Raw genomic sequence first — 56600 nt, 5'->3', positions numbered from 1 at the left:
GCGCGCTCGCCGCCCGCCGGGATCGAGTAGTACGCGCAGTCGCCCTTGTACGGGCAATACGTCGCGTGATCGGTGCGTTGCAGCAGCGTCATGTCGGCGTCTTCGCGCGGGATGTACAGCACGGCCGGATAGTCGGCCTCGCGCAGCGCGAGTGCGCGCCGCGTATCGGCAACGATCTTGCCTGCGACCTTCACGACGACGCGCGCCGGATGCGGCTCGATCGCGATCGGATGATCGGGGCCCGGCGACTTCACGGGGCGAGACGGCGTATCGGGACTGATCGACATCATGGTCCTCCATGGTGCGGCGGCGCGTCGGCAGGCGCGCCGGCGGTGGCAAACCGATACGATGCGCCAGTTCGGCGGAACTTGCAGCGGATGCAAGAACGCGCGAACGGCGGCGGTTCGCACATCGGCGTGCCGGCGTCCGTGTCGGCGTTCGCGACGTTCCGTCGGACGTTCCGATGCATCGGCGGCGCGATGCACGTCCGGCGATAAGCAACGCGGAATCAATTGGTAAGCGATCGCCGGCAGGTGCGCGAAGATCGGAGGCCGTTCGCATGACCGTTCTTCGCTTCGCCCATCATGAAAATCCCTTTCGTTTCGTCGGCTGCGCATCGTGCGCGCCGTGGGCAGTATCCCGCTGCAGTGCTTCGCTGCATCGCGGCGGCGCTGTTGCTGACGGGCGGTGTGTCGCATGCGCTCGCTGCAGCGGCCACACCGGCCGGCAAGACGCTCGTGCTCTGCACCGAAGGCAGCCCGGCCGGTTTCGACCCGGGCCAGCATACGACCAGCACCGATTTCGACGCGAGCACGCACGCGCTGTACAACGAACTCGTGCAGTTCAGGCGCGGCACGCTCGAGCGCGAGCCCGGGCTCGCGACCGGCTGGGACGTGTCGGCCGATCAGCGCGTGTACACGTTCCATCTGCGGCGCGGCGTGAAGTTCCACACGACCGCGTGGTTCAAGCCGACGCGCACGTTCGAGGCCGACGACGTTTTGTTCACGTTCCGCCGGATGCTCGATCCCGACGATCCGTTCCGCAAGGCTTACCCGGTCAGCTTCCCGTATTTCAGCGATCTTGGGTTCGATCGCAACATCGAGCGGATCGAAAAGGTCGACGACTACACGGTGCGCTTCGTGCTGAAACTGCCGGACGTCGTGTTCGTGCGCAATCTCGCGATGGCGTTCGCGTCGATCCTGTCCGCCGAATATGCGGGCCAGCTCGCAACCCGCCATCGCGAAGCCGACCTCGACCTGCTGCCGGTCGGTACGGGCCCGTTCGTGCTGCGAACGTATCAGAAGGATGCGGTGATTCGCTACGACGCGAACGTGGACTACTGGAAACCCGATGACATCAAACTCGCCCATCTCCTATTTTCGATCACACCGGATCCGGCAGCACGCCTGCAGAAACTCGTCGCCGGCGAATGCCAGGTGTCGGTGTTCCCGCGTCCGGCCGATCTCGACACCGTGCGGCGCGACCCGAAGCTGACGCTGCTGTCCGGCGTCGGCTTCAACGTCGGCTTCGTCGCGTACAACACCCGGCATCCGCCGCTCGATCGCGTCGATGTGCGGCGTGCACTTGACATCGCGATCGACAAGGCAGCGATCGTGAAGACCGTGTTCAACGGCGACGCGACGATCGCGACGAATCCGATGCCGCCCACTCAATGGTCGTACAACGCGGCTGGCTGAAGGACGCGCCGCGCGATCCGGCTGCCGCAAGCGCGCTGCTCGCACGGGCAGGCTTCCCGAACGGCTTCGATCTGACGCTGTGGGCGATGCCCGTGCAGCGGCCGTACAACCCGAACGCACAACTGATGGCGCAACTGATTCAGCACGACTGGGCGAAGATCGGCGTGCGCGCGAAGATCGTCAGTTTCGAGTGGGGTGAATACAATCGCCGAGCGAAGCGCGAAGGGCAGCACGACGCGATCCTGTACGGCTGGTCGGGCGACAACGGCGACCCGGACAACTGGCTCGGCACGCTGCTCGGCTGCGATGCGGTGCACGGCAGCAACGTCGCGAAGTGGTGCAATCGCGATTTCGAGCGGCTCGTCGATGCGGCACGCTCGATCTCGGATGTCGAGAAACGCACGGCGCTGTACGAACAGGCGCAGGTCGTATTCAAGGATCAGGTTCCGTTCACGCCGATCGCGACGTCGATCGTATCGCTGCCTGCGTCGAAGCGCGTGCATGGACTCGTGTTTTCGCCGCTCGGCGGACATCGCTTCGACGGCGTGTCGCTCGATTGAGCGGCCGAGCGGGCGAATCCGGTGCGCGGCTGCGTTGGGTTGTCGTCTGCATCGGTGGGCGAATGTCGAATGCGGCCGCGCCGGCGCCGGCCGAACCGCGGCGTCGGCCTCGTCGGGCGAACGGTCTGGGCGATCCGGCGTACAACGGCTAGCATGTAACGAACGACGACATGCGACGGAGACGACCATGCAAGTACAGGACTTGACCGGCGCGCCGCTCGATTTCTGGGTCGCGATGGCCGAAGACCTCGGCGCACCGCGCGCGGACGCGTCGCGATGTACGGTCGTGCGCGAGCCGGGCGGTGCGCCGGTGCCGTTCGCGCCGTCGTCGTCGTGGGCGGACGGCGGGCCGATCGTCGAGCGGCTGCCGTTCGCCGCGTTCGAGCGCGACGGCGGCCGCGGCCCATGGCGCGCGGTGCTGCATCGCGCGGTGCCGGCTGCGGGCGAGCGCTGCACGTTCAACCAGTCGGGACCGACGCTGCTGATTGCCGCGATGCGCACGCTGGTCGCGTCGACGTTCGGCGACGACGTGCCGGATCTCGACATGTCGAAACCGCGTTGAGCGCTGCGCGTCTCGACGTCCTCATCGCTGCCACGCTACGTGGCGGAAACATTCCGGATGGCGATCGACGCGACATCGACGCGCGTCGGCAGGATCGCATCGGCGGCCGCGCGATCGGCGACGCGCTGCAGCACGTCGATGTCGGCGCTCGATACGCTGCGCTGCGCGAGCGCCGCCCGGCGTGCGATGTCGGCCGCCGCATCGCGCGGCAGACGCGTGAGCGACGCATAGACGCTCGCGTAGTCGGCCGGATGCGCGAGCGCCCACTGACCGGCGCGGGCGAGGCGGGCGAGCACGTCGGCGAGCGCCGCGCGCTTTGCGCGATCGTTCAGCGTGTCGACCGGCGACGTGAGGAACGCGAGCCCCGAATTGATTCCGCTGCCGTCGCGCACGACGCGCGCGCCGCGTCGCACCGCGTGTCCGTAGTACGGATCGAACGTCGCCCAGATGCCGATCTGCTTCGCTTCGAACGCGGCGAACGCGTCGACGGGCAGCACGAAGCGCACGTCGACGTCGGCCGGTGCGAGGCCGTGCTCGCGCAGTGCGCCATACAGCTGATACTGCGAGATGCTGCCGCGCGCGGACGATACGACGACGGTCCGCCCCTTCAGATCGGCGACCGTGCGCACCGGCGAGTCGGGCTGCACGACGATGCCGAGCGACGTCGGCGAACCGACGCGCGTCGCGACGATACGCAGTGCCGGATCGCCGAGCGCGGCCGTCAGCACCGGCAAGTCGCCGGCCGGCGCAAGGTCGATCGCGCCCGCGCGCTGCGCTTCGAACAGCGGCGCCGCGCCCTGGAAGTTCGCCCAGCGGAACCGGTATGGCGCGCCGTCGAGCACGCGCGCGGCTTCGGCGAGCGCGCGCAGTCCGCCCGCCTGGTCGCCGAGCACGAGCGTGACGCCGGACGAATCGGCGCCGGCCGCGCGCGCGGGCAGCGCGATGCTGCCGGCCAACGGTGCGGCGGCGACGGCCGCGACGCGCAGCAGCGCGCGGCGTCGGCCTCGTGACGGAGACGAATTCATGACGGGGTGTCCTCGGTGATCCGCGCGCGGGCCGCGCGGCTGACGGGCAGATTACGGAATCGGCTTCGCGCACACAAACATCGAATCGCGAAATGCATATTCGCGCGGCCGCGAGCCCTTGCGCGCTCGTCAGCGTCGGGCTGTTCGTCGTGGCGAAGCGCGAGCCGGCCGGCGTCGCGCGATGACGCGCGCGCGTCGGTCAATGCGGCTTCGCCGCGAAGCGGTGGCGAGGAATGCGCGCGGTACGCGCGACGCCGGGCCGTTGCGATGCGCGGCAGCGTGTCCGTTGCGGGCGGCGCGCGCGTCGCGGCGGATCGGATACGGCGGTCGCGATCGCGGCCGCCGTGCGCGTTTCCGTATTCGATTCGGCATGCGCGGCGGCCGATGCAGACGCAGATGCGGCAATCGCCGCGACCGCCGGCTGCGCGGCTTCTGCGTCGAGCCAGCAACGTGTCGCTTCGGCGATCAACGCGCGCAGCCAGCGCACGCCGTCGACGCACGAACCCGCTTCGTTCCACATTATCCGATACACGATGTTCGGCGGTTCGGCCGGCAATGCGACGACGCGCAGCGGCAGCAGCCTCGCGTAATGCCGCGCGAGCCGGTACGTGGTGGTCAGGATGAGATCGGATCGCACGAGCGCATGCGCGGCGAGCTCGAAGTGCGGCAGCGTGACGGCGATCCGTCGCCGCAGGCCGACGCGCTCGAGTTGACGGTCTATCGCGCCGGACGCGTCGAGCCACGACGGCGTCGGACACAGCTGCGGCGCGTGTGCGAAGTCGTGGACGGTCATCGCGCCGCGCGCGGCGAGCGGATGCGTCGCACGCATCATGCACACGATGCGATCGTCGAACAGATCGTCGTGCCGGATCCGCGGCCGATGCGTGCAGCGGTTGTCGATCACGACGTCGAGTTCGCCTTCGGCGAGTGCGCGTTCGTCGTCGAAGCCGTCGCCGAGCGGATGGAACACGAGCTGCGCGTTGGGCGCGCGCTCGCGAAACAGCGCGACGAGCTTCGGCACGAACAGGACGTTCAGGTAGTCGGGGCACCCGACCCGGTACGTGCGTACCGACGTGCGCGCGTCGAACGTCGGCTGCTGGATGCGGATGAAGTCGATCACCTGCAGCGCGTTGCGCAGCGGCTCGATCAGCCGCGCGCCGAGTTCGGTCGGCACCATCCCGTAACGGCTGCGCACGAGCAGCGGATCGCCGAGCAGCGTGCGCAGCCGCTTGAGCGCGGCGCTCGTCGCGGGCTGCGACATGTTCAGCCGCACGGCTGCGCGCGATACGGTGCGCTCGGTCAGCAGCACGAGCAGGATGCGCATCAGCCTCGCGTCGAGCATGTCGAGCGCGTCCGCTGCATCGGCTGCATCGCGCGGTCGCGCGCGACGGTCCAGTACGTCACGCATGTCGATACGACCCTTTCCGATGCGGGGCCGACGCAGTGAGCGGCTTCGGATGATGCACGGCGCGGTTCCTTCCGTGGACGGCGCGCGAACCGGCTGCGTAGCAGACGCAGCGCCGGGCCGGTCGACGCGGACGTGATATGGCGGATTCGTGCGCGAGTATGGGCGGCCCGCGCGACGATGGGAAATTAAATCTTCGGCTGATCGTCATTTGAAAAACGAATGCGGCACGTGCCGGCTGCCGGTGCGCGGGCCGCGCGGTTTCGGCACACGAATTGCGCGCATGAAGGCTCCATCCACATCGACATCAGCGGAGGTTTCATGCAGCGATATTCATTTCGCGATGTATCGCGAGCCGTCTTCGCCGGCATCCTGATCGCAGGGCTGGCAGCGGGCGCCGGGTGCCAGAAGAAGAGCGACACCGGCACCAGTTCCGACCAGGGCACGACGGGCGGCATGTCGGCTGCGCCGTCCACCGCGCCGTCCGGCACGCCGAGCAGCGGCACCGCGGGCACGGGTGCCGATACGGGCGCCAGCATGCCGGCTCCGGGCGCGGCGTCGGCGCCGTCCGGCGCGAGCGGCGGAGGTTGATGGCGAGGGCGGCATGGCGCGCGCGTGCGCGCGCCGTCCGCGTGTCGTCCAGCGGCTGCGTGCGCACTCGCGTGTGCGCGCGGCCGCGGCGCCGTGCGTGAAAGATTTGCAAGGCGCTTTGTAGTGTTTCCCGGACCGGCGCCGTCATTCGATGTCGGCGCCGATCAGCCGTAAAGGAGGTGCAATGCAGAACGCGGAATCGAACCTCACTCCGAAGCAGCAGCGAGAACAGATCGCGAAGAGCCCGGTGAAGACGCCGGCTGCGGGCGACATGCCCGACGCGGCGACGCAGGCGGCGGAGACCGCGCAGCGTCCGCTATCGCCGGAGGCCGTGGCCGGGAAAATGCCGACCGGGCTGCCGCCGATCGACACCGACGCGCGTGCCGGCGACAGCGGCGATCCGGTGCGCCGCGCGGCCGCGCGAATCGTGACGATCGACAACGCGAACATGGCGGCGACCGACAACACCGTCGACGTCGACGGCAAGGGCATGGAGGCGCGTACCGGTGCGACCGAATGGCACGACAACGTGATCTATTCGAACGCGTCGCTCGACGAGTCGGTGCGCACGCCGGCCGCCGGGCTCGGCGGCATCGAGAGCCGGCCGGGCGGCAACGCGCCGCTGATCGGAACGCGGCCGGGCTGGCGCGTACGCCATGTCGGCGAGGTCGACGTCGAGCACGGCGACACCGCGCGTGCCGAACACGTGATCCGTTTCGAGCGGATCGAAGAATGAACGAAAACGGCCGGCGCGCACGCGCCGGCCGTTTCCTTCCCGCAGGCCGTTACTGCGGGCCGAGTTCCTGCGCGGACGTATCTGCATCGTTGCCTTGCGCAACGAGCACGTGCACGTCGTTCGGCGTCACGTCGCCGATGCCGCCCGCGGGAATCGTCATGATCAGCCAGTCGGCGTTGTTGTTCAGCGCGACCGGCGCGGTCCGCAGGATCGGCGACTTGCTGCCCGCGGTCGTGACGACGACCTGATACGTGCCGCCGTTCATATAGACCGAATCCTGGCCCGATGCCGGCACCGCGTTCTGATACGCGGCGCCTGCGAGCGTCGGGCTTTGCGTCGTGATGTCGGTTCCCGGCGGGACCACGTATACGTCGACGTTCTGCGCGTTCGGCGACGCGTTGAAGCTGCGCACGCGCGCCTTGTCGGACAGCAGGCCCTTCGCATACGGATCGTCGATCACGGAGATCGCCGAAGACGTGCTCGGCAGCGCGATCGTCGTGTAGTGATGGCCGTTCGCTGCGCTGAACGACTGCGATGCCACCGTCACCGAAGTACCGGTTACGTCGTAGCTCGCGGTCTGCGTGCCCGAGTCGATGTCGTGATAACGCGTGACGCCCTTGTACGCGACACCGGACGCGTCGACTTTCCCGTTCAGGTAATAGTCGACGTTGGGGCCGGCCGGCACCGCGTTGACGAAGCGCGCCTGCGGCTTCGAGATGCCGAGTACGGTCCCGACGTCGTCGCCGTCGCCGCCGCATGCTGCGAGCACGGAAATGACGGAGCACAAGGCCACAATGGTTCGTATCGATTTCATGTCGTCCTCTCGTTCAGGAACCTGCTTGCGATGCGATACCGCCGCGCGGAAAACCGCGCGGGGGCGCAGCGCCGGGTTGAGGGATGGATGGTGTCCCGCCGAATCGGCGGCGCGTGGATGACGCAAGCACCGTGCCTGCATGGGCGCGCGCCGATGAATGGCGCTCGCGCGTGCGCGAGACGGTGTGTGGAGCGACGCGTACCTGGCGAGCATCGCCGTTCGCGCGTGCACACGACGTTGTAAAAAGTTGGCGACGTGACGGTCGATGCAGCGCGTGCCGTGCGCGCGATGCATGTGCAAGGAGAACCGTTTTAAACGCATATCGCATTTCGAGATCTGAGGCCGATGCGTTGGATGCAGCGGCGACGCTCGCTCGTCGTCGTTCGAGATGCAGGTCGTTGCGCGCGCATCGATATGTCGGCTGTTCGCTGCATTCGACGATATGCACGTGCGGACATGGTCGTGCTTTGCGCACGTTCGCTAACGCATCCGGCGAAGCACGCAACGCGGAACATGAACCGAGGGTTTCAGATCGACGAAGCGCCGCGTTACGAATTCGAATGGCTGTGGTGGCAAGCGTCGGTTCGTGTAGCGCGGCACGCGTAGAGCGGAAACGCTGATGACGCACGCTTCTTTGCGAACGTGCACCGCACATTCGGCGCGACGTGCGTTCCGTGCTGTGTGCGACGCGGAGTGAAAGCGAACAGCGTCGTGCATTTCGCCCGTGCGTCGTGACGGGAATCGACACGAGTGCGAGCCGATCGCTACGCGCGAGTCGCTTGAACGTGTTGCACGACGCGATCGTTATCCGGTCATCGCCGGTTCAGCGACGTGCCGGGTTCCGAGATGCGCGCGGCGTTCGGCAGACCACTTGATCGGCGGCGTACGTTGAGCGGGCTATGTGTCGCGTCGGCGGTGGACGGAATCTCGAACAGGTGCCGGAATCGAGCTCGAACGAGCATTAAGCCGCGCGCGGCACAGCATTGAGAGCAAGTCGAACGGCGAACGGCGAACGGCCCGCGGCAAAAACGACCCGATGCGCGAAGATCGCCACACACCGCCCGTAAATATTGCGCGCGCAAACCCCATCGTTTAACCATTCGAAACAATGTGTTCAGCGAAAGGGGCATGATCTCCGGCGATCGGGCAGGCATACTGTCGCCTACGTTGCCGAATGCCGTCGAACCGACGCACGCTTGCTCCTCATGTTCATTTCATCGCCTTTCCGATCCGTCCAATGGTTGACAGCAGCAGCTGCCGTATGCTTGCTCGCCGCTTGTTCGACCGCTTCCGACGTCACGACGACGTCGAATCCGAACGTTTTCACAGTGAAGACGCGCACGCTCGGCGTGTCGACGTCGTGGGCCGACGCCCATGAGAAAGCCGTCAGCGAAGCCACCGACTACTGCACGCAGCGCGGGATGCGCGCGAGCGTGAAGCAGGAGTCGCTGACCGGCGGCCGCCGCGTCGATGCGCGCTCGGAACTCGCGTTCGAGTGCCATCCGACGTTCGACTCGACGCCGAATCCGCGCGGCTGAGCGCGGCCGCCGTCGCCGCGCCGTCGCGTCGCTTCCCGTTCATACCACCCCGCAACGCGCAGAATGCGCGCCGCGGGCGGATGCGTGCGCGCGGCAAGTCGCGCGAGCGGCTCGCCGCGCCGTGCGCCTTCACGCACGCGGAGAAGCCGAGCGGACCGACCGCACCGACCGCAGACTTCTGATCGATCGACGTGCCGCGCGAGCGCGCCGATCCACATCGGCTGCCGCGCATCGCACGCGTTCGGTCGCGAGGCGTCCAACGTCCGCCAGTCAGGTTTGCCCCAAGGCGTCGGCATAGCTGCGCGCAACCGGCGCGATGTCGCCGACCCGAGGACGCGCGCGGCCGCCGACGAGCCGCCGCGCGCGATGCCGATCAGCTCCTGTCGTACGAGAACTGAATCCCCGCGGTGCCGCCGGTTTCGATGAACAGGTTCATGAAGGCCGGTACGGTTTCGCTGCGCGCCCAGTCGCGCTGCAGCTCGCAGAACAGCTGCGCGACGCTGATCATCTTGCCGCCTGCCTGTTCGATGCGGCGCAGCGCGGCTTCGTGCGCGGCGACCGACGTGCCGCCGACCGCATCGACGACCACGTAGACCTCGTAGCCGGCCTTCAGCGCGTCGAGTGCCGGGAACGTCAGGCACGCTTCGGTCCACAGCGCGGTCATGATCAGCTTCTTGCGGCCGGTCGCTTCGACGGCCTGACGGAAGTCGACGTCCTCCCACGAGTTGATGCTGGTGCGGTCGTAGGTCGGATAACCTTCGAGCGCCGCACGCAGCTGCGGAATCGGCGGCTTGTTCAGGCCGGTCTTCACGTTGACGGTCGAGTGGACGATCGGCAGCTTGTATGCGACCGCGGCCTTCGATGCGCCAACGATGTTGTTGATCAGCAGCTGGCGGTCCATCGACCCGATGGAGTTCACCTGGACCGGCTGGTAATCGATGACGATGAACGCCGCGTTCTGCGGGGTGAGCAGGTGGTCGTTCGCGGGATCGCGAACCGGTTCGCTTGCCATGGTTGCCTCCAGAAACAATACGTAGGAAATCCCGAGGATCGAGGTCGTGGCGGCCACGGCGTCGGGACACGCGTCGCGGCGATGCGCTCGAACTGCCGCGCGTCCGGCTCGAATAGTGCGGCGGGCGAACGCTTCGAGCGTAGTGAATCGGCGCCGCGGCGACTGGCCCGACAGAAGAATTGCCGGCCGCCGCGATCGCAACGTTCCACCTGAAGCCAGATGCTATGCGTGCAACGATCGGCTTTCCAGTCTCGTAAAATGCCGTCAGTGTTCTATCGGTGGAACAATCATGGATGACCTGAACGACCTCTACTATTTCGTGAAGGTGGTCGAGCATGGCGGCTTCACGCAGGCGGGGCGCGTGCTCGGCGTGCCGAAATCGACGCTGAGCCGGCGCATCGCCGCACTGGAAGCGCAATACGACGTGCGGCTGTTGCAGCGCACGACGCGTCGTTTCACCGTGACGGAAACCGGGCGCGAGTTCTACGAGCGTTGCGTCGGCGTGCTGGTCGAGGCCGAAGCGGCGCGCGAAGTGATCGAGCGCAGGCACGCGGAGCCGCAGGGCATCGTCCGCGTGAGCTGTCCGACCGCGCTGCTCGAATATCGCGTGAGCGAACTCGTCGCACGCTTCATGGCGCTCCATCCGAAGGTGCGCGTGCATCTGGAAGCGACGAACCGGCGCGTCGATCTGGTCAGCGAAGGCATCGACCTCGCGCTGCGCGTGCGCTTTCCGCCGCTGGAGGACAGCGATCTGGTGATGCGCATTCTCGGCGACAGTCCGCAAAGGCTGGTGGCCGCGCCGCATCTGCTCGAAGGACGCAGCCCGCCGACGGCACCCGCCGCGCTGGTCGGCATGCCGAGCCTCGATTGGGGGCCGCCTCGTCATCACGTATGGCAACTCGTCGGTCCGGACGGCCGGCACGAGCAACTGCGCCATCACCCGCGCTTCGTCACCGACGACATGCACGCGTTGCGCGATGCGGCGATTCACGGCGTCGGTATCGTGCAGCTGCCATGCATGGTCGTCGAAGACGATTTGCGCACACGGAAGCTGGTCGACGTGCTGCCCGGCTGGGTGCCGAAGGGCGGCGTGATTCACGCGGTGTTTCCGTCGCGGCGCGGGCTGCTGCCGCGCGTACGGCTGCTGATCGACTTCCTGGCCGAACATATCCGCAAAGACTGACGCGCGCGTCGCGCATCAATCGTCCGACGAATCGACATGCCGACCGATGGCGCGCCGCAGCGACGATGCTGCGCGGCGACCGCGCGTAACTCCCGATGCGCGTAACTGCACGATGCCGCGCGGATTAGTGTTAAATATATTTCGGCGCGCCCCGATCCGGCGCGCGATCGGGGCGCACCGGGATCGGCTCCATCCGGCGCAAACGGCGGCACGAAGCATTCGCTAACGAATCGGGCGCATCGAGCCCGGTAGAACAGACGGCAGGATTCATCTTGAATACCGTACCGCACAGTTCCCTCTACAGCGTTGGCCTCGCGGCGGAAGTGCTCGCATCCGAGCAAAGCGTGCTGCGGCTGATCACGCGCAACACGCCGCTGCCTGAACTGCTCGTCGAGGTTTGCCGGCGCGCCGAGGCGCTGCTCGGCGACGGCGCATCGTGCACGATCCTGCTGCTCGACGCCGACGGCCTGCACGTGCGCGTCGGCGCGGCACCGTCGCTGCCCGCCGCCTACAGCGCCGCAATCGACGGCGCGCCGATCGGGCCGGCTGCCGGCTCGTGCGGCACGGCGATGTACGAGCGGCGGATGGTCGCCGTCGAGGACATCGCGACCGATCCGCTGTGGGCCGACTATCGTTCGTTCGCGCTGCCGTTCGGTCTGCGCTCGTGCTGGTCGGTGCCGCTGCAGGACGACACGGGCACCGTGCTCGGCGCATTCGCCGTCTATCACGGCACGCCGCGCCTGCCGACCGAAGAGGAAACCCGGCTGCTGCGCGATATCGGCAACAGCGTCGGGCTCGCCGTGCATCAGGACCGCATCGCAAGCCAGCTCGCGCGCAGCGAGGAACATCACCGTCTCGTCGTCAACAGCCTCAATGAAGGCATTCTGGTCGTGTCGCGCGACGGCATCGTGGTCGCGAGCAATCCGAGCGCGAACCGGATGCTGCGCGTGACCGGCGAACTCGTCGGCCGCCGGCTGTCGACGGTGATCCTGCGCAAGCTGCACGAGGACGGCACGCCGATCCGGCCCGACGAGTGGCCGAGCCGGCGTGCGCTCGCGACGGCCGCGCCGCTGCTCGGCTACACGGTCGGCTTCGGGCTCGCGGACGGCGACGTGATCTGGGTACGCGGCAATGCGGTGCCGATCGTGAAGCCCGGCGAGACGCAGGCCGAATCGGTGCTCGTGTCGTTCAACGACATCGGGCCCGTGCGCGAAGCGCAGCAGCAGTTGCGCTATCTCGCGACGCGCGATGCGCTCACCGGCCTCTACAACCGCCGCTGGCTGTCCGACCGGATGCGCGAGCTGTTCGACGGGCGCGGGTCGGCGGGCGGCCCGGCGCGGGTCGCGATCCTGTTCATCGACCTCGTCGGCTTCAAGAAGGTCAACGACACGGCCGGCCACGACGCGGGCGACGCGCTGCTGCGCAGCGTCGCGTCGCGGCTCGCGGCGTGCGCGGGCGGGCACGCGCTGACGCGCGTCGGCGGCGACGAGTTCGTGATCCTCGTCGACGACTGCGACGATCCCGAGAGCCTCGCGGTGCTCGCGCGCGAAGTGATCGACGCGATCGGCAAGCCGTTCGCGATCGCGAACAACGAATACTGGCTCGGCGTATCGATCGGCATCAGCATCGCGCCGCGCGACGGCGAAGACGCGGTCACGCTGATGCGCAACGCCGATTCGGCGATGTACGACGCGAAGCAGCGCGGCCGTCATCACTTCACGTTCTTCACCGCGCAGCTGAACCTGCGTCTGCAGCGCCGCTTCGCGATCGAGCAGTCGCTGCGGCGCGCGCTGTCGTCGGACATGCTGCGGCTCGCGTACCAGCCGGTGGTCGACGCACGCAGCGGCCGCACGGTCGGCGCGGAAGCGCTGCTGCGCTGGACGAGCCCCGAGCTCGGGCCGCTGTCGCCGGCCGAATTCATTCCGGTCGCGGAAGACACGGGGCTCATCGTCGCGATCGGCCAGTGGGTGCTCGAAACCGCATGCCGGCAGGTCGCCGAATGGCGCCGCACGATCGCGCCCGACCTGATGCTGGCCGTCAACCTGTCGCCGCGGCAATTCCACGACGGGCTCGTCGAATCGGTCCGCCGCTGTCTCGCACAGACGCGGCTCGATCCGTCGGCGCTCGAACTCGAGATCACCGAAGGCGTGCTGATGAACGACACGGCGACCGTGCTGCCGATGCTCGAAGCGCTGACGGCGATGAACGTGCGGATCTCGGTCGACGATTTCGGTACCGGCTATTCGTCGCTCGCGTATCTGAAGCGCTTTCCGCTGCACAACCTGAAGGTCGACCGCTCGTTCGTGTCGGGCGTGCCCGATCATCGCGACTCGGTCGCGATCACGCAGGCCGTCGTCGCGATGGCGCATTCGCTCGGGATGAAGGTGACCGCGGAAGGCGTCGAGACGCTTGCCCAATCGAGTTTCCTGCAGCAGATCGGCTGCGACATGCAGCAAGGCTATCTGTTCGGCGAGCCGCTGGAGCCGGCCGACTACGTACGCCGGCTCGTCGCGGTATGAGCCCGGCCGCGGCGCTCACACGGAACCGCCGGGCGCGTCGCCGCGCGGCAGCGCCGGCGCCGCATCGATGTCCACACGGTTCTTGCCTTCATGCTTCGCGCGATACAGCGCGCGATCGGCCGCTTCGATCAGTGCGGTCGGCGGCACGTCGGGCGTCGGCACGATGCTCGCGCCGCCGATGCTGACCGTCACGTAGCGGCCCGGCGACGCATGCGCATGCTCGAGCCGCAGCGCTTCGACCGCGAGGCGGATTTTCTCCGCGAGAAGCCGCGCGGCGCTCGCCGACGACGCAGGCATCACGACCGCGAATTCCTCGCCGCCGAAGCGCGCGGCGAGCGCGCCGGATCGCCCGACACAGCGCTCGAGCGTCGCGGCAATCTGCCTGAGCAAGCCGTCGCCGGCCACGTGGCCGTACGTGTCGTTGTACTGCTTGAAGTTGTCGACGTCGATCATCAGCAGCGCCAGCTCGCCGCGCTCGCGTGAGCCGCGCCGCCATTCGGCGGCCAGATACTCGTCGAGATAGCGGCGGTTGGACAGGCCGGTGAGGCCGTCGGAATGCGTGAGCCGCCGCAGTTCGAGATTCGCTTCGAGCAGCTGCTGCTGCGACTGCCGCAGCGCGCGATACGCTTCGTCGCGCTGCAGCAGGTTCAGATACGAGCGCGAGTGATAGCGGATCCGCGCGACGAGCTCGATGCGGTCGGGCAGCTTCACCAGATAGTCGTTCGCGCCGGCCGCGAACGCGGCGCGCTTGATCGCCGGCTCGTCGTGCGTCGACAGCACGATGATCGGCACGTCGCGCGTCGCCGCATTCGCGCGATATGCGCTCACGAGCGTCAGCCCGTCGATGCCGGGCATCACGAGGTCCTGCAGGATCACGGTCGGCCGCGTGTCGAGCGCGACGGCCATCGCTTCGTCCGCATGCGGACAGTAGTGGAAGTCGATGCCGGCTTCGTCGACGAGTGCGCGACGCACGGCCTCGGCGACGATCGTCTGATCGTCGACCAGCAGCACCATCGCGGGCGCGTCGGCGAGCGACGTGCGCGACGCATGCGCCACGTCGAACGTGGGTCGGGTGCCGGCTGGCGGACGTGTCGGGTCGCTCGTCATGATCGATGCGGATTGCGGGAAGTCACCGGTCAGATCCGCGCGAGCGTCGCCAGTTCGCCCGCGATGCGTCCGAGCGGCAGGATCGCGCGTGCGGCGCCGAGCGTCGCGGCGGCTTTCGGCATTCCGTATACGGCGCTCGTCGCCTCGTCCTGCGCGATCGTGTGACAGCCCTTCATCCGCAGCGCCTTCAGGCCGATCGCGCCGTCGCGTCCCATGCCGGTGAGCAGCACGCCGATCGCGCGGCCCGGCCAGTGTTCGGCAATGCTGTTGAAGAACACGTCGACCGACGGCCGGTACGGCGTCGCGGCCGGCTCGCGCGTGTATTCGAGCGAGCCTGCGCGCGTGATGCGCAGATGGTCGTCGGTCGCGGCGAGCAGCGCGACGCGCGGCTGCGGGCGATCGCCTTCGCGCGCGACGCGCACGGCGAGCGGCGTGTACCCGTCGAGCCATTGCGCCATCCTTTCGGCGAATGCGCGGTCGACGTGCTGCACGATCACGATCGGCGCGTCGAAATCGGCCGGCAGCCCGCCGAGGATCGACGCGAGCGCGCCGGGGCCGCCGGCCGATGCGCCGATCGCGATCAGCGGCTCGCTGCGCGCATGCGCGGCCGCGACGCGGTCGCACGCGGTGCCGGGTGCGTCGAGCAGCCGGCCGATCCGGTCGATCTTCTCGAGCAGCAGTCGCGCCGTGTCGCCGGCGGCGCGTTCGCCGAGCCGCGGCGTGTCGACCGCGTCGAGCGCGCCGGCGCCCATCGCTTCGAACACGCGCCACGCGTTCGCGCCGATGCAGCTCGTGACGACGAGGATCGCGCACGGGCGCGCGGAGCGCATGATCCGCCGCGTCGCTTCGATTCCGTCGCATTTCGGCATGATCAGATCCATCAGCACGACGTCGGGCGGTTGCGCGGCGCACAGCTCGACGGCCTGCGCGCCGTCGGTCGCGACCCACAGCACGCGATGCTCGGGGCGCTGCGCGAGCGCGCGGCGCATCGCCTCGACGGCAAGCGGGAGGTCGTTGACGATGCCGATGTTCACGAGCGGGATTCTCCGGTCAGTTCGCAATAGTGGTGTCGGCCGGGTTCGTGGAGCGCGCTTCGGGGCCGGTGCCGCCCACCGCATCGGCGGCCGCGCGGCACGGCGTTCGCTTCGCTGGCGACGCTCCGCATGCTGTCATGCAGCGCAAGCGACGGCAATCGAAAAATCGCGTATTGCGCGGTTTCAGTGCGTTTCCTCTATGGCTGCACGACGTTCGATGCATCAATAGCGCGGACGGGCCGCGTGCACGGCGACGCGACTGTATGGCAGCAGGTTGACGGCGACGCATGCACAGGCCGTTTTCGCTTCGGGCCACGGGAAACGCGGTGCGCGTCCGACACGCGCACGCGCGCAAGTCACTGTCGATCGCGAACGACGAATGCGGTCTTCGCCAGGACGTCGTGAAAGCGTGCACGCGTCGTTCATCGCGCGTCTTCGTTCAGCTGAATGCTCCAGCCGAATACGGTGCGCGATGAACGCCGGCGCCGCGCGCGGTTGCTGCGCCGGCGACAGCATCACGCGATGCTGTTGCTCGCGCTGACGCGTCGACCCGCCGACCCGCCGACCCCGCGAACGCCGGCCGGCTGCCGACGTACGAGCACACCGCGCGGTCAATGAGTGCGCGCGTACCCCTGAATCAGCGCGCGCATCATCCCTTCGACCGTCGCGTCGCGCAGATCGGCTTCCTGCTCCGCGCCCTCGACGAGCGCGGCATAGGCGGTCGCGAGCGTCACGCGGTCCACTTCGTGCTGCTGCTCCATCAGCGTCACCATCCCGTCCTTCGCCAGATGAGCGGAGAACGCGCGGCTGCCGATGGTCTGGAATACGTCAATCATGGCGGCTCTCCCGAACGTCCACGGTGCTTTCCAGTTTAGTCGGCGCACCGGCGGCGTGCCACCGACGGCGGTCGCGCCGCGCCAGTTCGGCGAACGCGCGCCCGATGCGCGCAGAACGACCGGCGCCGCCCGCCGTTGCGCGATTGTCCGTCCCCGATTCGCCGCACGATCCGTCCGGCCGCCTGCGCTTCAACGTTTACCCGGAGCCTCAATTTGTCGACTTTTTATCGATAAAGTCTCGTGTTAGATTTCGCCGTCTGAATCCGGTCGAGACCGGGCAGGCGGCGCGCGGCGATCGCGTCGCGGATCCGACACAAGGAGGAGCAATGCTGGTGCTGATTGGGGTGCCGATCGTCGTGATCGGCTTTGCGCTGCGCTTCAACGCGCTGCTGGTGGTGACGATCGCGGGGCTCGCAACCGGGCTCGCGGGCGGGCTGAATCTCGTCGACATCGTCAGCGCGTTCGGCAAGGCGTTCACCGACAACCGCTACATGGGACTCATCTGGCTGACGCTGCCCGTGATCGCACTGCTCGAGCGCAACGGGCTCAAGGAGCAGGCGAAGCGGATGATCTCGCGCGTGCATGCGGCCACCACCGGCCGCGTGCTGATGCTGTACTTCGTGCTGCGTCAGGTGACGGCCGCGCTCGGCCTCACGTCGCTCGGCGGGCACGCGCAGATGGTGCGTCCGCTGATCGCGCCGATGGCCGAAGCGGCGGCCGTCGGCCGGCACGGCGAACTGCCCGAGTCGGTGCGCCAGCAGATCCGCGCGCACGCGTCGGCGGCCGACAACGTCGCCGTGTTCTTCGGCGAGGACATCTTCATCGCGATCCAGTCGATCCTGCTGATCAAGGGTTTTCTCGAGCAGAACGGGATCGTCGTCGAGCCGCTGCATCTGTCGGTGTGGGCGATCCCGACCGCGATCGCCGCGCTGCTGATCCACTGCACGCGGCTCGCGCTGCTCGATCATCGGCTGTCGCGCGGCATCGCGGCATTCGGGCGGGAGGGCGCGCGATGATCGGCCTCGAATCGCTGTACACGCTCGCCGGCCTGATGTTCGCCGCGTTCGCGTGGTTCAACCTGGTCGATCGCACGAATCCGCGCCGCGTCGTCAACGGCGCGTTCTGGGCGATCTACGCGGTCACGTTTCTGTTCGGCGCGCGGCTGCCGCATTTCGTGACCGGATGCCTCGCGATCGCACTCGCGCTGATCGCCGGTTCGGGCAAGCTCGGCCGCGGCAAATCCGACGAAGCAGGGGAGGCGGCCGCCGCGCGGCGCGAAGCGAGCGCGCGGCGTTTCGGCAACCGGCTGTTCCTGCCCGCGCTGCTGATTCCGTTCGTCACGCTGATCGGCACGTTCGCGCTGAAGCACGTGCCGTTCGTCGATGCGAAGAGCGTGACGCTGATCTCGCTCGTGCTCGGCACGCTCGTCGCGTTCGCGGTCGCGCTCGCGACGCTGCGCGATGCGCCCGTTCATGCGCTGAAGGAGGCACGCCACACGATGGATGCGGTCGGCTGGGCCGCGATCCTGCCGCAGATGCTCGCGGCGCTCGGCGCGCTGTTCGCGATCGCGGGCGTCGGCGGCGTCGTGTCGGGGCTCGTGAAGGACTGGGTGCCGATCGATTCGCCGTTCGCGGTCGTCGCGGCCTACACGATCGGCATGGCGCTGTTCACGATGATCATGGGCAACGGCTTTGCCGCGTTCCCGGTCATGACGGCCGGCATCGGCCTGCCGCTGCTCGTCCATCAGTTCCACGGCAATCCGGCGATCGTCGGCGCGATCGGGATGCTGAGCGGCTTCTGCGGTACGCTGATGACGCCGATGGCCGCGAACTTCAACGTCGTGCCCGCTGCGCTGCTCGAACTGAAGGACAAGAACGGCGTGATCAAGGCGCAATGGCCGACCGCCGTCTTGCTGCTGGCCGTGAACACGCTGCTGATGTACGCGTTCGTATTCCGCTTCTGACGAGACGCTTATGACCGACCGCCTGACACCCGAACTCGCATCGAAATTCGCGTCGCTCGCGCTTGCGCACTTGACCCGCGAATATCCGAACAAGCTCACGCATGCGCTCGAAGGCCCGCACGACGTGCAGGGGCCGCGCGCGCTGCATCCGATCTTCTACGGCAGCTACGACTGGCACTCGTGCGTGCACGGCTACTGGCTCGTGCTGCGCGTGCTCGAGCGCTATCCGGCGCTGCCGGAAGCGGAGCGCATCGTTGCCGTCGTCGATGCGCACTTCACCGACGCGAACGTCGCCGGCGAGCGTGCGTATCTCGCGCTGCCGCACAACGCCGGCTTCGAGCGGCCGTACGGCTGGGCGTGGCTGCTCGCGCTGTCCGAACAGCTCGAGCGGCTGGCGCTGAAGGGCGTGCTGCCGCAGGCCGCGCGCTGGGCGAAGACGATGACGCCGCTCACCGACCTCTTCGTCGCGCGCTTCGAGGCGTTCCTGCCGAAAGCGACGTATCCGCTGCGCGTCGGCACGCATTTCAACACCGCGTTCGCGCTTGCGCTCACGCTCGACTTCGCGCGCGCGACGCGGCGCGACGGCCTCGCGGCGCTGATCGTCGATACCGCGAAGCGCTGGCATCTGAACGACGTCGCGTGCCAGGCATGGGAACCGTCGGGCGACGAGTTCCTGTCGCCGGCGCTGATGGAAGCGGAGCTGATGCGGCGCGTGCTGCCGGCGGCCGAGTTCGACGGCTGGTTCGCGCGCTTTCTGCCGGATCTCGCGCGCGGCGAGCCGGCGACGCTGTTCGAGCCCGCGACGGTCAGCGACCGCAGCGACGGCAAGATCGCGCATCTCGACGGCCTGAACCTGAGCCGCGCGTGGTGCCAGCGCTCGCTCGCGACGGCGCTGCCGGAAGGCGACGCGCGGCGCGCGAAGCTGCTCGACGCGGCCGGCCGGCACCTCGCATCCGCGCTCGCGCACGTGGCCGGCGACTACATGGGCGAGCACTGGCTCGCGACGTTCGCGCTGCTCGCGCTGGAAGCGTCGCCGTCGGCGTGACGCTCGACGGGCGGGGGCGGTGAAAACCGGACGTTTGCGTCGCATCGTCGTCACCGATCGGGCGTGACCGACGCACCGGGCGCCGAGCCGGTTTTGCGCCGCATGCAACACGGCTTTTCATCGTCCACCGCGCTCGACGTGCAAGCGAGTCGCTACACTCCGTACCCGGCGGGACGGGCCGCGCACACCAGGCCCGCAAATGAAGGAGACGGCACACGATGGATACCGGACGCGCAGCGGTCACGACATACCGCGGCAACGCAATCGAGAACACGCACACCGCACACGTCGCGGTGGTGGACGCCCGCGGCACGCTGCTGTATCGGCTCGGCGATCCGTTCCGGACGACGCTCGCGCGCTCGGCCGCGAAACCCGCGCAGGCGTTGTCGGTGATCGAGACCGGTGCGCCGGAGCGGTTCGGCTTCGACGACGCGGACATCGCATTGATGTGCGCGTCGCACAGCAGCGAGGACCGGCACATCGAACGTACGCGCGCGATGCTCGCCAAGGTCGATGCGCACGAGTCGGATCTGCGCTGCGGCGGCCATCCGCCGTTGTCCGACGCGGTGTACCGCGCGTGGATCAAGCGCGACTACACGCCGACCGGCGTATGCAGCAACTGTTCGGGCAAGCACGTCGGGATGCTCGGCGGCGCGCGCGCGATCGGCGCCGCGGTCGCCGACTACCACTTGCCCGATCATCCGATGCAGATGCGCGTGAAGCACGTCGTCGCCGACGCGTGCGGGCTGCGCGACGACGAAGTCGACTGGGCGATCGACGGCTGCAATCTGCCGACGCCGGCGTTCCCGCTGGATCGCCTCGCGCGCCTGTACGCGTCGCTGGCCGACGGCGCGGACGCCGTCGACGCGGGCGGCGCGCCGGTGTCCGATCGCGTGCGTGCGCTCGCGCGCATTCATCGCGCGATGACGGCGCACCCGGAGCTCGTTGCCGGAGAAGGACGCTACTGCACGGTGCTGATGCGCGCGTTCGAAGGCAACGTCGTCGGCAAGCTCGGCGCCGATGCGTGCTACGGCATCGGCGTGCGCGCGTCGACGCGTACGCGCGAACTCGGCGCCCGCGGCGCGCTCGGCATTTCGGTGAAGATCGAGGACGGCAATATCGACGTGCTGTACATGATCGTCAGCGAGATCCTCGAACGCTTGCAGATCGGCACCGCCGCGCAGCGCGCGCAGCTCGCCGCGTTCCACCGGCCGCGGATGCTCAACACGCAGGGTGTCGAGATCGGCCGCGCGACGTTTCCGTTCGAACTGCAGCGCGCGTAAGCGGCACCGCAGCCGCCGACATCACGCGCGCGTGTCGCGAATCTTCGCCAGCTCGGCTTCGGACAGCTCGCCGATGTGCGCGAGGCGTTCGACGAGAAACTCCTTCAGCACGCGCAGCTTCGCGGAGCTGCGCCGGTTCGCGAGATACGCGATGTAGATGAACTCGCCGGTCAGCCGGTTGTGCAGCCGATAGCGCGGCAGCACGGCTTCGAGCTGGCCGCTCGCGAGCAGGTCGCGCACGAGCCAGATCTCGAATTCGGCGATGCCGAGCCCCGCGCAGGTCGCTTCGAGCAGCAGTTCCGAATGATCGGTGACGAGATTGCCGGCAGGCAGCAGGCTGTGCCGTGCGTCGCCGTTCACCAGTTCCCAGTGCGGATCGCCTTCCGGATGCACGTAGCGCAGGCAGTTGTGCTGCTTCAGATCGTCCGGCGTCGACGGGCGGCCGCAGCGGTCGAGATAGCCGGGCGTCGCGCACAGGATGCTGTCGTTGCGCGACAGCCGATGCACGACCAGATTGTCGAGGTAGTTCTCGCCTTCGTGAATGTCGAGATCGAAACCGCCGGCGACGAGATCGTTGTGATTGTCGGTGAGCCGCACGTCGAGCTGGATCGTCGGATAGCGCGCGAGGAACGGCGCGACGAGCGGCGCCAGATGGCGGCGGCCGAACGCGACCGGCGCGGTGAGCTTCAGCGGCCCGCTCGGCCGCGCGTTCAGCTCGGCGACGACACGCAGCGTGTCGTCGAGATCGGCGATCAGCGTGACCGCGCGCTCCAGATAGATGTTGCCGGCTTCCGTCAGCGTCACGCTGTGCGTCGAGCGGTGCAGCAGCGGGACGCCGAGCGCGTCCTCGATGGCGGTCACCTTGCGCGCGATCGTCGACGTCGATACGTGCATCTCCTTCGCGACCGCCGAAAAACTGCCGGTTTCCACCACCCGCACGAACGCGCGCATCGCCCCGAAATGGTCGATGCCGGTCTCCGTTGCTCCTTTTTTCATTCGCTTCTCGCTGTTGCGTCTGACGCAAAACCGCTTTCGATAATACAGAGACAAGCGCGATGACGCAAAGGCATAGAATGCGATCCCGTCGAGCGACGGGCATCGACGAGCCGCAGCGGCATAGACGGGCACGAGACATTCCAGGAGGGGCACGATGGCAGAAAACGGCTTCCGCGTCGAAGCGGATCTACTAGGCAAGCGAAGCGTTCCGGACGCCGCGTATTACGGGATCCACACGCTGCGCGCGAAAGAGAACTTCGACATCACGGGCCGCACGATCGCGTCGCTGCCTTATCTGGTGATGGCGCTCGCCGCCGTGAAGGAAGCGGCGGCCGACGCGAACTGCGAGCTCGGGCTGCTGCCGCGCGCGTACCGCGACGCGATCGCCGCCGCGTGCGTCGAGATCCGCGAAGGGCGGCTGCACGATCAGTTCGTCGTCGACGTGATCCAGGGCGGCGCGGGCACGTCGACGAACATGAACGCGAACGAAGTGATCTGCAACCGCGCGCTCGAAATCATGGGACACGCGCGCGGCCAGTACGAATACCTGCATCCGAACGAGCACGTGAATCTCGCGCAGAGTACGAACGACGTCTATCCGACCGCCATTCGGATCGCGACGTGCTTCGCGGTCGAACACCTGCTCGAGGCGATGGCGCGACTGCGCGACGCGTTCGCGGAAAAGGCCGACGCGTTCGCCGATCTGCTGAAGCTCGGCCGCACGCAGCTGCAGGACGCGGTGCCGATGACGCTCGGCCAGGAATTCTCGACGTACGCGGTGATGCTGACCGAGGATATCGCGCGCCTGCAGGAAGCCGGCTGGCTGATTCGCGAGATTAACCTCGGCGCGACCGCGATCGGCACCGGCATCACCGCGCATCCGGACTACGCGCAGAAGGCGCTCGCCGCGCTGCGGCGCATTACCGGGCTCGACCTGAGCACCGCGCCGAACCTGATCGAGGCGACGCAGGATTGCGGCGCGTTCGTGCAGATTTCGGGCGTGCTCAAGCGCATCGCGGTGAAGCTGTCGAAGATCTGCAACGACTTGCGGCTGCTGTCGAGCGGCCCGCGCGCGGGCTTCGGCGAGATCAACCTGCCGCCGGTGCAAGCCGGCTCGTCGATCATGCCGGGCAAGGTCAATCCGGTGATTCCGGAAGTCGTCAATCAGGTCGCGTTCGAAGTGTTCGGCAACGATCTGACCGTCACGTTCGCGGCCGAGGCCGGCCAGCTGCAGCTCAACGCGTTCGAACCGGTGATCGCGAGCGCGCTGTTCCGCAGCTTCAGCCACCTGACCGCGGCGTGCGCGACGCTCGCCGACCGGTGCGTGAGCGGCATCACCGCGAACCCCGAGCGGCTGCGCGACACGCTCGAGCGTTCGGTCGCGCTCGCGACCGCGCTGAACCCGTACATCGGCTACAAGAACGCGACGGCCGTCGCGGCCGACGCGCACGCGACCGGCAAATCGATCCGCGAAGTCGTGCGCGAACGCAACCTGATGACCGACGCGCAGCTGGACGACGCGCTGCGGCCCGAAGCGCTGATCCGCCCGCGCGTGTACTGAAATCCGGCCGCGCGGCGCCGGCGCGTGTCGCCGGCGGCCCGCGCGCAGCCGTTCCATCGAACGCCCGCCCGACGGCGGCGACACCTCGACAAACATACGGAGACATACCATGAAGCACGCCAGCGAGCGCGCGGCCGATCCGGCCGGCGGCGCCGATTCCCGTCATGCCGATCCGGACGCGCTGTTCGCGTCGCACGAGGCCGGCTATGCGAAGCAGCTGAAGCCGCGCCACGTGCAGATGATCGCGATGGGCGGCGCGATCGGCACCGGCCTCTTTCTCGGCGCGGGCGGCCGCCTGCAGAGCGCGGGGCCGGCGCTCGCGCTCGTGTATCTCGTGTGCGGCGCGTTCGCGTTCCTGATCGTGCGCGCGCTCGGCGAGCTCGTGCTGCATCGGCCGACCAGCGGCAGCTTCGTGTCGTACGCGCGCGAGTTCATGGGCGAACGCGCGTCGTTCGTCGCCGGCTGGATGTACTACCTGAACTGGGCGACGACCGGCATCGTCGACATCACCGCGGTCGCGATCTACATGAAGTACTGGGCCGTGTTCTCCGATGTGCCGCAGTGGGTATTCGCGCTCGGCGCGCTCGGGATCGTGTCGGTGATGAACATGATCGGCGTGAAGGTGTTCGGCGAGATGGAGTTCTGGTTCTCGCTCGTGAAGGTCGGCACGCTTGCGGTGTTCCTCGCAGTCGGTGCGGTGTTTCTCGCGAGCGGTCATCCGGTGGCCGGCCAGATGCCGGGGCTGCACCTGATCGCCGATCACGGCGGAATCTTTCCGCACGGGATCCTGCCGGCCGTGCTGATCGTGCAGGGCGTCGTGTTCGCATACGCGAGCATCGAGCTGGTCGGCGTCGCGGCCGGCGAGACCGCGGACGCGCGCAAGGTGCTGCCGAAGGCGATCAACAGCGTGATGTGGCGCATTGCGCTGTTCTACGTCGGCTCGGTCGTGCTGCTGACGATGCTGCTGCCGTGGACCGCGTACAGCGCGCACGAAAGCCCGTTCGTCACGTTCTTCGGCAAGCTCGGCGTGCCTTACGTCGGCACGGTGATGAACGTGGTCGTGCTGACCGCCGCGCTGTCTAGCCTGAACTCCGGCCTCTACTCGACCGGGCGCGTGCTGCGCTCGCTCGCGATGGGCGGCTCCGCGCCGCGCTTCGTGTCGCGGATGAACGCACGCGGCGTGCCGTACGGCGGGATCCTGATCACCGTCGCGATCAATGCGATCGGCGTGCCGCTGAACTACATCGTGCCGGCGCAGGCGTTCGAGATCGTGCTGAACATGGCGTCGCTCGGCATCATCACGACGTGGGCGTTCATCGTGATGTGCCAGATCCGGTTCCGTCGCGCGGTGAAGCGCGGCGAGCTGAACGACGTGCCGTTCCGGATGCCGGGCGCGCCGTTCACGTCGTGGCTCACGCTCGCGTTCCTGCTCGGCGTGCTGGTGCTGATGGCGTTCGATTACCCGGGCGGCACGTGGACGATCGCGACGATTCCGTTCGTCGTGCTCGTGCTGACGATCGGCTGGCGGCTCGCGAAGCGCGGCGCCGCCCGCGAGCGCTCGGCCGCGGCGCCCGCGATCGCGGATCCGGCGAGCAACGTATGACGACGCACGCGGCGGCGGCCGCGTCCGTCACGCGCGCTCGCGGCTGGATCGGTTCAACCCGGCGCGCGCGTCGATCCAGCGGCCGAAATCGGCGGCCATGTCGTCGGTCAGCGCGTGACCCGCGTCGTATAGCCGCGTGTCGTGCGCGACGCCGAGCGCGGTCAGTTTCGCGTCGGCGGTTTCGGCCCACGTGACCGGCAGCTTGTCGTCGAAGCGGCCGTGCACGATCAGCGCGTGCAACGTACGCAGCGCGTCGCGCGGCGCGATCAGCGGATCGATTTCGGGCAGGATGCGCCCGCACATCACAGCGAAACCGGCGACGTCGGCCGGCGAAGTGAGCGCGACGCTCGCGCTCATGATGCCGCCCTGACTGAAGCCGGCGATCACGGTCGGCGGCGCGGCGTGTGCGCCGTTTGTATCGTCCTGCGCGCGCCACGCGCGCAGCAGCGCGATCAGCCGCACGCGGCTCGCATTCGCGCGCGCGGCATCGATTTCGGGGCCGTCCGGGCCGAAGCGCACCGGAAACCACGCGTGCTGGCCGGGCCCGAACGCGAGCGGCGCGCGCACGAACGCGATTTCGATGCGCGGGTCGACCGTATCGCTCAGATGCAGCAGATTCGTTTCGTTGCCGCCGACGCCGTGCAGCAGCAACAGTCTGGCGGCAGGGCGGCCGGCGGCGGCGCGCAGCAGGTATGAGAGGCCGGATTCGGCGTCGGTGGTCAGCGGCAGGGTGTCGGGCATCGGGCGGGTCCGGAGCGGGGAGCGATCCGACAGTCTAGAGCGTGCACGCGCGCATGCAAACCACGGCGGCGCGATTCACCGTTTCGTCGCCGGAATGAATCGACCGGTGCGAAAGCGCGCGGCAGGCGGGCGCATCGGCCGCGGCCGGAATATCGCGCATCGCGCGTATCGATATTCGTCGAATAAATCGAGCGGGCACAGCGAAATACGACATGAAATCGATTCGCGGATAATCGGCAAACGTTTTACGCGGCTCGTTTGACGAAGCCGCATCCCTATCGCGGATCGAAGAACGAATATCGGCGACCGCATTGGCGGCACGGCGCGGCTCCCGCACGGACAAAGCCCGGCCGGAGGTTAACGACCGATCGCGGCGAAACTTTAGACGATTTGCGCCGAAATTGATCATTGCAATTTGCACAATGACCGATCGATTATCGGTCATCGGATAGTCATACATCGCCCCCGATAATTCGGCGCTCGAATTCTTTCAATGAACAACGAGCGATCGAAGCCGGATCGCCGCGGGGAGCTGTACACATGACCATTCGTCATCGCATTACGCTGCTGGTCGTCCTGACGTTCGTCGCGTTGTCGGCGATCGGCATCTACGCGGTGTACCAGACGCGCAAGAGCGCGTCCGAGGTGCGCCAGGTCACGCAGGGCATCGTGCCGAGCGCGCTCGCGTCGGCCGATCTCGTCGCCGACGTGAAGAACATCCAGATCGCGACGATGACGCTCGTGTATGCGCCGGATGCGAACACCGCCGCGCAGGCGCGCGACGAGCTGAAGGCGAAGCAGGCCGCGCTGCGCGCGGCGCTCGACGCGCAGGCGAAATCGGCGGTCGGCCGCGCGCAGGAAGGTCTCGTCGCGCAGGCGAAGGACAGCGCGGCGAACTATTTCGCGGCGATCGACGACACCGTGAAGATGAAGGCCGACGGCAAGAACGAGATCGCGCAGGCGTACCTGTTCGCGAACGTCGCGCAGTATCGCGACGAGCTCGAGAGCATCGTCGACACGCTGCGCGTCGAGAAGAACCGCCAGAAGGACGACGCGATCGCCGCGCTGAACGGGATGCTCGCGACGACGGCGACCGCGATCGGCGCGGTGGCCGGCACCGTCGTCGTGCTGCTGACCGCGCTCGGCTTCGTGCTGTACCGGCAGATCACGCGGCCGCTCAGCCGGATGCAGACGATGATGAGCGAGATCGCGACGAGCCAGGACTTCACGCGCCGCGTGCCAGTCGGGCGGATGGACGAGATCGGTCGTTCGATCGTCGCGTTCAACGGGATGATCGAGAAGATCCAGGAGAACGCCGCGCAGCTCAAGCAGAAGACCGCCGACATCCAGGCGATGCTGCAGAACATGCAGCAGGGGATTCTGACCGTCGTCGACGGCGGCGTCGTGCATGCCGAATATTCGGCGTACCTCGAGACGATCTTCGAGACGAACGACATCGCCGGCCGCGACCTGATGGCGCTCGTGTTCGACGACTCGGACATCGGCGCCGATGCGCGCTCGCAAGTCGAAGCGGCCGTGCACGCGTGCCTCGGCGAAGACAGCATGAACTTCGCGTTCAACGAGCATCTGCTCGTCAACGAGGTCGCGAAGCGGATGCCGGACGGCCGCGAGAAATGGCTGGACCTGAGCTGGTCGGCGATCACCGACGAGACCGATACCGTCGTGCGCCTGATGCTGTGCGTGCGCGACGTGACGGAGATCCGCGAGCTGACCGCGCAGGCCGGCGAACAGCAGCGGCGTCTCGAGATGATCGGCGAGATCCTGTCGATCAGCCAGGACAAGTTCCACGACTTCGTGCACAGCGCAAAGGGCTTTCTCAGCGAGAACGAGCGGATGATCCGTCAGCACGAACGCGCGGATCATTCCATCGTCGCCGCACTGTTCCGCAACATGCACACGATCAAGGGCAATGCGCGCACGTACAGCCTGCAGCATCTGACGAACATCGTTCACGAGGCCGAGCAGGCGTACGACGCGCTGCGCCGCGCGGACGGCGGCCGCGACTGGGACCGCGACGCGCTGATGGAAGATCTCGCGCGCGTGCGCGAGGCCGTCGAGCACTACGCGACGATCAACGCGGTCACGCTCGGCCGCAGCGCGGCGCCGGCGCACGGCGGCGCGGGCGACTATCTGATGGTCGAGCGCGCGCACATCCGCGAGAGCCTGCGCATGCTCGACGGCGCCGATCCGGCCAACGCGGCCGACTGGCGCGCGGCGCGCGACGCGGTGCGCCGGATGCTGAGCCAGCTCGGCACGCAGCATGTCGGCGACGCGCTCGGCAGCGTGATCGAATCGCTGCCGTCGCTCGCGGCCGAGCTCGGCAAGCCGGCGCCGGTCGTCCATATCGACAGCAACGGCCGTCGGGTGCGCAGCGAGATCGCCGCGACGCTGAAGAACGTGTTCATGCATCTGCTGCGCAATGCGGTCGATCACGGGATCGAAACGTCCGACGAGCGCCGCGCGGCCGGCAAGCCGCCAGCGGGCACGATCGACATTGCGGTCGACGTCGTCGACGGTGCGCTGCGCTTCGTGCTGCGCGACGACGGGCGCGGCCTCGCGCTCGACCGGATCCGTGCGGTCGCGCGCGAGCGCGGCTGGCTCGACGCAGGCAGCGAAGCGGTGACGTCCGACGACGCGGTGGCCGAGCTGATCTTCCGGCCCGGCTTTTCGACGGCGCGCGCGGTGACCGAGGTATCGGGGCGCGGCGTCGGGATGGACGCGGTGCGCAATTTCCTGAAGCGCGACGGCGGCGACATCGCGCTGCGCTTCATCGACGATCGGGTCGGCGCACCGTACCGCGCGTTCGAGACGATCGTGTCGCTGCCGGACCGTTTCGCGGCCGACGGCGCGGGCCACGATGCGATGCACGCGCGCGCGGATGTCGGGAACGTCGCGGACGCGCATGTCGAGCGCGCGCATGTCGCAAACGCCGGCGCAGCGGAGTGACCGTGCACGCGTGGACGATTCCCGGAGCAGCCGCGCTGGCGGGCGGCCTCGTCGTCGCGGCGCTTGCCGCGATCGTGCTGCGCATCGCGCGTGCGCGCTTCGCCGCCGCGATGGCGAACGAAACGAGCGTGCTGCGCGACGCGCTGGCCGCCGCCGATGCGCGGGCCGACGACGCGGCGCGCGCGCATGCGGACGCGGCCGATGCGTGGGCACTGCGCGAAGCGCAGCTGGAAGAAGCGCTCGCGCGCGAGGCGGCCGACGCGGCCGCACTGCGCGACGCACAGCATGCGCTCGCCGCCGAACGTGCGGCGCTCGCGCAGCACGCGACGAGGATCGCCGACGAGGCGGCGCGGCTGCGCGGGCTCGCCGGCACGTTCGAGCGCTGGCACGAGCAGATGATCTCGCTGACCACGCAGAACCACGACATGCGGACGAAGAACCAGGAGCTGTCGGCGATCGTCGCGCACGTGTCGATCGTGTCGCTGAACGCATCGATCGAGGCCGCGCGCGCCGGCGCCGCAGGGCGCGGCTTCTCGATCGTCGCGAGCGAGGTGCGCGGGCTCGCCGCGCGCTCGCAGCAGCTGTCGAACAGCTATCGCGACAGCCTGAATCGCAACGATCTCGTGACGGCCGCGACGTTCCAGGACATCCAGGCCGGCGGCAAGATGATCACGGCCGCGCTCGCGACCGTCGAAACACTCGCCGCGCAGCTGCATGCGCGGCTCGAAGGAGAGGCCGCGTGATCGGCGCGAACGCGAAGGCCGGCTTCGAGCGGATCTTCTTCGACGCGGCGCGCACGCGGCTCGCGTCGGGCGGCGCGTGCGAGATCCGGCCGACGCACGCGGAACCGCACGATCCGTCGACCGACACGCGCGCCGATCGATCGCATGCGAACGCGCGAGCGGCGCGGAACGCGCGCGACCACGTCGCGGTGCTGACGATCTCGGCATTGCATTTCCGGCTGCTGCTCGCGCTGCGCTTCAGCGACGACGACGCGACGCGCCGCTACTTCGTCGGCGCGACGCAGGCTGGCGGCGCACAGCGGCCGTTGCCCGAAGCGTTCATGGAGGTCGCGAACCTGTGCTGCGGCGCGATCAATCAGGCGCTGACCGCGCCGTTTCCCGATCTCGGGATGTCGACGCCGTATCTGCTGAGCGGCGCGAGCATCGACTATCTGACGGCGTTGAAGCCCGACCATCTCGCCGCATACGACGTGACGCTCGGCGGCGACGTGCGGATCGGCGCGACGCTGTGCGTGTGCGCGAACGCGCCGGTCGATTTCCACGTGCCGGAAACCGCGGCGGCCGATACGGGCGGCGAGCTCGAGCTGTTCTGACCGCCGCCATTCTGAATGCTGCACGGGCGACCGTGCCGAACCCACCGCGAGGAACCCGCGAGATGACCGAAGACCGACCCGTCAGCAAGGTGCTCATACTCGACGAAAGTCGCTCGCACGCGGACGCGATCAAGCGCTTTTGCGACGAACACAACCTGATCGGCCTGACCGTGCGCCGCAACCGGCTGCTGAAGATGCTGCGCTCGAATATCGACCTCGGCGCGATCCTGCTTGCCGAGGACTACGGCGGCTCGCCGGCCGAGAGCGCGATCATCGCGACGCAGATCGACGCGCTGCGGCCCGAGCTGCCGATCATCCTGCGCCGCGCGTCGGTCGCGTCGCGCGAAGGGCTGCCGGCGGCGCTCGCGCGCGTCGCGTGCGCGGCTTACGTCGCACCCGACATGACGCCGCTCGAGCGTGCGATCGACGAGTATCTGTTCAGCCGCGACTATCCGAACGCGCTCGTGCGCGGCATCGCGGAGATCACCGAAGCGCGGCTCGACAGCCTGTTTCCGGGCATGACGATCGAGCACGACACGCCGTGCATCGTGCGCGACCAGATCATCTTCGGCGAAGTGTTCAGCCTGATCGCGCTCGAAAGCGCGTGGTGCCGCGGCTACATGCTGCTGCAGACGAGCGAGCAGCCGCTGCTCGACATGATCGGCGGCACGCGCGGCGACGGCCGCGCAGCGGATTTCCGCGACGTGAACAGTGTGCTCGGCGAGCTGACCAATCTCGTGTGGGGCGCGTTCAAGAACCGCTACCTCGGCGACGCGGAAGCGCTCGCGCGGCATCCGGTGCAGGTGCCGCTCGTCGTCAATCACAAGCAGAAGTTCATCTCGTTCGGCGGCGACTGTCCGCAGCTCTGTTTCAAGTACCGGATGACCGACGCGGCGTCGGGCCGCTCGGTCCAGCTCGATCAGCGTTTCGTGTTCAGCCTGAGCTGGTCGCCGGACGATTTCCGCGAATCGGTGCAGGACGTCGGGCCGATGGTCGAATCGGGCGAACTCGAACTGTTTTGAAGTCAGCAACAAGCAAAGGGGAATACGAATGGCGAAGATTCTGGTGGTCGACGATTCGGGCACGGTGCGCGACGAAGTCGCGGGCTTCCTGCGCAATCACGGGCTCGACGTCGCGACGGCGGTCGACGGCAAGGACGGCCTCGCGAAGCTGAAGGCGACGCCCGGCGTGCGACTCGTGATCAGCGACGTGAACATGCCGAACATGGACGGGCTCACGATGGTCGAGAAGATTCGCGGCGAGCTCGCGAACACGTCGGTCAACGTCGTGATGCTGACGACCGAGAGCAGCCCGGCGATGAAGGAGCGCGGCAAGGCGGCCGGCGTGAAAGGCTGGATCGTGAAGCCGTTCAAGGGCGACGCGGTGCTCGATGCGCTGAAGAAGCTCGCCGGCTGACGCGCGGGCGCGGGCCCGCGCATGCGGGTCGTCTCGGCTGGACGGCGCGCGCAATGTGGAGGACCATCTGCACCATGTGCCGCGAACGCGGGCGCGTCGTCGCCTGCCGTTCGCGGCGGGTCGAACCCTGCCGCATTCCGTCGAGCCGACCATCATGCCAACCGATCACGATAGTTCCGGGCCGATCCTGTTGCGCGACATGCGCGACGGCGTCGTCACGCTGACGCTGAACCGGCCGCAGCAGTTCAACGCGTTGTCCGACGCGATGCTCGCGAGCCTGCGCGACGCATTCGATTCGCTGGCCGCCGATCCGCACGTGCGCTGCGTCGTGCTCGCCGCGGCGGGCAAGGCCTTTTGCGCGGGCCACGATCTGCGCGAGATGCGCAGCAAGCCGGACCTCGACCATTACCGCACGCTGTTCGCGCAGTGCAGCCGCGTGATGCTCGCGATGCGTGCATTGCCGGTGCCGGTGATCGCGCGCGTGCAAGGCATCGCGACGGCGGCCGGCTGCCAGCTCGTCGCCGCGTGCGATCTCGCGATCGCGGCCGACACTGCGCGCTTTGCGGTGTCCGGCATCAACGTCGGGCTGTTCTGTTCGACGCCGGCCGTGGCGTTGACCCGCAACGTGGCGGCCAAGCGCGCATTCGACATGCTCGTGACCGGCCGTTTCGTCGATGCGGCGACGGCCGCCGCATGGGGACTCGTCAACGAGGCCGTGCCCGAGGACGCGCTCGATGCTGCCGTCGCACGCAAGGTCGCGGAGATCGTGTCGAAAAGCCCGGCGGCGGTGCGATACGGGAAACGGATGTTCTACCGGCAGCGTGAACTGCCGCTCGACGAAGCGTACGCGTATGCCGGCGACGTGATGGCGCAGAACATGATGGATGAGGACGCCGGCGAAGGAATCGACGCGTTCCTGGAGAAGCGCCGGCCGACGTGGCGCGCGTAGCGCGCGCTCGATGCGCGGGCGCCGCGGTGTGTGCGAACGCGCGCGTAACCGTCTGATCCCGTCTGATAAACAAAAGGCCGCGCGAAGCGGCCCACAAAAAGCGGTAACGGCGCACCATGCGCACGCGCTGCGGTCGTAGTCCGGTTACGTCGTCGCATCATTGCGTCATCGCCCGTAGCTGCCCGTTCTCGGTTCAGATGCCACGCTCGCCGCGCCCGGCGGCACGATCACGACCGGCACGCGGCGCGCGAGCGCGCACATCAGCTCGTAGCCGATCGTGCCGCTCGCTTCCGCGACGTCGTCGACCTTCACCCGATCGCCCCACAGCTCGACGCTCGAACCGATGCCCGCGTGCGGGCACGGCGTCAGGTCGACGGTCAGCATGTCCATCGACACGCGGCCGACGACGCGCGTCGTCACGCCGTCCACCGCGATCGGCGTGCCGGTCGGTGCGTGGCGCGGATAGCCGTCCGCATAGCCGCACGCGACGACGCCGATCCGCATCGGCCGATCCGCGGTGAAGCGGCGGCCGTAGCCGACCGTGTCGCCCGGCTCGAGCGTCTGCACGCCGATGATCCGGCTCGTCAGCGTCATCGCGGGCAGCAGCGGCGTGTCCGCGATATGCCGTGCGACGCCGGTCGGCGATGCGCCGTACAGGATCGTGCCGGGCCGCACCCAGTCGCGGTGCGCGCGCGGATGCCACAGCACGCCCGCCGAATTCGCTACCGTGCGCTCGCCCGGAATCCCGGCCGTCGCCGCGTCGAACCGCTCGAGCTGCCAGTCGATCTCGCCTTCGTCGGCGTTCGCGAAATGCATCATCAGCGTGATCGTGCCGATCGACGGCGCGGCGGCCGCGCGTTCCCACGCGGCGCGGAACGCATCGGGCCGGTAGCCGAGCCGGTTCATGCCGGAATTCATCTTCAGCTGGATGTCGATCGGCTGGCGCGGCTTCGCGGCGATCAGCAGGTCGAGCTGTTCGTCGCAGTGCACGGCGACCGTCAGCCGGTGACGGTCGACCCATTCGACGTCGGCCGGCTCGAAGATTCCTTCGAGCAGCAGCACCGGCTTGTCCCAGCCGAGCTCGCGCACGCGCACGGCTTCGTCGAGATCGAGCAGCGCGATGCCGTCGGCCGCCGCGAGGCCCGGATAGATGCGTTCGATTCCGTGGCCGTACGCGTTGGCCTTGACCACCGCCCACACGCGCGACTGCGCGGCGGTACGGCGGATGAATGCGAGGTTGCGGCGGACGGCGTCCGGGCGGATGTGGGCGACGATGGGACGGGGCATGGCGATGGCTCGTGTCGGATGTCGTTCGGCGCGCGCGGTGCGGCACGGGTCGTTGCGGGCTTGGCTTGGCCCGGCGCGTGCCGAGCCAGTGACGACCGCTATCTTATTGGTGTTCGACCAGTTTTTATTAACGTATTTGTCGGCGATTTGGTGGAAATTCCCGCACATGCACGTGCGGCGCGGAAGCGCTGTCCGGCATGCGTTGCCGAGCGTCCCGTCTAGAAAACCGGTGCGCGAATCGCGCGATGCAATGCTAAGCTCTCGCGATCTTGCCATTGATCGATGTAATCATAACGAGGAGACACCGATGACGACGTCCCAGCTGTGCCTGTTCATCGCGGCGCTGTTGCCGTTCCCGCTGACGATCCTCGCGAAGGCGCGCAAGGGCTACGACAACCGTACGCCGCGCGCGTACCTCGCGGCGCTCGAAGGCTGGCGCGCACGCGCGCACGCCGCGCATCAGAACGCGTGGGAGGCGCTCGCGCTGTTGACCGCCGCGCTGGTCGTCGCGTGGCACAACGGCGCGAACGTCCAGCATGTCGACCGGCTCGCCGTCGCGTTCGTCGCGACCCGCGTCGTCTATTCGCTGCTGTATCTGCTGAACTGGGCGTCGTTGCGCTCGATCGTGTGGTTCGCCGGAATGGTCTGCATCGTGTCGCTGTTCTTCGCCGCGCCGTGACGCGAACGCGCACGCGGGCCGGCTGCACGTAACGCTTATCGCCGCCGCGGACGACGCGCGTCACATCGCAATGCGTGCGCATCCGTCGGCGGATGCGCGCGCAACGATTGTTGCAACACCTGACTACCCGACGGCGCGACGCCCGAAGCGCGATCGCGCCCGATAGTCTTCCGACGGCCGTTGCCGATCTGCCGAACGCGATCCGGACTTCCGTCCGACCTTCGCTCGCTTCCTGCGTGAGCGCTGCCGGATTCCGCGCTCATCTCGCCGTCGTCCTGTCTTCACCGCCCCCGTGCGACTGCCCATCGTCCGATCGCTCCACGACCGCGACAGCGTCGGGTTTGTCTCGATGCAATTTTCCGTTGCGCATTTTTTTGTTGTCGTAGTATCGCGATTGACAACACATGTTGCGTTAAGGTTTAATTCGGCATCGCATGTTGCGGTGCCGGCCGGTGTCGTCGTTCCGTCCGGCGTGCGCGCCGGATCACGTTCCATCATGCGGAGAAAAGCCATGAGTCGTCGTTCGTTCCTGAAAGCCGTCGCGGCGGTCGCCGTGCTCGGCGCAAGCGCCGCGCATGCGGACACCAAGACGCTCGTCGTCGGTACCGACACGTCGTTCATGCCGTTCGAGTTCAAGCAGGGCGACAAGTACGTCGGCTTCGATCTCGACCTGTGGGCGGAGATTGCGCGCGACCAGGGCTGGAAATACACGATCCAGCCGATGGATTTCGCGGGGCTGATTCCGGCGCTGCAGACGCAGAACATCGACGTCGCGCTGTCCGGCATGACGATCAGGGAGGAGCGGCGGAAGGCGATCGATTTTTCGGCACCGTACTACGACAGCGGTCTCGCGGCGATGGTGCAGGTCGGCAATACGACGATCAAGTCGATCGACGATCTGAACGGCAAGGTGATCGCGGCGAAGACGGGCACCGCGACGATCGACTGGATCAACGCGCACCTGAAGCCGAAGGAGATCCGCCAGTTCCCGAACATCGACCAGGCGTATCTCGCGCTCGAAGCGGGCCGCGTCGACGCGGCGATGCACGATACGCCGAACGTGCTGTTCTTCGTCAACAACGCAGGCAACGGCAAGGTCAAGGTCGCAGGGCAGCCGGTCACCGGCGACCGGTACGGAATCGGCTTCCCGAAGGGCAGCCCGCTCGTGCCGAAGGTCGACGCGTCGCTCGCGAAGATCAAGGCGGACGGCCGCTATGCGCAGATCTACAGGAAGTGGTTCGGCGCCGAGCCGCCGAAGATGTGAGCGCGACGGTGTGGCGGCGCGCGGCCGACCGGCCGCGCCGGTGTTGAATCGAACGGGAGCGACAAGTGAATTTCGATTGGTCGGCGATCTGGGCCGCGCTGCCGGACCTGCTGGACGGGGTCCGGTTGACGGTGTTCATCGCATGTTTCGGGCTCGCGGGCGGGTTCGTCGTCGGGATGATCGCGGGCATGTTCCGCGCATACGGACCGAAGGCGATGAACGTGCTCGCGCAGGTGTATATCGAACTGATCCGCGGCACGCCGATCGTCGTGCAGGTGATGTTCCTGTATTTCGCGCTGCCGCTGCTCGCGCATATCCGCATCGACGGCCTGACGGCCGCGATCGTCGCGATCACCGTGAACTCGGGCGCGTATCTCGCGGAAGTGGTGCGCGGCGCGCTGCTGTCGATCCCGAAAGGGTTGACCGAAGCGGGGCTCGCGATGGGGCTGTCGATGCCGCGCGTGCTGCTGAAGGTGGTCGGGCCGCTCGCGTTCCGGCGGCTGATTCCGCCGCTCGGCAACCAGTGCATCGTGAGCCTGAAGGACACGTCGCTGTTCATCGTGATCGGCGTCGGCGAGCTCACGCGCAAAGGGCAGGAGATCATCGCGGGCAACTTCCAGGCGGTCGAGATCTGGACCGCGGTGGCGATCATTTATCTGATGCTGACCGGCGCGATGACGCTGACGCTGCGGCTCGTCGAAAAGAGGATGCGGATCCTATGAGCATGATCGAATTCCACAACGTGTCGAAGAGCTTCGGCCACGTGCCGGTGCTCGAGCGGATCGACCTGAAGATCGATGCGGGCGAAGTCGTCGTCGTGATCGGTCCGTCCGGCTCCGGCAAGTCGACGATGCTGCGCTGTATCAACGCGCTCGAGAAAATCACCGGCGGCGAGCTGCTCGTCGACGGGCTCAGCGTGCGCGGCAACGCGTCGACGATCCGCAAGATCCGGCTCGAGGCGGGCATGGTGTTCCAGCAGTTCAACCTGTTTCCGCAAATGACGGCGCTCGAGAACGTGATGTTCGGCCCGATGCAGGTGCGCGGCGCGTCGCGCGCCGACGCGCGCGACCGCGCGATGATGCTGCTCGACAAGGTCGGACTCGAGTCGCGCGCGAATCACTATCCGGCCGAGCTGTCGGGCGGTCAGCAGCAGCGCGTCGCGATCGCGCGCTCGCTCGCGATCCGGCCGCGGCTGATGCTGTTCGACGAGCCGACGTCGGCGCTCGATCCGGAGCTGCGGCACGAAGTGCTGAAAGTGATGCAGGACCTCGCGACCGAAGGAATGACGATGATCGTCGTCACGCACGAGATCGGCTTCGCGAAGCGGGTCGGCACGCGCCTGCTATTCATGGACCGGGGCGGCATCGCGGAGGACGGCGATCCGGTCGAGCTGATCGACCGGCCGCCGACGCCGCGGCTGAAGGAATTTCTGAAACACGTGTCCTGACCGGGACCGTCTCCACCGAACCGTTCGACATGTCGCTATCCGTTTCCTCCGTCATCGCCGGCACGCCGTTCGACATCGGCGTGCGCCTCGGCGAACTCGCGCGCCCGACGTTCGACGCGTACATGCAGCAGAGCCGCGCATGGCAGGCCGTGCGCCGCCGGCGCGACGATCCGTTCGTCGATGCGCTGCGGCACGCGGCGCGCGCCGCATACCCCGATCTCGTCGAAGAACTCGACGGCATCGCGGCGGGCGTCGGCTGGCCGGCGCACGACATCTTCCTGTGGAACTGCCGCGGCGAGCTGATCCATCACGCGCCGGACGGCTGCACGACGCTGGCCGCGCGCGGCCCCGACGGCACGCGCTGGATCGCGCACAACGAGGACGGCGATCCGTTCCTGCACGGGCGCTGCATGCTCGTCGACGTGCAGCCGCGCGGCAAGCCGGGCTTCGTCGGCTTCTACTATCCGGGCTCGTTGCCTGGACATACGTTTGCCGCGAACCGCGCCGGCATCGTGCAGACGATCAACAACCTGCGGATCCGCACGCCGGCAGCGGGCGTGCCGCGGATGATCCTCGCGCGCGCCGTGCTCGATGCGACGTCGCTCGACGCAGCCGTCGACGTGCTGCGCGGCCACGCGCGCGCGAGCGGTTTTCATCACACGCTCGCCGCGACCGGCGACGCGCGGCTGCTGAGCATCGAGGCGAGCGTCGCGCGGTGCTCGGCGCTCGACGTCGCGCGGATCGCCGGCCATGCGAACCATCTCGTCCATCCCGGCTGCGACGTGCACGCGCAGGTCGTCACGCAGTCGTCGGCCGATCGCCAGCGGCGCGTCGACGTGCTGACTCGCGCGATCGATGCGATCGACGAAGCCGCGCTGCTGGACGTGCTCGGCGATCGCGCGCCGGACGGGCTGCCGATCTATCGCGACGACCCGGCCGATCCGGACGACGAGAACACGCTGGCGACCGCCGTGTTTGCGCTGCGCGGCGCGTCGATCGATTTCACCGTTCATCAACATCGCACGCGGCGCTTCGCGACGCGCATCGAGCCGCGCGCATCGGCGCACGACGCGTGCCGACCATGAGGCCACGCATGACCACCGTTTTTCATCGCACACCGCGCGCGACCATGCCCGTCGCCGTCGCCGGCGACGGCATCGAAATCGTCGATTCGACCGGCAAGCGCTATATCGACGCATGCGGCGGCGCGGCCGTTTCGTGTCTCGGCCACAGCAACCCGCGCGTGATCGACGCGATCGTGCGGCAGGCGCGGACGCTGCCGTACGCACATACGTCGTTCTTCACGACCGAAGTGGCGGAGGAACTCGCGAACCGGCTCGTCGATGCGGCGCCGGCCGGCCTCGACCACGTGTATTTCGTGTCGGGCGGGTCGGAGGCGATCGAGGCGGCACTGAAGCTCGCGCGCCAGTACTTCGTCGAGAAGGGCGAGCCGCAGCGCCGTCGTTTCATCGCGCGCCGCCAGAGTTATCACGGCAATACGCTGGGCGCGCTCGCGATCGGCGGCAACGCGTGGCGGCGCGAGCCGTTCCTGCCGCTGCTGATCGAAGCGCATCACGTGAGTCCTTGCTACGCGTATCGCGAGCAGCGCGCGGACGAAACGGAACACGCGTTTGCGCAGCGTCTCGCCGACGAGCTCGAACGGAAGATCGTCGAACTCGGCGCGGACACCGTCGCGGCATTCGTCGCCGAAACGGTGGTGGGCGCAACGGCCGGCGCGGTGCCGCCGGTGCGCACGTACCTGCAGAAGATTCGCGCGGTGTGCGACAAGTACGGCGTGCTGCTGATTCTCGACGAGATCATGTCGGGGATGGGCCGCACCGGCTACCTGTACGCATGCGACGAGGACGGCGTCGCGCCCGACCTGCTGACGGTCGCGAAGGGGCTCGGCGCCGGCTACCAGCCGATCGGCGCGACGCTCGTCAGCGACCGGATCTACCGGACGATCGTCGACGGCTCCGGTTTCTTCCAGCACGGCCACACGTATATGGGCCACGCGAGCGCGTGCGCGGCCGCGCTCGAAGTGCAGCGCGTGATCGCCGAGGAAAGGCTGCTCGACAACGTGAAGGCGCGCGGCGAGCAGCTGCGTGCATTGCTGCGCGAGCGCTACGGCGCGCATCCGCATGTCGGCGACGTGCGCGGCCGCGGGCTGTTCGTCGGCGTCGAACTCGTGCGCGATCGCGACAGCAAGACGACGTTCGATCCGGCGCTGAAGCTGCATGCGTCGATCAAGCGCGAAGCGATGCAGCGCGGCCTGATGGTGTATCCGATGGGCGGCACGGTCGACGGCGTGCGCGGCGATCACGTGCTGATCGCGCCGCCGTTCATCTGTACCGCGCAGCAGATCGACACGATCGTCGAACGGCTGTCGGGCGCGATCGACGCCGCGCTGGCGGCGGCCGCGTGACGCATGCGCGCATAATCCGTCGCGTCCCCTTCACGAAACCGTCGCCATGACAGACAGACTGCCTCCATTCGATCCTGCGTCGGCCACCGACGTGCAGAAGGCCGTGCTCGCCGAGATTCTGAGCGGCCCGCGCGGCAACCTGAACGGGCCGTTCCTCGGCTGGATCGCGAGCCCCGAGCTCGCGCAGCACGCGCAGCAGCTCGGCGCGTTCTGCCGCTATCGAACCGGGCTGCCGCTGCGGCTGTCGGAACTCGCGATTCTTGTGACGGCCGCGCGCTGGCGCTCGCAGGCCGAGTGGCACATCCACCATCCGATCGCGCTCGAAGCCGGCGTGCCGGCCGCGACGGCCGACGCGATCCGGCGCGGCATCGCGCCGACGTTCGAATCGGACGACGACGCGCTGATTCATGCGTTCGCGACCGAGCTATACGACACGCAGCGCGTGAGCGATGCGACGTTCGCGCGCGCGACGGCGCGCTTCGGTCACGAGACCGTCGTGAACCTCGTCGCGCTGCTCGGCTATTACGCGCTCGTCGCGATGACGCTCAACACGTTCGGCATGCGCGCGGACGGACAAACTGATTTGCCGTTTCCGGAATAATCGCGTGCCCGCAGGCGGCGTGGCGGCTTCGTACCTGCGGGAAAGAATGCACGGCCGGCCGTTGCGCGCCCGTTTCGACGCGCCGCCGCGCATTCCGGCGACAGGCGGCAGAGTCGGTGTCGTCCGCGCCCCGTTTGTCGGCATGCACGTTCGCTGCAAAAAATTTCTCCCGTACTTAGAATTCCGGCAGGCCGCTGACGGGAGAATCGGAAATGCGCTGGGTCCTGTTGATCGTGTTCGTTGCATGCGTCGTGTATACGCACCGACGCGGCAGGGTGCGGCACGGGCTGTTCCGGCAACTGTCCGATCATTCGACCTTCACCGCGCCGCTGAACTGTTTTTCGTACGCGTTCTCGTCGGTGCCGAGCACGCCGTTTCTCGATCCGCGGCATTTTCCCGAACTGGCGGTGCTGCAGCGCGAGTGGCGCACGTTCCGCGACGAAGCGCTCGCATTGCGCGACGCGAGCCGGATCAAGGCATCCGGCGAATACAACGACATCGGCTTCAATTCGTTTTTCCGCAACGGCTGGAAGCGCTTCTATCTGAAGTGGTACGACGCGCCACATCCGTCCGCCCGGACGCTGTGTCCGCGCTCCGTCGAGATCCTGTCGCGGATTCCGTCGGTCAAGGCCGCGATGTTCGCGCAGCTGCCGCCGGGCGGCAAGCTCGGGCTGCATCGCGATCCGTATGCGGGCTCGCTGCGCTACCACCTCGGTCTCGACACGCCGAACGACGACGCGTGCCGGATCGTCGTCGACGGCGAGCCGTACGCGTGGCGCGACGGCGAAGCGGTGATGTTCGACGAGACCTATCTGCACTGGGCCGAGAATCGTACCGACCGCGACCGCGTGATCCTGTTCTGCGATATCCGGCGCCCGATGAAATATCGCTGGGCCCAGCGCGTGAACGACGCGGTCGGACAGTTGCTGATGCGCGCGGCCGCGTCGCCGAACGAGATCGGCGATCGCACCGGCGGCCTCAATCGCGCGTTCAAGTACCTTTATGCGATTCGGCGCGCGGGCAAGCGGCTGAAGGCGTGGAATCGCACCGTGTATTACGTCGTCAAATGGGCGTTGTTCGGCGGGATCGCGGTCGCGATTTTCTGGATCTGACCGCGTGCGGCGCAGCCCGACGCGGCGATAAGTCAGACGGATTCGGCCGGCGCGGACGCATGTGCGGGCGTCAATGCAACCAAATGTATTCGTGCGGGAATAAGCGGCGGCCGACGCGTATCATGGTTCGTTCACGTCGAAAAGTTCGCTGAGCAAGCATGACGCGTACCCGCAAGAAACTGATGATCGCCGGCGGCGTGATCGTGGCTGCCGCCGGCTCCGCTTACCTGATGCTGCTGCGCGCGGATCACCGCGCAATCGCCGAAGCCGGCATCGGCGAATCGGCCGCGCCGGTTGCCGACGCCCCTGCGAACGGCGATCACGCCGCGCAAGGGCAGATCGCACCGCCGGCACCGGCCGCCGCGGTTTCCGCGCACGCGCAAGCCGCGCCGCAGCCGACGATCCCGCAATCGGCCGCGCCGCAGCCCGCGCCGGCCGCTGCGCGCGTGGCAGCCGCACCCGCGCCCGCCGCGACAGCGCCGCTACCCGCGCAGCGCGTCGACGCGCCGACCGTCAACGTCGTGACGGTCGATGCGCAGAATCCGACCCCGCCGAAGGCCGCCGCGCCGGCGCGATCCGCAGTCGCCGAACCGACGCAGCGTGCGCCGCGCAAGCGCGACGGTCTCGAGCGGCACGCGCTCGCGAATCCGGCGCCGAAAACCGAAACGCCGGAAACGGCCGCGCTCGTCAGGGAATCGGCGAAGCTCGATCCGTCGTTGCCGCCGCCGCAGATGCCGGTCGGCGCCGCTGCCGATCGATACGGCGCGCACAGCGTGTCGTCGCGCGGCGGGAATCCGGTTGCCGCCGCGATGACCGATCAGCTCGTCCGGCAGTCGAGCAGCTTCACGCCGCCGGCATCGGCGAGCGGTAAGGCGGCCGAATAGTGATCGGCCTGCTCATGCAAATTCGGCACACCTGCGCCATTTGGATCCTTCAGCATGAGAGGGAAGCGTCAACAGCGGCGGTCGCCGCTGCTTGAAGTCTCACGCATTCGCGAATCGCGCAGTTGGTTCGTTTAGCTGACGGACGCGCCGGACCGACATTTGTCCGCGCCATCGAAGCTCAGTTGGCGCGCAGCGGCATGTTTACGGTGCCGTCCTATCCCATATCGATCGGCGTTGTCACACGCCGCGGCGCAAATTGCCGGGCATGCAAGCGCGTACGGTGCACGCCGGCGTCCGTTTTTCCGGTCGTTGCAGCCGACACGAGTGTCCGACGTGCACGATGTAGCCCGCTGCGACGCCATTCCATTTTCCATGAGAAAGCGTTGCTGCCGACTTCAGCGCGAAAGTTGACATGCTATTCTTGGTGCACATGTGCACCAAGTACCTGATGAGCTATGAGTGAGGTACCAGATAGCAACACGGAACTGCGAAAGTTGATTGAACAGTCGGGGTTGACGCAGACGGAAGCTCTGCGAGTGGTCAATAATGGGCAGGCATTTCCGATAGCGCTGTCGACTTGGAAAGCTTATTTGGCGTCGCCGGATAGTAAGAGGCGACGTCGATGTCCCGAGAGGGTGGTCGAACGCGCGCGACAAACGATCGGGCGGTTCTTGGGACCGCATGGTCCGGAAAATAACGAATCGCTGAAGAGCGATGCTCTAGTGAAATGAGGTAAGGCATGCAAATAGAGTCGATTGAGATAAAGAATTTCAGATTGTTCAAAGATGCCAAAATTTCTCGTATCCCGCGATTATGCGTGCTCGTCGGGGCAAATGGTACGGGAAAATCTACGCTGTTTGACGTATTTTCTTTCCTTAAAGACGCGCTCGCGATGAATGTTGCGAAAGCTGTTACGAAGCGCGGAGGTTATCGAGAGCTGGCAAGTCGCGGAGGCGAAAAGGAGGCTATTGAACTGACGTTGCAGTTTAGGCTCGAGATTACTGGTCACGAACGACTGGTTACTTATGTTTTAAAAATTGAGCCGGATAAAACCGGGCGTGCTGTAGTGGCGCGTGAAATATTGCGCTACAAAAGAGGTAGTTATGGTGCGCCTTTTCGATTTCTCGATTTCTCGTATGGGCGGGGCTATGCAATTACGAATGAAGAGGATTTCTCCAAGGCCGACGAGGCCTTGAATCGGGAGGAGCAGGAGCTCGATGCGCCGGACATTCTGGCAATCAAGGGATTGGGCCAATTCGAACGGTTCAAGGCGGCCAGCGCATTCAGAATGATGATCGAAAATTGGCATATTTCCGATTTTCATGTTTCCGACGCACGCCCGAGCCAGGAAGAAGGATATGCCGAGCACCTTTCTACGCGAGGAGACAACTTGCCTCTCGTCGCAAATTATCTGTTCGAGCATCATCGATCATGCTTCGACAGGGTCCTTGCCGCGATGAAGCACAGAGTGCCTGGTGTCGCTGTGGTCGAAGCAAAACCAACAGAGGATGGACGGCTTGTTCTTCGCTTTCAAGACGGAAGTTTCAAAGACCCATTCATAGCACGTTACGTTTCTGATGGAACGATCAAGATGTTTGCATATCTGATTCTGTTGAATGATCCCAAGCCTTATCCGTTATTGGCTGTAGAGGAGCCGGAAAATCAGCTGTATCCCGAATTGCTGCCCGAGCTTGCCGAGGAGTTTCGAGACTATGCGCAGCGTGGTGGCCAGGTTTTTATATCAACGCACTCGCCCGACTTCTTAAATGCGCTATCTCTCGATGAGATCTATTGTCTTCGAAAAGTCGATGGATTTACATCGATTTCACGAGCTGACGATTCCGAAAATTTGCGATCGCTGTTTGAGGCGGGTGATCTCCCGGGATATCTTTGGAAACAGGGTCTTTTTGAGGGCGTAAATCGGTGAGGGGGCGAATTATCTTTTTGGTGGAAGAGCCATCAATGAAAGCTCTGCTTGATGATCTGATACCGAGACTATTTCCCGGTCTGAGAGTGCAAGAGCATTTTCAATGCGTACCCCACGAAGGGAAGACGGATCTTGATAGAAGTATTCCGCGAAAATTAAAGGCTTGGCGAGAACCAGGCGTTCATTTTGTTGTTGTAAGAGATAATGATTCGACGGATTGTGTCGCTCTGAAAGAGCGAATAAGGCAATGTTGTTGTGAAGCCGGGCGTCCGGAAACCTTAATCCGGTTGGTGTGTCAGGAGCTGGAGAGTTGGTATATCGGTGATCTAGTTGCTCTCGAGGCTGCTTTTCCTGACTGCCGAGTCGATACACCGGCATTGAGGAAAAAATTCTTGGAGCCGGACTCTTGGCAGAAACCATCGGTTGAGTTGAAGCGCTTGATTCCGACTTTTCAAAAACTATCTTGCGCCCGGTTAATGGCTTCGACTCTGCGTGGGGAGGGCAACCGATCCAGAAGTTTTCAGGTGTTCCTAGACGGCCTCCGACGCATCGTTGGCGAAATGGGCTATGTTTGCGCGAAAGTGGAGCAGCGTTGACATGTTCGCGGTGGAGTGCGGCCGATCGGCGACCTATGCCGATATCTGCGCGGGACGAATGCGCGGCGGACTGTTATCGATCGCATGACGAAAAAGGACCCCGCACGCCGACCAGGCATGCGGGGTCAAGAGAGACAATCGTTGTCGCGCGTTACGCGGCGAGCGCTTCCTCGGCCTGCGGCTGCGCGGCCGCCGCCGGCGTCGCATCCTGCCGGATCAGGTGATCGAACGCGCCGAGCGATGCCTTCGCACCTTCGCCGACCGCGATCACGATCTGCTTGAACGGCACCGTCGTCACGTCGCCGGCGGCGAACACGCCCGGCACCGACGTCGCGCCGCGTGCATCGACGACGATCTCGCCGTGCTTCGACAGCTCGACCGTGCCTTTCAGCCATTCGGTATTCGGCACGAGGCCGATCTGCACGAACACACCTTCGAGATCGATGCGGTTCACGTCGCCCGAGCGCAGATCCTTGTAGACGAGCCCGTTCAGCTTGCTGCCGTCGCCGGTCAGCTCGGTGGTCTGCGCGTGCGTGACGATCGTCACGTTCGGCAGGCTGCGCAGCTTGCGCTGCAGCACTTCGTCCGCGCGCAGCTGCGCGCCGTATTCGAGCAGCGTGACTTCCTTCACGATGCCGGCGAGATCGATCGCCGCCTCGACGCCCGAGTTGCCGCCGCCGACCACCGCGACACGCTTGCCCTTGAACAGCGGGCCGTCGCAGTGCGGGCAGTACGCGACGCCGCGGTTACGGTATTCGCGCTCGCCCGGCACGTTGATTTCGCGCCAGCGCGCGCCGGTCGCGAGGATGATCGTCTTCGCCTTCAGCACCGCGCCGTTCGCGAGGCGGATCTGGTGCACGTCGCCCGGAATCAGCGCGTCGGCGCGCTGCACGTCCATGATGTCGACGTCGTACTGCTTCACGTGCTGCTCGAGCGCGGTCGCGAATTTCGGCCCTTCGGTTTCCTGCACCGACACGAAGTTCTCGATCGCCATCGTGTCGAGCACCTGGCCGCCGAAACGCTCGGCGACGACGCCCGTCACGATGCCCTTGCGCGCCGAGTAGATCGCCGCCGCCGCGCCGGCCGGCCCGCCGCCGACGATCAGCGTGTCGAACACCGGCTTGTTCTCGAGCGACTTCGCGGCGCGCGCGCCGGCGCCGGTATCGAGCTTCGCGAGGATTTCCTTCACGCTGCTGCGGCCCTGGCCGAACGATTCGCCGTTCAGGAACATCGTCGGCACGGCCATGATCTGGCGCGCATCGACTTCGTCCTGGAACAGCGCGCCGTCGATCGCGACGTGGCGGATGCGCGGGTTGATCAGCGACATCACGTTCAGCGCCTGCACGACTTCCGGGCAGTTCTGGCACGACAGCGAGAAATACGTCTCGAACGCATAGTCGCCGTCGAGCGCGCGGATCTGTTCGATCACGTCGTCGTCGAGCTTGATCGGATGGCCGCCGGTCTGCAGCAGCGCGAGCACGAGCGACGTGAATTCATGGCCCATCGGAATGCCCGCGAAGCGGATGCCGGCCGGCTTGCCGGGCTCGCCGATCGTGAACGACGGCTTGCGCTCGGCGTCGCCGCGGCGCTCGACGACGCGCACGTGGGCGGTCAGCGACGCAATCTCGTTCAGCAGCGCGAGCAGTTCCTGCGATTTCGCGCTGTCGTCGAGCGACGCGACGAGTTCGATCGGGCGCGTGATCTTCTCGAGGTACGCTTTCAGTTGGGTCTTGAGATTGGCGTCGAGCATGGCGTTTCGGTTCCGTATGAGTGAGGCGGGTCGGGCACGTCGTGCCGGAAGAGAGGGCGGGCCGCCCGATGCGGCGGCCCGCATCGCGCACGTCGTCGGACGTGCACGGACGCGATCGTCAGATCTTGCCGATCAGGTCGAGCGACGGGGTCAGCGTTTCCGCGCCCGGCGTCCACTTGGCCGGGCACACTTCGCCCGGATGCGCGGCGATGTATTGCGCGGCCTGCACCTTGCGCAGCAGTTCGCCTGCGTCGCGGCCGATTCCGTTGTCGTGGATCTCGCACAGCTTGATCTCGCCTTCCGGGTTGATCACGAACGTGCCGCGCAGCGCCATCCCTTCTTCCTCGATCAGCACGTCGAAGTTGCGCGACAGCGTCAGCGTCGGGTCGCCGATCATCGGGTACTTGATCTTGCCGATCGTGTCCGACGTGTCGTGCCATGCCTTGTGCGTGAAATGCGTGTCGGTCGACACGGCGTAGATTTCGACACCCAGCTTCTGGAATTCCGCGTAGCGGTCGGCGAGGTCGCCCAGCTCGGTCGGGCAGACGAACGTGAAGTCGGCCGGGTAGAACACGACGACGGACCACTTGCCCTTGAAGTTCTCGTCGGACACGGGCACGAACTCGCCGTTGTGGTATGCGGTTGCCTTGAACGGTTTGATTTGGGTGTTGATGATCGGCATCTTGCGATTTCCTTTGCGTCAGAGGTGAGTGGAGTGTTCGCAGTATCCGGGTTCAACCGCATGTTGTGAAATTGCTTGTTTCAATCCGCGGCATCGGGATTTTCTATCCGCATGCGACGGTCGGTCGCGTACGGCTCGCGCACGGCCCGTGCCGTTCGTTCCGGGGCATCCGGCGGATTTCGCGCCGTCGTCGCTTCTGAGACAGTGGGTGCGCGCAGGCGTTGCGCGGTTCGACCGCGCCGCGCGTCGCGCAATGGCCCGGCACGCGCGTTCGCACGAACCGCCGTGCCGGCGTTCGACACTACCGTCTCGTTGCGCCATGAAACTTCTTTCTGCACGCATTGCCGGCGTGTGTTCTGCGTGGTTCGCTCGCACGCCGTCGGCTACTCGCCACACGCGCCGCACGGATCGTTCGCACGGCGCGGCCGGTCCGGCGTTCGTCGCGTTCGCGACGTGCGTTCTGTTCGTCGCATCGTGGCCCGCGGCTTCGGCATCGGCATCGGCCCCGGCCTCGCAGATCGGTGCGCACGCATCGACCGGCACGGCGGCCGCGGCTGCAACGTCCGGCGCGCTCGCGGCTGCGACCGCCGTCTCCGCTGCGGTTCCCGCGACCGCGCCGACCGCGCTCGTACAGATGCCCGACGGCCGGCTGCTCGCGCCGGAATTCGCGCGCATCGCGACGCGCGGCACGCTGATCGTCGCGGTGCTCGGCGTCGACCAGCCGCCGTTCTTCATGTCGCGCAACGGCACGTTGACCGGTGTCGACGTCGATCTCGCGGCGGAGCTGGCCGCGAAGCTCGGTGTGCGGGTGCGGTTCGTCCGCGACGCGCGCACGTTCGACGACGTCGTGCATCTGATCGCGACCGGCCACGCCGATCTCGCGATCAGCAAGCTGTCGCGCACGTTGCCGCGCGCGCAGACGATCCGTTTCAGCACGCCGTACGTGCGGCTGCGGCGCGCGCTGCTGATCAATCGCGTCGGCTTCGCGCAGCTTGCGAAAGGGCGTCCGCTGCCGGAGGTCGTGCGCGACTACCGCGGCACGATCGGCGTCGCCGCCGGCTCCGCGTATGCGGACTACGCGCGCAGCGACTTTCCTGCCGCGCAGCTGCGGATCTATCCGGACTGGCAAGCCGCGCTCGACGCGCTGAATGCGGATGCCGTGTCGGCGCTGTATCGCGACGAACTCGCGCTCAAGCGCGTGATGCACGACGATCCGACCGCGCCGCTCAGGCTGCGCGTCGCGACGTTCGACGACCTGACGGACGCGCTCGCGATCGGCGTGCCGGTGTCGTCGCCGACGCTGCTCGCGTTCGTCGACCAGTTCCTCGGCGAGCGCAACCGGCCGCTCGACGTGAAAACCCTGCTCAATGCAATGAGTCGCTGACATGAACACGAACCGCAACCGCAGCACCGCGACGCGCGCCGACCGGCTGCACGCGCTCGCGATTCATCCGTGGACCGTCTTCGGCAGCCTCGCGCTCGGCATCGTCGCGGGCATGCTGCTGCCGTCGGCCGCGCCGAAATTCGACTTCGTCGGCGAGGTGTACATCGGCTTGCTGAAGATGACCGCGCTGCCGTTCATGACGGCAGCCGTGATCTTCAGCCTGCAGCGACTGCTGCGCGACGGCAGCGCGTCCGACCTCGTGATGCGCGTGGTCGCCGTGTTCGGCTGCGTATCGGTGTTCGTCGTCGTGGTCGGCGCGGTCGTGCTCGTCGCGATGCGGCCCGGCGAGCATCTGTCGCAGGCGACGCTGAAGGCGTTCGGCGCGCTGGTCGGCAGCGACGGCGCGGCGAGCGACACCGTGATGACGCTGCACGGCACCGATCCCGCCGAGAAATCGTCGGGCTTCGCGGACATGCTGATCGCGCTCGTGCCCGGCAACTTCTTCGCCGCGCTCGCGAGCGGCGATACGCTGAAGGCGCTCGTGTTCTCGCTGTTCTTCGGCTTTGCGGCCGGACGCGTGCCGACGCGTGTGTCGAACGCACTGAGCCACACGCTCGAGACCGTGTATTTCGCGTGCCAGAAGATCATGCACTGGCTCGCGTATCCGACGCCTGTCGTGCTGTTCTGCGCGGGCGCCGCGCACATCGGCATGTCCGGCTTCGGGCCACTTGAGGCGATGTTCCGTTTCGTCGCGGCGTTCGTCGTCGTCACGCTCGTGCTGCTCGCCGTCGCGGTCGTCGTGATCTGGAAGCGCGCGGGCTGCACGCTGTCCGCGACGCTCGTGCGGCTGCGCACGCCGTTCGCGATGGCGCTCGCGACGCGCAGCAGCATCGCGTGCATGCCGAGCATGATCGAATGCCTCGCGGACGGCTTCGGCTTCTCGCGAGCCCGCGTCGAGCTGCTCGTGCCGCTCGCCGTGTCGTTGCTGCGCGTCGGGCCGATGGTGTATTTCGCGAGCGCGACGCTGTTCGTCGCGCAACTGTACGAGCGTCCGCTCGGTCCCGGCGAGCTTGCGCTCGCGCTGCTCGCGTCGGTGCTCGCCGGCTTCGCGTCGACCGGCACGTCGGGCATCGTCACGGTGTCGCTCGTCGGGATGACGTGCGCGGCGCTGCATCTGCCGTTCGAAGCCGCGTTCGTGCTGTTCGTCGCCGTCGATCCGTTCTGCGAGATCCTGCGCACGCTGCTGCTCGTGATCGGCAACTCGGCCGTCGTGTCGGCCATTTGCGCGCGACCCGCGCGCGCGTGACGAGGACATCATGGCACTCATCGGCGTACTTGGCGGAATGGGGCCGCTCGCGACGGTCGACTTCATGCACCGCGTGATCCGCTTGACTCGCGCGCGCTGCGATCAGGATCATCTGCCGATGCTCGTCGCGAACCTGACGCGCATGCCGGACCGGTCGCGCGCGATCACCGACGGCGACACCGATCCGTTGCCCGCGCTGCTCGACGGCATCGATCTGCTGAACCGAAGCGGCGTCGATCTGATCGCGATCCCGTGCAATACCGCGCATCACTGGTATGCGCCGCTGCGCGCGCGCAGTGCGGCACCGATCCTGCACATCGTCGACACGGCGGTGGCCGCGTTGCCTGCTGGCGTACGGCGCGTCGCGGTGCTCGCGACCGGCGGCACGCTGGCGTCCGGCCTCTATCAGTCGGCGCTGCGGGCGCGCGGGATCGAGCCGGTGATGCCCGGCGCGACCGCGCAACGCGATATCGCGGCGTGCATCGCGGCCGTCAAGGCGGGCAGGGTCGACGCGGCGGGCCGGCAACTGTCGCGCGCGCTCGCGACGCTCGTGCGGCGGGACGTCGACGTCGCGGTGATGGGCTGCACCGAGATTCCGATTGCCGCGCATGCGCTCGGCGACGCGCCGCTCGCGCTCGTCGATACCACGCACGAACTCGCGCGGGCGACCGTTGCGTATGCGGCCGAGCGCGGTTGGGCGCGGGCCGTGTGATGCGCATACACGCATTCGCCCGCGCCGCGGTGCGCGCTCACACGCCCGCCATCTTCCTCAGCCACGCGGCCAGCCGCCGCGCGGGCGTCGGGCAGGGCGGCATCCTCGCGCGTGCGCAGGTAGTGGTCGCGTCCGTCGTTCAGCGCGACGTCGAACAGCTTCACGCGTTCGCCGTTCGCGAGTTCGCGCTCGGCGCCCCGCTGTCACGGCACACGCACGCGGTTGCATTCGAGGTCGAATCCGTCTCAGCGGCGAGAATCTGACGCAGCGGGACATTTTTCGGCGACATTGATCGGTCTGGATGAGGGTGATGTATTAGTCGATGCGCTAGTCGACGATGTCATCGAAGGCCGCGCATGGGTAGGACCGACCGATCCGAACAAGTATGGCGAATGCGCGACATCAGTATCGATTCCGGTAGCGCGCGCGGCACTCGCGAAGACGCAGTACACCTATTACCTGCGGCCGTACGAATACAGCGAAAGCAATGCGGCGACGCTCTGGTTACGACTGGAGTGTTGTCGGCCGGAAACGCATGCAGCCGCGGGATGAACCAGCCGATGCGAGCAGCGGAATCAGGCTGATCGCGATCTGCCGCAACGACGAGCGATCGCGCACGAAGCGCGTCGCACAATCGCGGTATCGAGCCGGCGATCGCCAAGCGCCGAACCGAACACGGCAGCGGCCTTGGCACATATCGCCGGGTCGTTGAACGCACGCATGCGTGGCTGCATCGCTTCCGTTCGCCTCCGTATTCGTTTCGCGCGCCGCGCCGCCATTCACGGCGCGTTCCTCAAACTCGGTTGCTGCTCGATCTGCTGGAATACCCTTCGCCGCGCCGAGCAGTCGTGATGAAACCGTCTCTTGGAAAGGGACGGTGACTAACGGCCGAAAAAGACCGGGTTCCGATGACTGGAAAAAGCGTCAAGCGCGGCGCGGTGATCGGCGCTGCGTTCCAGTTCAGTGAATTTCTCGATCGCGCAAGCGTTCGCTTCATCTCGCGTGAGGTCGAACGCAGCGTTTGCTGCCCGTTTCGCTGCACGTTCGGATAATGGTGCACGCGACGCTATCTCCATCGCCTGGGTAAGCGCTGTTGCCGCAAGGTCCGCGGCAGGCACCACCGCGGTCACGAGGCCATACCTTTCCGCCGTCCGCGCGTCGCACGGCGCTCCGCTCAACAGCATCGCTTTAGCGCGTCCGAGACCGATGATGCGCGGCAAACGATAGGTGGAGGCGACCAGTCCCACGTTGACGCCCGCAGCCGTGAAGTTGGCGCCTTCCGCGGCAATGCGTATGTCGCAACACAATGCGAGTTCGAGGCCGCCTCCGACGCACCAACCGTTTACCGCCGCAATGACCGGCGCGGGGAAATCTTCGACTATGTTGAAAAGCGCGTTGAGCTCGGAGAAATCCTGACCGTATTCCAATGCTTCCTTCAGGTCGTCGCCGGCGCAGAATGCCCGGCCGGTGCCGGTGAGAATCAGGCAGCGCACGTCGGCATCTGAACGCGCATCGGCCAGCGCGTCGCGCAGCTCGCCGCGCAGCTTGCGTGAAAGCGCGTTCATCGGCGAATTGTCGAGCTTGATGCGCACGACGTGCGCGGCGGGCCGTGTGACGACCACGCACTTCGTATTGAGGATGGCATTCATGCTGCACCCCGCATTTCCGCATATTCCGGGCAAAATTCGGCAATCAGTGCATCGCTGTGTTCGCCGAGACGCGGGGCGCGATGGTAGGCGGGAGGGGCATGATCGGCAAAGCGCAGCGGCGAACCGGCGACCGTCAGATTGACGTCTTTGGCGATGGGGAGATCGACGAACATATCGCGAGCACGCAGTTGCGGATCGCGCAGCACTTGCCCAACGTCGTTCAACGGGCTGCACGGAATGCCTTCGGCTTGCAGTTTCACGAGCCACTCGTCTACGGTCGCCTGTCGCAGGCGGACTTCGATTTCGGCCGTGAGCTCATCCAGATGCGCGTTACGGCTGGCATTCGTGTGAAAGCGTGAATCACACCGGCCTTCGGGCCAACCCAACGAAAGACAGAACTGTTCGAACATCGCGTCGCTGCCGACCGCGATCATTAGTGGCCCGTCCTTCGCATGGAACGCCCCGAACGGGCTGACCGACGGATGGCGCGCGCCGATCGGCTCCGGTGCCCGGCCATCGACCTGGTACCGTACGATCGCATTTTCGAGCATTGCGACCTGAACATCGAGCATCGCGACGTCTACATAGGAGCCTCGCCCGGTGTGCTCTCGCTCGTGAAGCGCTGCGAGTATCCCGATAGCGGCATACAGTCCCGCACACAGATCTCCGATTGACGTGCCCACGCGAACTGCCGGGCCACCGTCAGGCCCCGTCAGGCTCATGATGCCGCCCATTGCCTGCACCACTAAATCGTAGGCTGGGAGCGCGCGATACGGTCCTGTCTGACCAAACCCCGAAACCGAGCACATGACCAGTCGCGGATGCGCTTCAGAAAGGGCTTTCCAACCGAGTCCAAGTCTGTCCATTACGCCCGGTTTAAAGTTTTCGACAAGGATATCTGCCTGCTCGAGCATCCGCTGAAAAATGAAGCGATCCCGCGCTACCTTCAAATCAAGCACGATGGATTCCTTCCCACGATTCACGGAGAAGAAATACCCGGAAGCCGTCCCGTCCTCCACGTCCACGAACGGACCGAATTCCCGCGCTTCGTCTCCGCTATCCGGGCGCTCGATCTTGATGACCCGTGCGCCGAGGTCCGCGAGAATCATGGTACAGAATGGTCCCGAAAGGACATGCGTCAAGTCCAGGACAGTGACGCCCGAAAGGGGACGCATGTTTGAGTGCGTTTGCGACATTTGAATACTCCTTGCTCGAAATATCGGACCGAGGATGCTCGAGGTGCCGAGCGTCCTGCCCTGTGCTCGACTGTCCTGCGCGTCCCCTCATCCGTCTGGTGAAGGGCACTGCACAAGCTCCGGTGCTCGAGAAAAAGCATATGGCACACGCTCATCGATTTGAAATATCGTATTCTGATAGGCCGATCGTTTTTCCTTATGGCGTGCGATGCGGAGGATCATATGGATTTGCGGCAACTGAGGTATTTCGTGAAAGTGGTTGAATGCGCTAACGTGACGCGAGCGAGCGAAATGTTGCACGTTGCGCAGCCCGCCGTGAGTCAGCAAATCCGTAATCTGGAAAGCGAGATGGGGATGCTCCTCCTGGACAGAAGTTCTCAGGGGGTGACGCCGACTGCCGCGGGATTAACGCTGCATCGGCACGCGTTGCAACTTTTGCGGGAGGCCGACCGGACTCGCGAGTTGCTGCGCCAGGATGCGGAAACGCCGCAGGGCAAAGTGACCGTAGGACTTCCTTCCAGCACCTCTCGCGTGCTGGCCATGCCGCTTGCCCTCGCTGTCCGCGCGCGATATCCCGGCATCGTGCTCGAGTTGATGGAGGTGCCGAGCGCTGAATTGCCGGAAGCGATTTCGAGCGGGCGCATCGACGTCGCGATCGTCGCCGACGCTGTGCAAGCTCGCGGAATAAAGACGGAATATCTGCTTTCCGAAGCGCTGTATTTGTTTGCACGGCAGGAATTCGATCTCCGTCGCGAACCGATACGCGTCACCGATCTTTCCCAAATGCCGTTGGTGCTGCCGAGCGCGCCAAATAGCATACGTACGCGAGTCGAATTGGCACTGCGTGAACGCGGTCTCGCATGCCATGTCGTCCTGGAGGCCAGCTCCGCAGCGCTTCTCTTTTCGGCGGTTGCCGCGAAAATCGGCGTTACTGTCCTGCCTTGGTCCGCCGCGCATGCAGAACTCGATCGGAACACGCTCAAGCTCGTCCGTATCAATAATCGCCACTTCAAGCGCGACCTGTCTCTGTGCTGGAGAGATACGCCTCTGCTCAGCAACGCTGTCGTCAAAGTGAAGGCGACGATGATGGAGATGGCCGGCCTGCTGAGCGAGCGAACGAAAGGCGAGGTCGTGCGTAAAGCGCGTCAAGGTCAGGGCTGACGGTACAGCGCGACCGAACAGCGCTGTTTCGTGTTTAACCGCAACCACGGCGCTGGGGGCGCCCGGCAGATGATGTTCGCGCCAACGGGCGTTGCTGCATAAATCGAGCGTGACGGCGAAGCGACTCGCATGTTCACGGCGCCAGCCAATGCGGACGGGTTGCGGGCATGCGAGGTCCGCCATGCGATTCGGCACGCCCGCGCGGATAGCGGCCTCTCTCGCTTGCGGCTCCATTCGATGTGTGCACAACTGATTGCCCTTGAGCGTTTTTACATCGGGTTCTGCGCGAGCGAGCGCCGGGGGTAGCCGCAACCTTTCATCAACGCCACAACGAGGCCGACGCGATCACGCCGGAGTGGGCGGCCGCGGGCGCCGACGTGCTGCTGTGCGCGGTGCTGCAGAGTCGCGGGAGCCGGGTGCGTAATCGCGTGGCCGCGTGATGGCGTGACTGCGCGACTGCATGACTGCATGACGCGGCGCGACTAGTTGCGTGCGCGGCGCTGCGCGATGTGCGTGAGGTAAGCGACCACCTGTTCGAGTTCCCGGTCGCTCAGCTGGTCGGGCGGGAACGCCGGCATCGTGCGGCCCGGCCAGTCGCGCACCGAAGCCGGGTTGCGGATGTAGCGGCGCAGCGCGGCGGGCTGGAAGTAATCGACCGGGTTCATCGGCGTGTTCAGATCCGGGCCCGCGTCGCTGCTGCCCGCGCCGTCGATGCGGTGGCACGCGAGGCATTGCATGACGAACACGTGCTGACCCGCGCGGGCCGGATCGTCGGTCGGCAGCGCGGGATCGACGGCGAGCGACGGCCAGCGTGCGAGCGGCGACGATTCGAGCGTCACGCGCACGATCTGATAAGGCCACTGCTCGCCGCGGATCGACGACGCATGCGGGCCGACCCACACCAGATAGAACGGCCCCGCGCTGACCGTTTTGCCTGGCAGCTTCGGCCACGGATGCGCCGGGTCCTCGACCGCGAGCCACGCGACCGCGCCGCCCGGCGCGCGGCGGCGTACGAGATCGACCGGCAGTTGCGCGACGAAGCCGTCGGCTGCGCGCGTTTCGAGCACGCTTCCGTCGGGCAGCGGCGTGTCGCCGAGCAGCGCGGCGAACGGCACCGCGCGGAACGTCATCGGTCGGCCGTACGCAATGTCGCGCGGCACGCGGATCAGCGCCGCATCGGGACGCGCGAGCAGCGCCTGCGGCGACAGCGCGCGCGACGTACCGTTCGTGTCGAGTTCGAGCGACGACTGGGCAAAGGCGTGCGGCGCGATCGCGCAAGCCGCCAGCAGCACAAGCGAAAACCCCAAGCGCTTCAGCATTCGTTCTCCGGGAAGGGCATTCGGGCGGGCGCGGCGAAAGGATGCCGCGGCCGACGGGATGAATCGGGCGACAGTCTATCCGGTACGGGCGGTGCTGGCGACTTCGGCGGTTGCAGCAGTTTTGCCCGTTGCAGCGGCTTTTGCGAACCTGTCCGCATTTTTGTGGGCGAGGCGGTTGAACAGCACGTTATCCACGCGCCTGCATAAATCGCTCGCCGAACAGGATAGCAAACTGGTTCATCGCTGATTTCCAGTCGAACGCAGACTGCACGGTCTTGGCCAGTACGTTGCGCAACGCCAGCCAGAGCAGCTTGATGGCCGCCTCGTCGTTCGGGAAGTGACCACGGGTCTTGATGATCTTGCGCAACTGCATATTCAAACTTTCTATGGCGTTCGTGGTGTACACGACCCGTCGAATCTCCGGCGGAAACACGTAGAACGGCACGACGTGCTCCCACGCGCGTTGCCACGACTGCACGATCGTCGGGTACTTCGCGCCCCAAGGCCCGTCGGCGAAGTCTTGCAGCGCCTGCCGTGCCGCCTCTTCGCTGGCCGCCGCGTAGATCGGGCGCAGCGCGGCGGCGAGCACCTTACGGTCCTTGTAGCTGGCGTATTCGAGGCTGTTGCGGATCAGATGCACGATGCAGGTCTGAACGGTGGTCCGCGGATAGGCCGCGCTGATGGCCTCGGTCAGCCCCTTCAAGCCATCGACCACGGCGATCAGGATGTCCTGGCAGCCA

Annotated in this window: 51 protein-coding genes and 5 pseudogenes (1 of these 56 running past the window's edge); 35 read left to right on the top strand and 21 right to left on the bottom strand. The window is 66.7% G+C overall.

Annotated features, from left to right (window positions below; all coding sequences use genetic code 11):
* Positions 1-287, bottom strand: the 5' portion of a protein-coding gene (locus BUB20358_RS15135; RefSeq protein WP_006765678.1) for a DUF427 domain-containing protein. 121 nt of this gene lie to the left of the window's left edge; 287 of the gene's 408 nt are visible here — the first part of the coding sequence; it begins with the start codon at positions 285-287; its stop codon lies off the left edge, out of view.
* Between the two features lie 297 nt (positions 288-584).
* Here BUB20358_RS15135 and BUB20358_RS15130 point away from each other — a divergent pair.
* Positions 585-2257, top strand: a pseudogene (locus BUB20358_RS15130) (ABC transporter substrate-binding protein).
* A 187-nt stretch (positions 2258-2444) separates the two neighbouring features.
* Positions 2445-2819 carry a phage protein NinX family protein gene (locus BUB20358_RS15125; RefSeq protein WP_006765679.1) on the top strand — a complete coding sequence of 125 codons (375 nt, stop codon included), beginning with the start codon at positions 2445-2447 and terminating at the stop codon, positions 2817-2819.
* Positions 2820-2854: 35 nt separating this feature from the next.
* Here the strand turns inward: BUB20358_RS15125 and BUB20358_RS15120 are convergent, their stop codons facing one another.
* From BUB20358_RS15120 to BUB20358_RS28390, 3 genes are all read right to left on the bottom strand, one after another.
* On the bottom strand, positions 2855-3844 hold the full coding sequence (locus BUB20358_RS15120; RefSeq protein ID WP_035973869.1) for an ABC transporter substrate-binding protein: 990 nt from the start codon (positions 3842-3844) through the stop codon (positions 2855-2857).
* A gap of 199 nt (positions 3845-4043) precedes the next feature.
* Positions 4044-5252: a LysR family transcriptional regulator gene (locus BUB20358_RS15115; protein WP_006765681.1), complete on the bottom strand. Its 1209-nt coding sequence runs from the start codon at positions 5250-5252 to the stop codon at positions 4044-4046.
* Positions 5253-5437: 185 nt separating this feature from the next.
* Positions 5438-5755: a hypothetical protein gene (locus BUB20358_RS28390; protein WP_223296975.1), complete on the bottom strand. Its 318-nt coding sequence runs from the start codon at positions 5753-5755 to the stop codon at positions 5438-5440.
* 269 nt (positions 5756-6024) lie between these two features.
* On the opposite strand from BUB20358_RS28390, the gene BUB20358_RS15105 reads away from it, so the two are divergent.
* The gene (locus tag BUB20358_RS15105; RefSeq protein ID WP_035973871.1) at positions 6025-6576 is read left to right on the top strand and encodes a DUF3005 domain-containing protein; all 552 of its coding nucleotides are present in this window, start codon (positions 6025-6027) and stop codon (positions 6574-6576) included.
* A 49-nt stretch (positions 6577-6625) separates the two neighbouring features.
* Here BUB20358_RS15105 and BUB20358_RS15100 read toward each other — a convergent pair whose 3' ends face one another.
* Positions 6626-7390, bottom strand: a complete 765-nt coding sequence (locus BUB20358_RS15100; RefSeq protein WP_006765684.1) for a DUF4397 domain-containing protein — start codon at positions 7388-7390, stop codon at positions 6626-6628.
* A 1205-nt stretch (positions 7391-8595) separates the two neighbouring features.
* Between BUB20358_RS15100 and BUB20358_RS15095 the strand changes: the two genes are divergently transcribed.
* Entirely contained in the window at positions 8596-8928 is a 333-nt protein-coding gene (locus BUB20358_RS15095) for a hypothetical protein (RefSeq protein ID WP_035973873.1), read from the top strand.
* A 373-nt stretch (positions 8929-9301) separates the two neighbouring features.
* On the opposite strand, the gene BUB20358_RS15090 is transcribed toward BUB20358_RS15095, so the two are convergent.
* Positions 9302-9940 (bottom strand): hydrolase, encoded by a 639-nt coding sequence (locus BUB20358_RS15090; RefSeq protein ID WP_035973874.1) that lies wholly within the window; start codon positions 9938-9940, stop codon positions 9302-9304.
* Positions 9941-10229: 289 nt separating this feature from the next.
* Between BUB20358_RS15090 and BUB20358_RS15085 the strand changes: the two genes are divergently transcribed.
* Together BUB20358_RS15085 and BUB20358_RS15080 are read left to right on the top strand one after the other, a co-directional pair.
* On the top strand, positions 10230-11123 hold the full coding sequence (locus BUB20358_RS15085; RefSeq protein WP_035973876.1) for a LysR substrate-binding domain-containing protein: 894 nt from the start codon (positions 10230-10232) through the stop codon (positions 11121-11123).
* Positions 11124-11395: 272 nt separating this feature from the next.
* A complete protein-coding gene (locus BUB20358_RS15080) occupies positions 11396-13642 on the top strand; it encodes a putative bifunctional diguanylate cyclase/phosphodiesterase (RefSeq protein WP_035973878.1) in 2247 nt (748 codons plus the stop codon).
* A 15-nt stretch (positions 13643-13657) separates the two neighbouring features.
* Here BUB20358_RS15080 and BUB20358_RS15075 read toward each other — a convergent pair whose 3' ends face one another.
* The 3 genes from BUB20358_RS15075 to BUB20358_RS15065 form a co-directional block, all read right to left on the bottom strand.
* Positions 13658-14749, bottom strand: a complete 1092-nt coding sequence (locus BUB20358_RS15075; protein WP_006765689.1) for a diguanylate cyclase domain-containing protein — start codon at positions 14747-14749, stop codon at positions 13658-13660.
* 29 nt (positions 14750-14778) lie between these two features.
* Entirely contained in the window at positions 14779-15783 is a 1005-nt protein-coding gene (locus BUB20358_RS15070) for a chemotaxis response regulator protein-glutamate methylesterase (protein ID WP_035973880.1), read from the bottom strand.
* Between the two features lie 611 nt (positions 15784-16394).
* The gene (locus BUB20358_RS15065; RefSeq protein WP_035973882.1) at positions 16395-16619 is read right to left on the bottom strand and encodes a hypothetical protein; all 225 of its coding nucleotides are present in this window, start codon (positions 16617-16619) and stop codon (positions 16395-16397) included.
* 326 nt (positions 16620-16945) lie between these two features.
* Here BUB20358_RS15065 and BUB20358_RS15060 point away from each other — a divergent pair, with 326 nt between their 5' ends.
* From BUB20358_RS15060 to BUB20358_RS15045, 4 genes are all read left to right on the top strand, one after another.
* Complete coding sequence (locus BUB20358_RS15060; RefSeq protein ID WP_035973883.1) at positions 16946-17635, top strand: DUF969 domain-containing protein; 690 nt, start codon at positions 16946-16948, stop codon at positions 17633-17635.
* Positions 17632-18582, top strand: coding sequence for a DUF979 domain-containing protein (locus BUB20358_RS15055; protein ID WP_035973885.1), 951 nt, complete (start codon positions 17632-17634; stop codon positions 18580-18582). The genes BUB20358_RS15060 and BUB20358_RS15055 overlap by 4 nt, the downstream gene beginning before the upstream one ends.
* 10 nt (positions 18583-18592) lie before the next feature.
* A complete protein-coding gene (locus tag BUB20358_RS15050; RefSeq protein WP_006765694.1) occupies positions 18593-19627 on the top strand; it encodes a DUF2891 domain-containing protein in 1035 nt (344 codons plus the stop codon).
* 218 nt (positions 19628-19845) lie between these two features.
* Complete coding sequence (locus BUB20358_RS15045; protein WP_006765695.1) at positions 19846-20910, top strand: asparaginase; 1065 nt, start codon at positions 19846-19848, stop codon at positions 20908-20910.
* Between the two features lie 21 nt (positions 20911-20931).
* Here BUB20358_RS15045 and BUB20358_RS15040 read toward each other — a convergent pair whose 3' ends face one another.
* Positions 20932-21906 (bottom strand): LysR family transcriptional regulator, encoded by a 975-nt coding sequence (locus BUB20358_RS15040; protein WP_035973888.1) that lies wholly within the window; start codon positions 21904-21906, stop codon positions 20932-20934.
* Between the two features lie 154 nt (positions 21907-22060).
* Between BUB20358_RS15040 and aspA the strand changes: the two genes are divergently transcribed.
* A complete protein-coding gene (gene aspA / locus BUB20358_RS15035) occupies positions 22061-23467 on the top strand; it encodes an aspartate ammonia-lyase (RefSeq protein WP_006765697.1) in 1407 nt (468 codons plus the stop codon).
* A gap of 109 nt (positions 23468-23576) precedes the next feature.
* Positions 23577-25070 carry an amino acid permease gene (locus tag BUB20358_RS15030; protein WP_035973889.1) on the top strand — a complete coding sequence of 498 codons (1494 nt, stop codon included), beginning with the start codon at positions 23577-23579 and terminating at the stop codon, positions 25068-25070.
* A gap of 27 nt (positions 25071-25097) precedes the next feature.
* Here the strand turns inward: BUB20358_RS15030 and BUB20358_RS15025 are convergent, their stop codons facing one another.
* Positions 25098-25811: an alpha/beta hydrolase gene (locus BUB20358_RS15025; RefSeq protein WP_006765699.1), complete on the bottom strand. Its 714-nt coding sequence runs from the start codon at positions 25809-25811 to the stop codon at positions 25098-25100.
* 34 nt (positions 25812-25845) lie between these two features.
* The gene (locus BUB20358_RS15020; RefSeq protein WP_123806719.1) at positions 25846-26256 is read right to left on the bottom strand and encodes a hypothetical protein; all 411 of its coding nucleotides are present in this window, start codon (positions 26254-26256) and stop codon (positions 25846-25848) included.
* Between the two features lie 95 nt (positions 26257-26351).
* On the opposite strand from BUB20358_RS15020, the gene BUB20358_RS15015 reads away from it, so the two are divergent.
* The 6 genes from BUB20358_RS15015 to BUB20358_RS14990 all read left to right on the top strand — a co-directional run bounded on the left by BUB20358_RS15015 (position 26352) and on the right by BUB20358_RS14990 (position 32479).
* Positions 26352-28778: an MCP four helix bundle domain-containing protein gene (locus BUB20358_RS15015; RefSeq protein ID WP_035973891.1), complete on the top strand. Its 2427-nt coding sequence runs from the start codon at positions 26352-26354 to the stop codon at positions 28776-28778.
* Between the two features lie 2 nt (positions 28779-28780).
* Complete coding sequence (locus tag BUB20358_RS28575; RefSeq protein WP_035975210.1) at positions 28781-29521, top strand: methyl-accepting chemotaxis protein; 741 nt, start codon at positions 28781-28783, stop codon at positions 29519-29521.
* Positions 29518-30114 carry a hypothetical protein gene (locus BUB20358_RS15005; protein WP_006765701.1) on the top strand — a complete coding sequence of 199 codons (597 nt, stop codon included), beginning with the start codon at positions 29518-29520 and terminating at the stop codon, positions 30112-30114. Before BUB20358_RS28575 ends, BUB20358_RS15005 begins: the two co-directional genes overlap by 4 nt.
* A 62-nt stretch (positions 30115-30176) precedes the next feature.
* Positions 30177-31136, top strand: coding sequence for a chemotaxis protein CheX (locus BUB20358_RS15000; protein WP_035973893.1), 960 nt, complete (start codon positions 30177-30179; stop codon positions 31134-31136).
* A gap of 28 nt (positions 31137-31164) precedes the next feature.
* Positions 31165-31530, top strand: a complete 366-nt coding sequence (locus BUB20358_RS14995; RefSeq protein WP_006765703.1) for a response regulator — start codon at positions 31165-31167, stop codon at positions 31528-31530.
* 154 nt (positions 31531-31684) lie between these two features.
* On the top strand, positions 31685-32479 hold the full coding sequence (locus BUB20358_RS14990; RefSeq protein WP_035973896.1) for an enoyl-CoA hydratase: 795 nt from the start codon (positions 31685-31687) through the stop codon (positions 32477-32479).
* Positions 32480-32644: 165 nt separating this feature from the next.
* On the opposite strand, the gene alr is transcribed toward BUB20358_RS14990, so the two are convergent.
* Complete coding sequence (gene alr, locus BUB20358_RS14985; RefSeq protein ID WP_035973898.1) at positions 32645-33766, bottom strand: alanine racemase; 1122 nt, start codon at positions 33764-33766, stop codon at positions 32645-32647.
* 307 nt (positions 33767-34073) lie between these two features.
* Between alr and BUB20358_RS14980 the strand changes: the two genes are divergently transcribed.
* The 11 genes from BUB20358_RS14980 to BUB20358_RS14930 all read left to right on the top strand — a co-directional run bounded on the left by BUB20358_RS14980 (position 34074) and on the right by BUB20358_RS14930 (position 44701).
* Positions 34074-34445: an MAPEG family protein gene (locus tag BUB20358_RS14980; protein WP_035973899.1), complete on the top strand. Its 372-nt coding sequence runs from the start codon at positions 34074-34076 to the stop codon at positions 34443-34445.
* Positions 34446-34956: 511 nt separating this feature from the next.
* Complete coding sequence (gene glnH, locus BUB20358_RS14975; RefSeq protein ID WP_035973901.1) at positions 34957-35709, top strand: glutamine ABC transporter substrate-binding protein GlnH; 753 nt, start codon at positions 34957-34959, stop codon at positions 35707-35709.
* 65 nt (positions 35710-35774) lie between these two features.
* Positions 35775-36431 carry a glutamine ABC transporter permease GlnP gene (gene glnP, locus BUB20358_RS14970; protein ID WP_035973903.1) on the top strand — a complete coding sequence of 219 codons (657 nt, stop codon included), beginning with the start codon at positions 35775-35777 and terminating at the stop codon, positions 36429-36431.
* Entirely contained in the window at positions 36428-37156 is a 729-nt protein-coding gene (glnQ, locus tag BUB20358_RS14965; RefSeq protein ID WP_035973904.1) for a glutamine ABC transporter ATP-binding protein GlnQ, read from the top strand. Before glnP ends, glnQ begins: the two co-directional genes overlap by 4 nt.
* A gap of 29 nt (positions 37157-37185) precedes the next feature.
* Entirely contained in the window at positions 37186-38241 is a 1056-nt protein-coding gene (locus BUB20358_RS14960; protein WP_006765709.1) for a C45 family autoproteolytic acyltransferase/hydrolase, read from the top strand.
* Between the two features lie 8 nt (positions 38242-38249).
* Positions 38250-39581: an aspartate aminotransferase family protein gene (locus tag BUB20358_RS14955; protein WP_035973906.1), complete on the top strand. Its 1332-nt coding sequence runs from the start codon at positions 38250-38252 to the stop codon at positions 39579-39581.
* Between the two features lie 46 nt (positions 39582-39627).
* On the top strand, positions 39628-40182 hold the full coding sequence (locus BUB20358_RS14950; protein WP_006765710.1) for a carboxymuconolactone decarboxylase family protein: 555 nt from the start codon (positions 39628-39630) through the stop codon (positions 40180-40182).
* 212 nt (positions 40183-40394) lie between these two features.
* Positions 40395-41294: a lipid A hydroxylase LpxO gene (gene lpxO / locus BUB20358_RS14945; protein ID WP_006765711.1), complete on the top strand. Its 900-nt coding sequence runs from the start codon at positions 40395-40397 to the stop codon at positions 41292-41294.
* A gap of 158 nt (positions 41295-41452) precedes the next feature.
* Positions 41453-42178: a hypothetical protein gene (locus BUB20358_RS14940; RefSeq protein ID WP_035973909.1), complete on the top strand. Its 726-nt coding sequence runs from the start codon at positions 41453-41455 to the stop codon at positions 42176-42178.
* Between the two features lie 739 nt (positions 42179-42917).
* Positions 42918-44105, top strand: coding sequence for an AAA family ATPase (locus tag BUB20358_RS14935; protein WP_006765712.1), 1188 nt, complete (start codon positions 42918-42920; stop codon positions 44103-44105).
* Positions 44102-44701 carry a DUF4276 family protein gene (locus tag BUB20358_RS14930; RefSeq protein WP_081293658.1) on the top strand — a complete coding sequence of 200 codons (600 nt, stop codon included), beginning with the start codon at positions 44102-44104 and terminating at the stop codon, positions 44699-44701. The genes BUB20358_RS14935 and BUB20358_RS14930 overlap by 4 nt, the downstream gene beginning before the upstream one ends.
* Positions 44702-44852: 151 nt before the next feature.
* Here BUB20358_RS14930 and ahpF read toward each other — a convergent pair whose 3' ends face one another.
* Entirely contained in the window at positions 44853-46451 is a 1599-nt protein-coding gene (ahpF, locus tag BUB20358_RS14925) for an alkyl hydroperoxide reductase subunit F (RefSeq protein ID WP_035973912.1), read from the bottom strand.
* A 118-nt stretch (positions 46452-46569) separates the two neighbouring features.
* The gene (gene ahpC, locus BUB20358_RS14920) at positions 46570-47133 is read right to left on the bottom strand and encodes an alkyl hydroperoxide reductase subunit C (protein ID WP_006399806.1); all 564 of its coding nucleotides are present in this window, start codon (positions 47131-47133) and stop codon (positions 46570-46572) included.
* A gap of 319 nt (positions 47134-47452) precedes the next feature.
* On the opposite strand from ahpC, the gene BUB20358_RS14915 reads away from it, so the two are divergent.
* Genes BUB20358_RS14915 through cuyB form a run of 3 tightly spaced genes read left to right on the top strand, consistent with a single transcriptional unit; the run spans position 47453 to position 50535 of the window.
* The gene (locus tag BUB20358_RS14915) at positions 47453-48517 is read left to right on the top strand and encodes an ABC transporter substrate-binding protein (protein ID WP_081293659.1); all 1065 of its coding nucleotides are present in this window, start codon (positions 47453-47455) and stop codon (positions 48515-48517) included.
* Position 48518: 1 nt separating this feature from the next.
* Positions 48519-49823, top strand: coding sequence for a dicarboxylate/amino acid:cation symporter (locus BUB20358_RS14910; RefSeq protein WP_006765715.1), 1305 nt, complete (start codon positions 48519-48521; stop codon positions 49821-49823).
* A gap of 10 nt (positions 49824-49833) precedes the next feature.
* Complete coding sequence (cuyB, locus tag BUB20358_RS14905) at positions 49834-50535, top strand: cysteate racemase (RefSeq protein ID WP_006765716.1); 702 nt, start codon at positions 49834-49836, stop codon at positions 50533-50535.
* A gap of 37 nt (positions 50536-50572) precedes the next feature.
* Here the strand turns inward: cuyB and BUB20358_RS28380 are convergent.
* Positions 50573-50729 (bottom strand): annotated as a pseudogene (locus BUB20358_RS28380) (LysR substrate-binding domain-containing protein); the annotation flags it as partial.
* Positions 50730-50823: 94 nt separating this feature from the next.
* Here BUB20358_RS28380 and BUB20358_RS14900 point away from each other — a divergent pair.
* Entirely contained in the window at positions 50824-51087 is a 264-nt protein-coding gene (locus BUB20358_RS14900) for a hypothetical protein (RefSeq protein ID WP_162487086.1), read from the top strand.
* On the opposite strand, the pseudogene BUB20358_RS14895 reads toward BUB20358_RS14900, so the two are convergent.
* Positions 51044-51165: pseudogene (locus BUB20358_RS14895) on the bottom strand (LysR substrate-binding domain-containing protein); the annotation flags it as partial. The gene BUB20358_RS14900 and the pseudogene BUB20358_RS14895 overlap by 44 nt on opposite strands.
* Here BUB20358_RS14895 and BUB20358_RS14890 point away from each other — a divergent pair.
* Positions 51159-51387 (top strand): annotated as a pseudogene (locus BUB20358_RS14890) (IS5/IS1182 family transposase); the annotation flags it as partial. The pseudogenes BUB20358_RS14895 and BUB20358_RS14890 sit on opposite strands and share 7 nt — an antisense overlap.
* A gap of 29 nt (positions 51388-51416) precedes the next feature.
* On the opposite strand, the gene BUB20358_RS14885 reads toward BUB20358_RS14890, so the two are convergent.
* The gene (locus BUB20358_RS14885; protein WP_035973915.1) at positions 51417-52184 is read right to left on the bottom strand and encodes an enoyl-CoA hydratase/isomerase family protein; all 768 of its coding nucleotides are present in this window, start codon (positions 52182-52184) and stop codon (positions 51417-51419) included.
* Positions 52181-53380, bottom strand: coding sequence for a CaiB/BaiF CoA transferase family protein (locus BUB20358_RS14880; protein ID WP_006765717.1), 1200 nt, complete (start codon positions 53378-53380; stop codon positions 52181-52183). The genes BUB20358_RS14885 and BUB20358_RS14880 overlap by 4 nt, the downstream gene beginning before the upstream one ends.
* Positions 53381-53602: 222 nt before the next feature.
* Here BUB20358_RS14880 and BUB20358_RS14875 point away from each other — a divergent pair, with 222 nt between their 5' ends.
* A complete protein-coding gene (locus BUB20358_RS14875; RefSeq protein ID WP_045552309.1) occupies positions 53603-54541 on the top strand; it encodes a LysR substrate-binding domain-containing protein in 939 nt (312 codons plus the stop codon).
* A gap of 482 nt (positions 54542-55023) precedes the next feature.
* Here BUB20358_RS14875 and BUB20358_RS14870 read toward each other — a convergent pair whose 3' ends face one another.
* Together BUB20358_RS14870 and BUB20358_RS14865 are read right to left on the bottom strand one after the other, a co-directional pair.
* Entirely contained in the window at positions 55024-55860 is an 837-nt protein-coding gene (locus BUB20358_RS14870) for a cytochrome c (RefSeq protein ID WP_006765719.1), read from the bottom strand.
* Positions 55861-56047: 187 nt separating this feature from the next.
* A pseudogene (locus BUB20358_RS14865) lies at positions 56048-56600 on the bottom strand (IS256-like element ISBcen18 family transposase); the annotation flags it as partial.

The sequence above is a fragment of the Burkholderia dolosa genome, from assembly GCF_902499135.1.
GTDB lineage: Bacteria > Pseudomonadota > Gammaproteobacteria > Burkholderiales > Burkholderiaceae > Burkholderia > Burkholderia dolosa.
The sequence above is the reverse complement of the archived record's forward strand: the minus strand, read 5'-3'. Positions and strand labels throughout refer to the sequence as shown.

Bases quoted from the DNA above. Each gene is read 5' to 3' on its own strand.
- BUB20358_RS15125 (WP_006765679.1), top strand. From the start codon at position 2,445: ATGCAAGTACAGGACTTGACCGGCGCGCCGCTCGATTTCTGGGTCGCG.
- BUB20358_RS15120 (WP_035973869.1), bottom strand. From the start codon at position 3,844: ATGAATTCGTCTCCGTCACGAGGCCGACGCCGCGCGCTGCTGCGCGTC.
- BUB20358_RS15115 (WP_006765681.1), bottom strand. From the start codon at position 5,252: ATGCGTGACGTACTGGACCGTCGCGCGCGACCGCGCGATGCAGCCGAT.
- BUB20358_RS15105 (WP_035973871.1), top strand. From the start codon at position 6,025: ATGCAGAACGCGGAATCGAACCTCACTCCGAAGCAGCAGCGAGAACAG.
- BUB20358_RS15100 (WP_006765684.1), bottom strand. From the start codon at position 7,390: ATGAAATCGATACGAACCATTGTGGCCTTGTGCTCCGTCATTTCCGTG.
- BUB20358_RS15095 (WP_035973873.1), top strand. From the start codon at position 8,596: ATGTTCATTTCATCGCCTTTCCGATCCGTCCAATGGTTGACAGCAGCA.
- BUB20358_RS15090 (WP_035973874.1), bottom strand. From the start codon at position 9,940: ATGGCAAGCGAACCGGTTCGCGATCCCGCGAACGACCACCTGCTCACC.
- BUB20358_RS15085 (WP_035973876.1), top strand. From the start codon at position 10,230: ATGGATGACCTGAACGACCTCTACTATTTCGTGAAGGTGGTCGAGCAT.
- BUB20358_RS15075 (WP_006765689.1), bottom strand. From the start codon at position 14,749: ATGACGAGCGACCCGACACGTCCGCCAGCCGGCACCCGACCCACGTTC.
- BUB20358_RS15065 (WP_035973882.1), bottom strand. From the start codon at position 16,619: ATGATTGACGTATTCCAGACCATCGGCAGCCGCGCGTTCTCCGCTCAT.
- BUB20358_RS15060 (WP_035973883.1), top strand. From the start codon at position 16,946: ATGCTGGTGCTGATTGGGGTGCCGATCGTCGTGATCGGCTTTGCGCTG.
- BUB20358_RS15055 (WP_035973885.1), top strand. From the start codon at position 17,632: ATGATCGGCCTCGAATCGCTGTACACGCTCGCCGGCCTGATGTTCGCC.
- BUB20358_RS15050 (WP_006765694.1), top strand. From the start codon at position 18,593: ATGACCGACCGCCTGACACCCGAACTCGCATCGAAATTCGCGTCGCTC.
- BUB20358_RS15045 (WP_006765695.1), top strand. From the start codon at position 19,846: ATGGATACCGGACGCGCAGCGGTCACGACATACCGCGGCAACGCAATC.
- BUB20358_RS15040 (WP_035973888.1), bottom strand. From the start codon at position 21,906: ATGAAAAAAGGAGCAACGGAGACCGGCATCGACCATTTCGGGGCGATG.
- aspA (WP_006765697.1), top strand. From the start codon at position 22,061: ATGGCAGAAAACGGCTTCCGCGTCGAAGCGGATCTACTAGGCAAGCGA.
- BUB20358_RS15030 (WP_035973889.1), top strand. From the start codon at position 23,577: ATGAAGCACGCCAGCGAGCGCGCGGCCGATCCGGCCGGCGGCGCCGAT.
- BUB20358_RS15025 (WP_006765699.1), bottom strand. From the start codon at position 25,811: ATGCCCGACACCCTGCCGCTGACCACCGACGCCGAATCCGGCCTCTCA.
- BUB20358_RS15020 (WP_123806719.1), bottom strand. From the start codon at position 26,256: ATGACCGATAATCGATCGGTCATTGTGCAAATTGCAATGATCAATTTC.
- BUB20358_RS15015 (WP_035973891.1), top strand. From the start codon at position 26,352: ATGACCATTCGTCATCGCATTACGCTGCTGGTCGTCCTGACGTTCGTC.
- BUB20358_RS15000 (WP_035973893.1), top strand. From the start codon at position 30,177: ATGACCGAAGACCGACCCGTCAGCAAGGTGCTCATACTCGACGAAAGT.
- BUB20358_RS14995 (WP_006765703.1), top strand. From the start codon at position 31,165: ATGGCGAAGATTCTGGTGGTCGACGATTCGGGCACGGTGCGCGACGAA.
- BUB20358_RS14990 (WP_035973896.1), top strand. From the start codon at position 31,685: ATGCCAACCGATCACGATAGTTCCGGGCCGATCCTGTTGCGCGACATG.
- alr (WP_035973898.1), bottom strand. From the start codon at position 33,766: ATGCCCCGTCCCATCGTCGCCCACATCCGCCCGGACGCCGTCCGCCGC.
- BUB20358_RS14980 (WP_035973899.1), top strand. From the start codon at position 34,074: ATGACGACGTCCCAGCTGTGCCTGTTCATCGCGGCGCTGTTGCCGTTC.
- glnH (WP_035973901.1), top strand. From the start codon at position 34,957: ATGAGTCGTCGTTCGTTCCTGAAAGCCGTCGCGGCGGTCGCCGTGCTC.
- glnQ (WP_035973904.1), top strand. From the start codon at position 36,428: ATGAGCATGATCGAATTCCACAACGTGTCGAAGAGCTTCGGCCACGTG.
- BUB20358_RS14960 (WP_006765709.1), top strand. From the start codon at position 37,186: ATGTCGCTATCCGTTTCCTCCGTCATCGCCGGCACGCCGTTCGACATC.
- BUB20358_RS14955 (WP_035973906.1), top strand. From the start codon at position 38,250: ATGACCACCGTTTTTCATCGCACACCGCGCGCGACCATGCCCGTCGCC.
- BUB20358_RS14950 (WP_006765710.1), top strand. From the start codon at position 39,628: ATGACAGACAGACTGCCTCCATTCGATCCTGCGTCGGCCACCGACGTG.
- lpxO (WP_006765711.1), top strand. From the start codon at position 40,395: ATGCGCTGGGTCCTGTTGATCGTGTTCGTTGCATGCGTCGTGTATACG.
- BUB20358_RS14940 (WP_035973909.1), top strand. From the start codon at position 41,453: ATGACGCGTACCCGCAAGAAACTGATGATCGCCGGCGGCGTGATCGTG.
- BUB20358_RS14935 (WP_006765712.1), top strand. From the start codon at position 42,918: ATGCAAATAGAGTCGATTGAGATAAAGAATTTCAGATTGTTCAAAGAT.
- ahpF (WP_035973912.1), bottom strand. From the start codon at position 46,451: ATGCTCGACGCCAATCTCAAGACCCAACTGAAAGCGTACCTCGAGAAG.
- ahpC (WP_006399806.1), bottom strand. From the start codon at position 47,133: ATGCCGATCATCAACACCCAAATCAAACCGTTCAAGGCAACCGCATAC.
- BUB20358_RS14915 (WP_081293659.1), top strand. From the start codon at position 47,453: ATGAAACTTCTTTCTGCACGCATTGCCGGCGTGTGTTCTGCGTGGTTC.
- BUB20358_RS14910 (WP_006765715.1), top strand. From the start codon at position 48,519: ATGAACACGAACCGCAACCGCAGCACCGCGACGCGCGCCGACCGGCTG.
- cuyB (WP_006765716.1), top strand. From the start codon at position 49,834: ATGGCACTCATCGGCGTACTTGGCGGAATGGGGCCGCTCGCGACGGTC.
- BUB20358_RS14885 (WP_035973915.1), bottom strand. From the start codon at position 52,184: ATGAATGCCATCCTCAATACGAAGTGCGTGGTCGTCACACGGCCCGCC.
- BUB20358_RS14880 (WP_006765717.1), bottom strand. From the start codon at position 53,380: ATGTCGCAAACGCACTCAAACATGCGTCCCCTTTCGGGCGTCACTGTC.
- BUB20358_RS14875 (WP_045552309.1), top strand. From the start codon at position 53,603: ATGGATTTGCGGCAACTGAGGTATTTCGTGAAAGTGGTTGAATGCGCT.
- BUB20358_RS14870 (WP_006765719.1), bottom strand. From the start codon at position 55,860: ATGCTGAAGCGCTTGGGGTTTTCGCTTGTGCTGCTGGCGGCTTGCGCG.